54 protein-coding genes and 1 pseudogene (2 of these 55 cut by a window edge) are annotated in these 56,251 nt (G+C 59.6%); 19 read left to right on the top strand and 36 right to left on the bottom strand.

The window, feature by feature from the left end; genetic code table 11:
* The 3 genes from ACZ495_RS07815 to thiD all read right to left on the bottom strand — a co-directional run.
* Positions 1–708, bottom strand: the 5' portion of a protein-coding gene (locus ACZ495_RS07815; protein ID WP_296984742.1) for a MotE family protein. The gene continues 675 nt to the left of window position 1, outside the view; 708 of the gene's 1,383 nt are visible here — the first part of the coding sequence; its start codon is at positions 706–708; its stop codon lies off the left edge, out of view.
* A complete protein-coding gene (gene fliJ / locus ACZ495_RS07810) occupies positions 665–1,102 on the bottom strand; it encodes a flagellar export protein FliJ (RefSeq protein WP_394026197.1) in 438 nt (145 codons plus the stop codon). Before fliJ ends, ACZ495_RS07815 begins: the two co-directional genes overlap by 44 nt.
* A gap of 218 nt (positions 1,103–1,320) precedes the next feature.
* Positions 1,321–2,130, bottom strand: a complete 810-nt coding sequence (gene thiD, locus ACZ495_RS07805; protein ID WP_012624332.1) for a bifunctional hydroxymethylpyrimidine kinase/phosphomethylpyrimidine kinase — start codon at positions 2,128–2,130, stop codon at positions 1,321–1,323.
* A 406-nt stretch (positions 2,131–2,536) separates the two neighbouring features.
* Between thiD and ACZ495_RS07800 the strand changes: the two genes are divergently transcribed.
* The 4 genes from ACZ495_RS07800 to ACZ495_RS07785 are packed head-to-tail and all read left to right on the top strand — an operon-like array spanning position 2,537 to position 5,818.
* Entirely contained in the window at positions 2,537–3,928 is a 1,392-nt protein-coding gene (locus ACZ495_RS07800; RefSeq protein ID WP_464262020.1) for a hypothetical protein, read from the top strand.
* Between the two features lie 50 nt (positions 3,929–3,978).
* On the top strand, positions 3,979–4,686 hold the full coding sequence (locus ACZ495_RS07795) for a bifunctional adenosylcobinamide kinase/adenosylcobinamide-phosphate guanylyltransferase (RefSeq protein ID WP_394026194.1): 708 nt from the start codon (positions 3,979–3,981) through the stop codon (positions 4,684–4,686).
* On the top strand, positions 4,680–5,357 hold the full coding sequence (locus ACZ495_RS07790) for a hypothetical protein (protein ID WP_464262019.1): 678 nt from the start codon (positions 4,680–4,682) through the stop codon (positions 5,355–5,357). Before ACZ495_RS07795 ends, ACZ495_RS07790 begins: the two co-directional genes overlap by 7 nt.
* 17 nt (positions 5,358–5,374) lie before the next feature.
* Positions 5,375–5,818: a hypothetical protein gene (locus ACZ495_RS07785; protein WP_464262018.1), complete on the top strand. Its 444-nt coding sequence runs from the start codon at positions 5,375–5,377 to the stop codon at positions 5,816–5,818.
* Between the two features lie 62 nt (positions 5,819–5,880).
* Here the strand turns inward: ACZ495_RS07785 and ACZ495_RS07780 are convergent, their stop codons facing one another.
* The 21 genes from ACZ495_RS07780 to ACZ495_RS07680 form a co-directional block, all read right to left on the bottom strand.
* Positions 5,881–6,213 carry a hypothetical protein gene (locus tag ACZ495_RS07780; RefSeq protein ID WP_464262017.1) on the bottom strand — a complete coding sequence of 111 codons (333 nt, stop codon included), beginning with the start codon at positions 6,211–6,213 and terminating at the stop codon, positions 5,881–5,883.
* Complete coding sequence (locus ACZ495_RS07775; protein WP_464262016.1) at positions 6,213–6,443, bottom strand: DUF4417 domain-containing protein; 231 nt, start codon at positions 6,441–6,443, stop codon at positions 6,213–6,215. Before ACZ495_RS07775 ends, ACZ495_RS07780 begins: the two co-directional genes overlap by 1 nt.
* 248 nt (positions 6,444–6,691) lie before the next feature.
* On the bottom strand, positions 6,692–7,267 hold the full coding sequence (locus ACZ495_RS07770; RefSeq protein ID WP_296985740.1) for a hypothetical protein: 576 nt from the start codon (positions 7,265–7,267) through the stop codon (positions 6,692–6,694).
* Positions 7,267–7,725 (bottom strand): GNAT family N-acetyltransferase, encoded by a 459-nt coding sequence (locus tag ACZ495_RS07765; protein WP_072312514.1) that lies wholly within the window; start codon positions 7,723–7,725, stop codon positions 7,267–7,269. Before ACZ495_RS07765 ends, ACZ495_RS07770 begins: the two co-directional genes overlap by 1 nt.
* 241 nt (positions 7,726–7,966) lie before the next feature.
* Positions 7,967–10,036 (bottom strand): phage tail protein, encoded by a 2,070-nt coding sequence (locus tag ACZ495_RS07760; protein ID WP_464262015.1) that lies wholly within the window; start codon positions 10,034–10,036, stop codon positions 7,967–7,969.
* 2 nt (positions 10,037–10,038) lie between these two features.
* On the bottom strand, positions 10,039–10,395 hold the full coding sequence (locus ACZ495_RS07755; RefSeq protein ID WP_012624343.1) for a tail fiber assembly protein: 357 nt from the start codon (positions 10,393–10,395) through the stop codon (positions 10,039–10,041).
* A gap of 1 nt (position 10,396) precedes the next feature.
* On the bottom strand, positions 10,397–11,971 hold the full coding sequence (locus tag ACZ495_RS07750; RefSeq protein WP_464262014.1) for a hypothetical protein: 1,575 nt from the start codon (positions 11,969–11,971) through the stop codon (positions 10,397–10,399).
* 111 nt (positions 11,972–12,082) lie between these two features.
* Positions 12,083–12,673, bottom strand: coding sequence for a phage connector family protein (locus tag ACZ495_RS07745; protein ID WP_072312512.1), 591 nt, complete (start codon positions 12,671–12,673; stop codon positions 12,083–12,085).
* Between the two features lie 236 nt (positions 12,674–12,909).
* On the bottom strand, positions 12,910–13,356 hold the full coding sequence (locus ACZ495_RS07740; RefSeq protein ID WP_296985729.1) for a hypothetical protein: 447 nt from the start codon (positions 13,354–13,356) through the stop codon (positions 12,910–12,912).
* Positions 13,357–13,485: 129 nt separating this feature from the next.
* Positions 13,486–14,475 (bottom strand): major capsid protein, encoded by a 990-nt coding sequence (locus ACZ495_RS07735; RefSeq protein ID WP_464262013.1) that lies wholly within the window; start codon positions 14,473–14,475, stop codon positions 13,486–13,488.
* Positions 14,476–14,611: 136 nt separating this feature from the next.
* The gene (locus tag ACZ495_RS07730; RefSeq protein WP_464262012.1) at positions 14,612–15,262 is read right to left on the bottom strand and encodes a hypothetical protein; all 651 of its coding nucleotides are present in this window, start codon (positions 15,260–15,262) and stop codon (positions 14,612–14,614) included.
* Positions 15,252–15,596, bottom strand: coding sequence for a Bbp19 family protein (locus ACZ495_RS07725; protein ID WP_407844709.1), 345 nt, complete (start codon positions 15,594–15,596; stop codon positions 15,252–15,254). Before ACZ495_RS07725 ends, ACZ495_RS07730 begins: the two co-directional genes overlap by 11 nt.
* Positions 15,596–17,470, bottom strand: a complete 1,875-nt coding sequence (locus ACZ495_RS07720; protein ID WP_150083006.1) for a portal protein — start codon at positions 17,468–17,470, stop codon at positions 15,596–15,598. The genes ACZ495_RS07725 and ACZ495_RS07720 overlap by 1 nt, the downstream gene beginning before the upstream one ends.
* Positions 17,471–17,472: 2 nt before the next feature.
* Entirely contained in the window at positions 17,473–18,339 is an 867-nt protein-coding gene (locus ACZ495_RS07715) for a GNAT family N-acetyltransferase (protein WP_012624351.1), read from the bottom strand.
* The gene (locus ACZ495_RS07710; RefSeq protein ID WP_394026178.1) at positions 18,323–19,708 is read right to left on the bottom strand and encodes a terminase large subunit domain-containing protein; all 1,386 of its coding nucleotides are present in this window, start codon (positions 19,706–19,708) and stop codon (positions 18,323–18,325) included. Before ACZ495_RS07710 ends, ACZ495_RS07715 begins: the two co-directional genes overlap by 17 nt.
* Before the next feature lie 173 nt (positions 19,709–19,881).
* Complete coding sequence (locus ACZ495_RS07705) at positions 19,882–20,259, bottom strand: hypothetical protein (protein ID WP_296985716.1); 378 nt, start codon at positions 20,257–20,259, stop codon at positions 19,882–19,884.
* Complete coding sequence (locus ACZ495_RS07700; RefSeq protein ID WP_012624354.1) at positions 20,259–20,678, bottom strand: DUF2730 family protein; 420 nt, start codon at positions 20,676–20,678, stop codon at positions 20,259–20,261. The genes ACZ495_RS07705 and ACZ495_RS07700 overlap by 1 nt, the downstream gene beginning before the upstream one ends.
* Before the next feature lie 172 nt (positions 20,679–20,850).
* Entirely contained in the window at positions 20,851–21,162 is a 312-nt protein-coding gene (locus tag ACZ495_RS07695) for a 3TM-type holin (RefSeq protein WP_012624355.1), read from the bottom strand.
* On the bottom strand, positions 21,162–21,845 hold the full coding sequence (locus ACZ495_RS07690) for a glycoside hydrolase family 108 protein (protein ID WP_464262011.1): 684 nt from the start codon (positions 21,843–21,845) through the stop codon (positions 21,162–21,164). Before ACZ495_RS07690 ends, ACZ495_RS07695 begins: the two co-directional genes overlap by 1 nt.
* 232 nt (positions 21,846–22,077) lie before the next feature.
* Positions 22,078–22,731 (bottom strand): Mor transcription activator family protein, encoded by a 654-nt coding sequence (locus tag ACZ495_RS07685; RefSeq protein ID WP_012624357.1) that lies wholly within the window; start codon positions 22,729–22,731, stop codon positions 22,078–22,080.
* Positions 22,718–22,981 carry a hypothetical protein gene (locus ACZ495_RS07680; RefSeq protein ID WP_464262010.1) on the bottom strand — a complete coding sequence of 88 codons (264 nt, stop codon included), beginning with the start codon at positions 22,979–22,981 and terminating at the stop codon, positions 22,718–22,720. Before ACZ495_RS07680 ends, ACZ495_RS07685 begins: the two co-directional genes overlap by 14 nt.
* Positions 22,982–23,305: 324 nt before the next feature.
* Between ACZ495_RS07680 and ACZ495_RS07675 the strand changes: the two genes are divergently transcribed.
* The 9 genes from ACZ495_RS07675 (at position 23,306) to ACZ495_RS07635 (ending at position 36,979) form a co-directional block, all read left to right on the top strand.
* Positions 23,306–23,983: an XRE family transcriptional regulator gene (locus ACZ495_RS07675; RefSeq protein ID WP_012624359.1), complete on the top strand. Its 678-nt coding sequence runs from the start codon at positions 23,306–23,308 to the stop codon at positions 23,981–23,983.
* 1,044 nt (positions 23,984–25,027) lie between these two features.
* A complete protein-coding gene (locus ACZ495_RS07670) occupies positions 25,028–25,456 on the top strand; it encodes a NirD/YgiW/YdeI family stress tolerance protein (protein ID WP_464262009.1) in 429 nt (142 codons plus the stop codon).
* Positions 25,457–25,721: 265 nt separating this feature from the next.
* Positions 25,722–26,105: a YgiW/YdeI family stress tolerance OB fold protein gene (locus ACZ495_RS07665; RefSeq protein ID WP_464262008.1), complete on the top strand. Its 384-nt coding sequence runs from the start codon at positions 25,722–25,724 to the stop codon at positions 26,103–26,105.
* Between the two features lie 52 nt (positions 26,106–26,157).
* Positions 26,158–26,562: a NirD/YgiW/YdeI family stress tolerance protein gene (locus ACZ495_RS07660; RefSeq protein ID WP_072312410.1), complete on the top strand. Its 405-nt coding sequence runs from the start codon at positions 26,158–26,160 to the stop codon at positions 26,560–26,562.
* Positions 26,563–26,566: 4 nt separating this feature from the next.
* Positions 26,567–27,346, top strand: coding sequence for a response regulator transcription factor (locus ACZ495_RS07655; protein ID WP_072312411.1), 780 nt, complete (start codon positions 26,567–26,569; stop codon positions 27,344–27,346).
* Positions 27,346–29,037, top strand: a complete 1,692-nt coding sequence (locus ACZ495_RS07650; protein ID WP_464262007.1) for a sensor histidine kinase — start codon at positions 27,346–27,348, stop codon at positions 29,035–29,037. Before ACZ495_RS07655 ends, ACZ495_RS07650 begins: the two co-directional genes overlap by 1 nt.
* Positions 29,037–30,359: an MdtA/MuxA family multidrug efflux RND transporter periplasmic adaptor subunit gene (locus ACZ495_RS07645; RefSeq protein WP_464262006.1), complete on the top strand. Its 1,323-nt coding sequence runs from the start codon at positions 29,037–29,039 to the stop codon at positions 30,357–30,359. The genes ACZ495_RS07650 and ACZ495_RS07645 overlap by 1 nt, the downstream gene beginning before the upstream one ends.
* 42 nt (positions 30,360–30,401) lie before the next feature.
* Complete coding sequence (locus ACZ495_RS07640; protein ID WP_464262005.1) at positions 30,402–33,653, top strand: MdtB/MuxB family multidrug efflux RND transporter permease subunit; 3,252 nt, start codon at positions 30,402–30,404, stop codon at positions 33,651–33,653.
* Positions 33,650–36,979, top strand: coding sequence for an efflux RND transporter permease subunit (locus tag ACZ495_RS07635; protein ID WP_464262004.1), 3,330 nt, complete (start codon positions 33,650–33,652; stop codon positions 36,977–36,979). The genes ACZ495_RS07640 and ACZ495_RS07635 overlap by 4 nt, the downstream gene beginning before the upstream one ends.
* Before the next feature lie 357 nt (positions 36,980–37,336).
* Here ACZ495_RS07635 and ACZ495_RS07630 read toward each other — a convergent pair whose 3' ends face one another.
* Positions 37,337–37,864: a hypothetical protein gene (locus tag ACZ495_RS07630; protein WP_012624368.1), complete on the bottom strand. Its 528-nt coding sequence runs from the start codon at positions 37,862–37,864 to the stop codon at positions 37,337–37,339.
* A 421-nt stretch (positions 37,865–38,285) separates the two neighbouring features.
* Between ACZ495_RS07630 and ACZ495_RS07625 the strand changes: the two genes are divergently transcribed.
* Positions 38,286–38,711 (top strand): hypothetical protein, encoded by a 426-nt coding sequence (locus ACZ495_RS07625; protein WP_464262003.1) that lies wholly within the window; start codon positions 38,286–38,288, stop codon positions 38,709–38,711.
* Between the two features lie 1,025 nt (positions 38,712–39,736).
* On the opposite strand, the gene ACZ495_RS07620 is transcribed toward ACZ495_RS07625, so the two are convergent.
* Positions 39,737–40,009: a hypothetical protein gene (locus ACZ495_RS07620; RefSeq protein WP_464262906.1), complete on the bottom strand. Its 273-nt coding sequence runs from the start codon at positions 40,007–40,009 to the stop codon at positions 39,737–39,739.
* Here ACZ495_RS07620 and ACZ495_RS07615 point away from each other — a divergent pair.
* A pseudogene (locus ACZ495_RS07615) lies at positions 39,938–40,099 on the top strand (efflux RND transporter permease subunit); the annotation flags it as partial. The gene ACZ495_RS07620 and the pseudogene ACZ495_RS07615 sit on opposite strands and share 72 nt — an antisense overlap.
* Before the next feature lie 381 nt (positions 40,100–40,480).
* Here the strand turns inward: ACZ495_RS07615 and ACZ495_RS07610 are convergent.
* The gene (locus ACZ495_RS07610) at positions 40,481–41,029 is read right to left on the bottom strand and encodes a hypothetical protein (RefSeq protein WP_464262002.1); all 549 of its coding nucleotides are present in this window, start codon (positions 41,027–41,029) and stop codon (positions 40,481–40,483) included.
* Positions 41,030–41,053: 24 nt separating this feature from the next.
* On the opposite strand from ACZ495_RS07610, the gene ACZ495_RS07605 reads away from it, so the two are divergent.
* Positions 41,054–41,179 (top strand): hypothetical protein, encoded by a 126-nt coding sequence (locus tag ACZ495_RS07605; RefSeq protein ID WP_394026154.1) that lies wholly within the window; start codon positions 41,054–41,056, stop codon positions 41,177–41,179.
* 90 nt (positions 41,180–41,269) lie between these two features.
* Here ACZ495_RS07605 and ACZ495_RS07600 read toward each other — a convergent pair whose 3' ends face one another.
* The 4 genes from ACZ495_RS07600 to ACZ495_RS07585 form a co-directional block, all read right to left on the bottom strand.
* On the bottom strand, positions 41,270–41,797 hold the full coding sequence (locus ACZ495_RS07600; protein WP_394026152.1) for a hypothetical protein: 528 nt from the start codon (positions 41,795–41,797) through the stop codon (positions 41,270–41,272).
* 22 nt (positions 41,798–41,819) lie between these two features.
* Positions 41,820–43,433, bottom strand: coding sequence for a murein biosynthesis integral membrane protein MurJ (gene murJ, locus ACZ495_RS07595; protein WP_012624369.1), 1,614 nt, complete (start codon positions 43,431–43,433; stop codon positions 41,820–41,822).
* Complete coding sequence (gene rnr, locus ACZ495_RS07590; protein WP_464262001.1) at positions 43,433–45,991, bottom strand: ribonuclease R; 2,559 nt, start codon at positions 45,989–45,991, stop codon at positions 43,433–43,435. The genes murJ and rnr overlap by 1 nt, the downstream gene beginning before the upstream one ends.
* Before the next feature lie 99 nt (positions 45,992–46,090).
* Positions 46,091–46,795 (bottom strand): Bax inhibitor-1/YccA family protein, encoded by a 705-nt coding sequence (locus tag ACZ495_RS07585; protein WP_012624371.1) that lies wholly within the window; start codon positions 46,793–46,795, stop codon positions 46,091–46,093.
* A 333-nt stretch (positions 46,796–47,128) separates the two neighbouring features.
* Between ACZ495_RS07585 and ACZ495_RS07580 the strand changes: the two genes are divergently transcribed.
* Positions 47,129–47,728: a peptidylprolyl isomerase gene (locus tag ACZ495_RS07580; protein ID WP_012624372.1), complete on the top strand. Its 600-nt coding sequence runs from the start codon at positions 47,129–47,131 to the stop codon at positions 47,726–47,728.
* Between the two features lie 442 nt (positions 47,729–48,170).
* Here ACZ495_RS07580 and ruvC read toward each other — a convergent pair whose 3' ends face one another.
* The 5 genes from ruvC to ACZ495_RS07555 all read right to left on the bottom strand — a co-directional run bounded on the left by ruvC (position 48,171) and on the right by ACZ495_RS07555 (position 53,485).
* Positions 48,171–48,692 carry a crossover junction endodeoxyribonuclease RuvC gene (ruvC, locus tag ACZ495_RS07575; protein ID WP_012624373.1) on the bottom strand — a complete coding sequence of 174 codons (522 nt, stop codon included), beginning with the start codon at positions 48,690–48,692 and terminating at the stop codon, positions 48,171–48,173.
* A gap of 1 nt (position 48,693) precedes the next feature.
* Entirely contained in the window at positions 48,694–49,497 is an 804-nt protein-coding gene (locus ACZ495_RS07570; RefSeq protein WP_012624374.1) for an MlaE family ABC transporter permease, read from the bottom strand.
* 7 nt (positions 49,498–49,504) lie between these two features.
* Positions 49,505–50,389 carry an SPOR domain-containing protein gene (locus tag ACZ495_RS07565; protein WP_296985493.1) on the bottom strand — a complete coding sequence of 295 codons (885 nt, stop codon included), beginning with the start codon at positions 50,387–50,389 and terminating at the stop codon, positions 49,505–49,507.
* Positions 50,390–50,734: 345 nt separating this feature from the next.
* On the bottom strand, positions 50,735–52,387 hold the full coding sequence (argS, locus tag ACZ495_RS07560; RefSeq protein ID WP_072311868.1) for an arginine--tRNA ligase: 1,653 nt from the start codon (positions 52,385–52,387) through the stop codon (positions 50,735–50,737).
* 156 nt (positions 52,388–52,543) lie between these two features.
* The gene (locus ACZ495_RS07555) at positions 52,544–53,485 is read right to left on the bottom strand and encodes an ACP S-malonyltransferase (protein WP_394026141.1); all 942 of its coding nucleotides are present in this window, start codon (positions 53,483–53,485) and stop codon (positions 52,544–52,546) included.
* Between the two features lie 449 nt (positions 53,486–53,934).
* Here ACZ495_RS07555 and ACZ495_RS07550 point away from each other — a divergent pair, with 449 nt between their 5' ends.
* Together ACZ495_RS07550 and ACZ495_RS07545 are read left to right on the top strand one after the other, a co-directional pair.
* Positions 53,935–54,633 (top strand): 16S rRNA (guanine(527)-N(7))-methyltransferase RsmG, encoded by a 699-nt coding sequence (locus ACZ495_RS07550; RefSeq protein ID WP_072311880.1) that lies wholly within the window; start codon positions 53,935–53,937, stop codon positions 54,631–54,633.
* A gap of 1 nt (position 54,634) precedes the next feature.
* Positions 54,635–56,251, top strand: partial view of an STT3 domain-containing protein gene (locus tag ACZ495_RS07545; RefSeq protein WP_464262000.1) — the 5' portion only. 831 nt of this gene lie beyond the right edge of the window; only the first 1,617 of its 2,448 coding nucleotides appear in the window; it begins with the start codon at positions 54,635–54,637; its stop codon lies beyond the right edge, outside the window.

Genomic DNA, 56,251 nt, shown 5'->3' with positions numbered 1-56,251 from the left:
GAGCGCGGGGACCGGCAGCCCGGCAAGGCCTAGGGATTCAAGCCAGCCATGACGGGGTGCGGCGTTTTTATCCGCGGCATTGGCAGATACCCCCATAGTATCCTGGCGGGGAGCGCTGATGCCCGGCTGGGCAAGGGGTGCGGGCAGAGGGGCGGGGCTGTCCGTGCTGTCAGGGGTAAAAATCTGGATCTCGGCGGGGCCGGCCGGATGTACTCCGGCAGTGACCAGCGGCGTGGGCAGGGCGTCGGCATCAAGCATGCGGCCTGTGGTCGGGGTGGTATCCCTTTGTCTGGGGCGTGCGGCTGCGGCCAGCCGTGCGGCTTCCGAACCCTGGGGGGCACTGCCGTGGGCTTCGCCACGGGCCTGCGCCGGATTGTGGTTTACGGCAGGGGTTGCCGGGAGGGGCTCAGGGACCGTGTTTGCACTGCTGACCGGGGAATGGGTGGGACCTTCATTGTCTTTGGGCTGACTGGCGGCCACAAGAGCGGTGAGCCTTTCCATTATGTCGGCGTCGGAAGGAGCATCAGCGGGCAGCTGTGACGGGTCGTTTGAGGCAAGCTGCGAGGGGCGGCCGTCAAGCCATGCGGGCAACGGCACATCCAGCAGAAGCATGGCAAGCATGGCAAGCTTGATAAAGCAGAGCACCGCCAGCCAGCGGAACAGCTTAGAAAGTCGGAGCTTTGTAGCGGAGGGTGGCTGTTTCGTCATTGATGCGTTGCTCCTTGAGTTGTTCCTCGCGAACATGATGCTGCTTTTGCCTTTCCTTGAGTTTTTCCAGCAGTTTTTTGTCTATGGCACGCGCGGCAAGCAGTTGGCGGGCCTCTTCGGCCAGCTGTTCCAGCATGCGCACCTGGATGGCTTCGTGGGCGGCGTCGGCCCGCAGCCCCTTGACGTACTGCTCGCGCAGCCAGCGTTCTGGCGCGTCCATAAGGGCGGCGTTCATAAGCCCGTCTTCAGCCTGATGCAGTTCCTGCCGTATCTGCTCGAGACGCTCGCGTGCCTCGGCCAGCCGGGTCTGCTGAACGGCCAGATTGACCTTGGCTTCTTCTTCCAGTTGTTCCCGGTAGTCCAGAACTTTTTGCATTTTGAAACGAAATGGCACGCGCACACCGCCTTGATTTTGACGCCTGCACGGCATCCATATTCAATAGAGTGCAAACAGCGGGCCAAGCCCGCTGTTTGTTGTATTGACAAGATGCTTCGGCCTTGCGCAGCCACCATGCCACGAAAAGTGCAGTCTGCCGCAGCGGGCGTTCAAGTGCCTTCAACTGTTTTTTTGCGGCATGCGCCGGTTTCAGGGCATTTTATCTTTAAGAAAGTTTAAATGCCCTGAAGGTTCAACCCGGCCGAGTGATTGACAGGACCGCATCCGTTGCCGGGGCTGTAGCTGCGGCGCAGGGCAAGATTGAGAAACTCCTGTGCGCGGGTTACCGCCACCTGCAGGGGCAGCCCCTTGCCAAGGCCGGTGGCAATGGCGGCGGAAAGGGTGCAGCCCGTGCCGTGGTTGTTGACGGTTTCTACCTTGGCCTGCGGCAGGTGTTTGGGAGCTTGTCCCTCCATGCACAGGCAGTCGGTGACAACCACATTGCTTTCCATATGACCGCCCTTGATAAGAACGGCCCGTGCGCCCATTTGCAGCAGTTTTTCACCGGCCGCCGCCGCGTCGTCAAGATTATCAATGGTCATGTTGGTGAGCATTTCCGCTTCGGGCCTGTTGGGCGTCAGCAGATCGCAGCCGGGCAGGATTTCCTGTACAAGTGCTTTTACCGCGTCTTCCTGCAGAAGAACGCTGCCGCTCTGGCTTATGGAAACCGGGTCTACCACAAGCGGAAAGTCGCGCTTGCGCAGTATGGGGGCAATGGCCTTGATGATGGGGGCTGAAAACAGCATGCCTGTTTTCGCGGCCGCTACAGGAAAACCGTCAAGCACGGTGCAGAGCTGCAGGGCTACAAAGTCCGGGTCCGGGGCGTGTATGCCCGTGACGCCCTGACCGTTCTGGGCAGTGAGCGCGGCGATGACACTCATGCCGTAGCCGCCCAAGGCCATAATGGTTTTCAGGTCGGCCTGAATGCCCGCGCCGCCGCCGGAATCGGAACCGGCGATTGTCAGGATATTGGGAGGAGTCTGCATCTTGCCCTCTAGGTATGTATTTTATGTGAGCCGGGTATACTATAGCCTTCCCTGTTGACTGATGCAATGTGCGGCCCGCGTCCGCATCGTATGGCCGTATTACCCCCTGTGCCGCCAGATACGGCGATGTGTGGTGGGGCCTGCCATGCCGTGTTTGAGCCATGGTCCGGCCGGGCTGCGCCCCGCGCATCTGTCGTCCGCGGTTGCCCGGTGGCAGGACGTTGCCGCGCCGGTTTCACGGCAGCCTCATGTCTGGAAAAAGTCTTCACAGGCCCATAAAGCGATGCTAGCATCGGCCCAAGCGGTTTGAGCGCCACGGGAACGCCGTGTCCGCCTTGTATTTTTTGGGCAGGGCTTCTTGTTTTACCTGTATAACGCTCTGCGCGCCGCCGTAAAGGAGTTGCGCATGAAACTGGATAAAAAACAACCCGGCGTGCCGGGCATCGTCAATCTGCCGGAGCCTGCCCCCGGCAAGGGCGGACGTAAGGTGGCTGTTCTGGCCCTTCTGGCGGTGTTGCTTGTGGGTGGCGCGGCGTTCTGGCTCTCGCGGGACAAGGACACGCGCGACCAGTGGCGCGAACAGGCCGCCGCCGTCATCGACAATGCCACAAGCGGCACGCCGCTGGCAGGGGTGAGTGGTGTGCTGCGCGATGCCCCGCCGCCGCCTCCGCCTTCGGTGGTCAGCCCCTATACGGCTCCGGGCACGCTGGCCGGGCAGAACGTGCAGGGCACTGTGGCTTCGCCTTCGGATATGGCTGCGCAGGGCAGCACCGCCGCTCCTTTTACCGGGGCAGACATACCCGGACAGCCGGGACCGCGTGTTACCGAAGACAGCCGCGTGCGCCCGCAGTTTGTGGAAAGCCTGGCGGCCTATCTTGTTTCGCGTTTCAAGCCCGGCCCACGGGGCGGAACTCTCAGCGCTTCGGTGCAGAGCGTAAACCAGCGCTTTGGCTCCAAGCTTACCGGCCTTGCCGAGGGTGATGCCGGGGGCAGGGCGGCCCTGCTGCGTTATGCTTTTCATCCCACAATGGTGCAGGGGCTTTACAGCCTCTATGTAGACCGCTTTTTGGAGGCCATAGCGCGTGAGGCTCGCGCCAGGGATTTTAACGCCGAGCAGATGCATCAGCTTGAAATGGCGCTTGCGGGCCGCTTTGTGATGCTGGCCGGAGCACTGGAAGGCGTGGCGGCCACGCCTGACCTGGATGCCCGCTTGCGGCAGGTGGACGCGGCGGCGCGCAATGCCGTGGAAATAAACGGGCAAATGGCTGAAGCCGTTTTTGATTATGACCAGTTGCGTGAGTCCGGCGCTTCGCAATCGCAGCTCGGCACGGCGCAGTTGCGTGTGGATGGCCTTGGCGCGCGCTTCCGGCGGGCGCTGGAAGAGCAGGCCACAGCGCAGCGGGCGCTGGTAAGCGCCATTCGTCGTGGAGCCGGCCAGGCTATGGACGACGATGAACTTATCTTTGTGGCCCGGTGGGCAGACCGCCGCCTGAAGCAGGATCCGCAGGCCATGAGCGCAGTGCGGACATCAGCAGGCGTTTTGCGCGACCTTGCCCGGCGTTGCGCCCAGGCTGCCACGGGCACGCCTGCTGCCGCTAGTGTCCGCACGCCGGAGACAGGGCAGGGGGCTTTGCCTTCGCCGTCAGCTGCTCCATCATCCGCCCTGCCCCCCGCTGCTTCTGTTCCTCAGGCTCCGGCAGTGTCCACTGTGCCGCAGGCTTCTCCGGCGCTTACGCCGCCCCCGGCGCGGCCCGAGGCCGTGGATGCACCTGTTCAGGTGGGCGGTCAGGGGCGTTGAGCGCGCCTTGTGTTTTTTTTGTGGGCGGCACGCGCAGCGGAAAAAGCGGCATGGCCCAGCGCTGGGCCGAGGCCGTGGCCCCGCAGCGGCTGTATCTTGCGACCTGCCGGGCGGAAGATGAAGAAATGAACCGGCGCGTGGCCCGGCATCAGGCCATGCGCGGGTCAGGCTGGCAGTGCCTTGAGGAACCGCTGGAGCTTGCGGGCGCTTTTGACCGCATTTTTGCGGATGTTGCGCAGGCGGGCGCGATGGTTACAGGTGTGCGTGGCGGCCTGCCCGTTTGTGTGTCCGCTGACATGCCTGCCGAAGTTGTGGGTAAAGTGCCTGGTCTTGGTCTGTCCGGCGTACAGCTTGGGATAAAGTCGGAAATGCAGTCCGGAATGCTGTCCGAAATGGAGCATGGCGCACGGCCTGAGCAGGAGGCTGCCCAGCAATCTGCTCCGAAGCCGGGCGTTCTCCTGCTGGACTGCATAAGTCTGTGGATTGCCAATCTGTTGGCCTGTGATCTGGGGCAGGAAGATATTTTATGCAAGGTGTCGGCCCTCGGCGAGCGGCTGGCAGCGCCTCCCCTGCCCGTGGCTGTGGTCAGCGCCGAAACGGGGCTGGGGCTTGTGCCCATGTCGCCTTTGGCGCGAACCTTCAATGACGTTCTAGGTCTGGCCAATCAGGAACTGGCGCGTGCCTGCCGTCATGTTGTTTTTGTCAGTTGCGGCCTGCCCCTGCCTCTCAAGGGGGGGCTGCCGGAGGAATTATGCTGAAATTTGCCCGTTTGGGCTGCGCGGTGGCACGAGCCGCCATTTTACCGTTACCTGTGACTTTTTTACTGCTGTTTCTTCTTGCCGGGTCTGCCATCGCAGCGGGTACGGCCTCCGGGGCGCGCCAGTGCGTAACGGATATCGGACTGGCCGTGGACAGGGCCGATGCCGCAGCCATTGAAAGACTTGTGGATGTGGATACGATTCTGGCCGCTGCCCTTGATATCTTTGTACAGCGGGCGCGGGATCCCAGGGTGGCGGAAGAACTGCCGCCCATGCTGGCTATTCTGTTTGCGCAGGCGGCACCCGGCGAGCAGGGCAATGCCACGGTACGCGCCGTGCTGCTCAGCGAATCCCGCGCTTTTGTCATGAACGGCATAAGCTCCGGGGCTTTTGCCGGGCGCAGGGTAGAAGGGCGAGCAGCCCAGGGCGTGCTTGCGCCGCTTTTTGCCGATGCTTCCACTGGCCGTAAGGAAGTGCGGCAGGTGGGCGAAGCCCGCGCCAAGAACGGCGACTGGCTGGTTCCATTTACGGTGTATGACCACGGCAATGGCGAAAATTATCGGGTGACCGGGCGTGTACGCTTTAATGACGGCAAAGCCCGTCTTGTGGCGGTGGAAAATCTGGACGCCCTCATGGGGCAGGTAGCCGACGAAAGCCGCAGTATGCAATAAACCAACCCGAGGTTTAGATGCGTATCTCTGTTGATAATCGCCACAGAATAGTGCTGTTGCTCTTTGTTATCGTTGACCATTTCATATGGCTATATGGCGGGCATTGGGAACAGGCGTCGTTTGCCTATGTGGTCCTGACGGAATGTATACGGATTTTTGTGGGCATTGCTCTTGTGGTAAGCTTTTTTTATAAGAAGATTTTGGAGTTTAGTGTCAATATCATATTGGCATATTGTGCGATCATGGCAATACTGAATTTTTCTGGGTGTACTACAGAAGGCATCTCAGCATCTTCAACCCCTGGTGCTATGCCTAATATCCTTTTTTTTAAAAAAGACCGCCTTGTTCCTATTGAACACGGTGTGCTGTCTGTAGTCTTTTATTTGTATTTTTTATTATGCGCCTATTTTTTTTCAGGGAAATATATCAATCGGACATTTCTTACAAAAAGCCGACAATAGCCTTGTGAAGGCTATTGTCGGCTTTTGACAGGGTTGTTTTATCTTGTTTTGAAAAGTCGATATTAATTTTTGGAAGCGTTTATTTCTTTGATGAGTATAGCACCATTTTTTATTAAAAAAGTTTGTAAATCAGGATGATCTGCAAAGGCATTTCCCATTTTTTCCGCCCTTGGCTTGAGAGCCTTTTGCAGCATCTCAATTTTTTTGTTTTTTTCCGGATGCCCATAGGGGTAAGACCACCACGGGCGCAAGACGTCAAGTATACCGCCGGAGGGGCCGCCAGCGTCTGTGACCGTGTTTTGGGCGGCCGCAACCAGCGTACCTTTGGCAAAAGCCTCTGACGCGCGCCAGCCGTCTGTTCCGGCAAAGAATCCAGCACCTCTGCCTCCACCCATTACGCAGCCTCCTTACGAACAGAAAATGCGTAATATGGCAGTTCAATGGGTTCCGGCCCGTTATTTCGATAGGGTTTAAAAATATCATCCGGCATCCGGCTGTAGTTGACGATGGTTTGCGGCCGGAGCGTTTCAATCATAACGGCCAGGCCCTGTTTGAAATAGTCTCTGTCCTGCTTGCTGCGCAGCACTCCACTGGTGCTGACTGCCACGGTTCCTCCTTGAAGCAAAGAGGTTTTGTTTTTTGCAGTAAAAATTCTGAGCAATCTCCGTTTGGGAGTCCTGTTTCAGGCCGGGAGACTTTCTGCAAGAGACTGAAACAAAATAAGAGTTTTTGGGGGTGGGGGTGTGGGGGAGGAGACCCTTTTTCAAAAGGGTCCCTCCCCCACAAAGCATTTCAACTCTCACTCCTTTTAAAAAATTCCTCCCCCACAACGCATCTCAGACACTCACTTGTGTGCACTCTCCCCACAATACTTCAGGGCAGCAGCGGCCCGCGCGTGCCGAGGGTGTAGAAATTCCGGCCCATGCGGTTGGCCCCATTGAGCAGGGTGGTGGTCAGGCCGAGATAGTCTGTCTGGGCGTGATTGTTGAGATTCTCTGCATTCAGCATGGCTCCCGCGGACTGGTTGCGCAGGTTCCAGGCGCGCAGTTGCTGGCCGTAGGCCGCGTCCGCGCCCTGCTGTTCCTGCGACATGGCATCAAGTTCGCCTTTTTCCGCCGTATCCATGATCTGGTCCAGTTGGCTTCCGGCGTCTGCCTGCGCGCCCGAGGCAGAAGCCTGCGCCCGCTGGCTGCCGATGATGCGGGCAGCCTCCTGCCGTTTTTTGACCGCAGATTCATACCCGGCCTGTTTTTCGCGCCGGGCGGCCTCATCGGCCAGTTCGGCACTTTGCCCGGCCTGACGCGCGTTGCGTTCTGCCAGTTTGGACTGGTATTCGGCCTGCTGTCGGCGGCTTTCTGCCTGCTGGATGGAACTGACCGTACCCACTGCGGCCCCGGCCAGGGCCATGGCCGCGGTAATGGCGGCGGCTGTGCCGCTTGCTATGGCCATCAGCGTATCTCCTTGTGCCAGACGGTTTCGGTATGGTGCGCGCCCAGGCGCCGGTACAGGGCATCACAGGGGCGCGAGGCGGGCGAGCTGTACTGCACAAGGCCCGCGCCGCGTTGCCTGAGCGCTGTTTCGGCATGGCGCAGCAGGCGCAGGGCCGTGAAGCCGCCACGTGCCTGCGGGGCCAGATACAGGCCGTCCAGTGCGGCCAGAAGCGTTTGCGGACGGTGCGGACAGGGAACAAGGGTAAAGGCCGCATAGCCAGCCAGAGTACCGTTTGGTGTGCGCGCGGCGCTGACGTGCAGCATGTTCAGTGTTTCCAGATGTCGGTAGCGCTCTGTGTCAAGCCGATAGTCGGCCTGGCCGTGCAGGGGGGCTTCCACCTCGTTCCAGTGCGCGGCGGTGAGGGGCCGGGCCTCGGATTCCAGTTCTGTAAAGGATTCGGTGGCAAATGCCAGCATGGTGTTCTCCTTTGTGACTCAAGCAAGACGCCGCAAACTGCCTGGACACTGTCCAGAGCATTGCCACGTTGAAACAGTGTTCTGCCTGTAAAACGCTGCTTTCTGGCCCCCGCCTCAGATCGGAAGAACTCCTGTGACAGGTTGAAACAGGAGTAAAGATTTTAGGGGGTGGGGGTGTGGGGGAGGTGACCCTTTTGCAAAAGTGTCCCTCCCCCACAAAGCATTTCAAAATTACTCTATTTCAGGAAAAGTTTACCTCCAGCACCAGAGACAGCAGCCTGAAGGGCAGGGGCCTGTCCTGCACCAGCCACAAACTGCCGGAAGTCTCCCACGAGCCGCCGGGCGCAAACGACACTTCGCCGGAATAGGGAAGAACAGCCTGGCCCCAGTGATCCGGCAAAAAAGGCAGATCATACAGTTCATGCCTGTCCGGGCCGTACTTGCCGCCCACGCTCCGGTACAGGCGCGCCGTGCACATGCCGTAGGCGCGCTGGCGGCCAAGGCTTGTGCCGTACTGGCTGTCGTGCTCCACAGGCAGGCATGAAAGAGCCGAGGCGTAAGGCAGGCCCGCCTGTACCACGCTTGCCGCATAGGGCAGGTTTATGCGGCCCTGATGCACCACGCAGCCTTCCACAGGGCTGCCGTCTGCCAGCACGGCCAGTTCGCAGCCTTCAAGATGATCCAGACCCTCCAGGGTCAGGGCGGGGGCGGGAAGCCGGAACGTCAGGCCGCAGTCCGCAAAGTACGCTTCTTCCACAGGTTCGTGGTCTTGCCACTGATCCGCCAGACGCTCCAGAAAGATGCGCGGCTGCCCGTCAATGCGGCGTTCCGTCACCAGCATGAGGGTGTCGCCTTTTTCGCCGGAAATGGCCGCTGCCGAAAGTACCCTGCCTTGCGTGATCTGACGCGACCAGCCCCAGATATCGTGCTCTTTCATATAGGTGAAGGCCAGCAGCAGGCCGTCGTCACGCACGCACCAGATGGTAGATCCCGGCGTCTGCTGGTAGGCCCACTGAAGGATGGTATGCCCCTCAAAAAGGTGCGGGGCCATGATGGAAAGGTCGTTGCCCGCGTAACCGTCCTTTTCCAGTGAGTAGAAAAGGTCGCGCACGCGGGAGCCGTGACGCTGCACATGCAGGATGGAGTTGCCGATAATGATGGGCGCAAGGCCCGCGCTGCCCCAGTAGCTCTGGGCCGTGATGCTGATATTGCCTGCGGTTATGGACGCGCCATCGCCGCCTGAGGCCTTGTATTCACTGCCCGACGTGCCGATGAGCAGGTCGCCGAAGCTGGCTGCCCAGGTGACGGCATCGATGGAGCCGGAGGCAATGAGGTATTCCACAGGGTCGTCATCCTGCAATGGTCTTGATTTACGGAAGTTTTCAAAATCTCCCACGCGCGACATGTAAAATGCCTGTGGATTTTTGGGAGTGGCGGCCAGAACCATACGCTGCTGATGAAAGGCCACAATGCCGGGATAGTTGCCATCGGCGAACGGGTCCCAGTCTTCCTTGGGCGTATCCGCTGTATCGGCCTGATAGTTCTGGTCATTGAAGTTCAGGCCGCCGGATACGCCGATAAAGCCGAAGTAGCCTGCTTCTTCCCTGTAGATATTGTATTCCACGGCTCCTTCCACTGCGGCCCAGCTTATGGCTGCGCTGTTGCCCTGCACCCAGTCGGACGGGTGGCGGCCATTGGCGCACTGCCCGGCGGGTGAAGGAAGAGACTCACGCCCGGCGGCATCCACGGCAGCAACCTTGTAGCGCAGGGTATAGCTGCCCGCGCTGCCGGAAAATGTCACCGAAGGTAACTCGGGCGCAGCAAGGGATGCGTTGAGCGCCACTTTTTCAAGGCTCCAGGCATAGGCCGCCTCTTCAAATTGCGTCCGGTTTTCCGGCGCATCGCGCCGTACCACCTTGTGCAGAGGGTGGTTGCTGTGAGCCAGGTACACGGTATCGCCCACCTGGGCGTAGGAAATGTCCTGTAATTCACCGGGGGCATATGGCGTTTCAATCACAGGAATATTTTCAAGACCCTGTTCGCCCGCGATGTGCAGGCAGTGACTGCCGAAAACAAGCACAAAATTCTGACTGGTCAGGGCATTGAAACTGAAAGGGATGAGAACGGAATGTCCGTCCAGATTCGCCACAAAACGTGTGCCGGGGCGCCGGGCCGTGTCACCGTGCAGGCCGGGCAGCATGTTTTCCATGCAGGACAGGCAGTTGCGGTAACGGGCCAGATCATAGCGCGCAGACAGGGTGGGCGCTATTTCGCCGCCGGTAAAGTTGTTGCAGGCAATGCGTATGGGCATGATCATACCTCCGGCATATGCGGCCACGGCGTCAGTTCGCCGCCACCGTCAAAAGGCGCGCCTTCCTGCGCGGGCAGATCACGTAAAAACTGGCGGTAGGCTTTGATAGTCACAAGCTCTTCCGGGCTGATGGGGTAGTCCGCCAGCAGGTATTTGTCAGTGGCGACAAGGCGGGCGTCGCGCTCTGTGCGCAAGCGGGCTGCCCTGGCCGCCGTACTGTTGTATTCTGCAAGGCGGGCGGCTTCGGCTGCGGCTTCTTCAGCAGCGCGGGCGCGTTCCCATTCTTCGGCAGAAACATGGCCTTCAGGCTGCTCATCCCATATCTCGGCGTTGCCTGCAGGGGAATAAAATGTGGGCATATTAACCTCCAAGGTTCAGGGTTACGATGACGACGCCTTGCGTGCCGGATACGCCGCCTGATGGAGAAGTGCGTCTGCCGCTGGAATAGCCGCCGCCGGGACCGCCATTTCCTCCGTGGCCGTACTGACCGTGCGTGGAGCGGCCGCCTGCACCTCCGGATCCGCCAGTTATGGAGGGGGTTTCATTGTTGTCCCAACTGCCCCTGCCACCGGAACCGGCTCCGCTTCCGTATGATGTTCCGCCCCCTCCGCCATTTGGGATTCCACTGCCTCGGGAACCACTGCCCCCGTTGCCGCCACGTCCTCCTCCCCGGGCAACCGCATGCGAGCCAAACGAGGAATTTCCACCAGGGCCACCAACTATCACAGGCACACTTTCGCCCTTTGCCAGGGTGACATCCCTGACCAGCGTTTCTCCTGCGCCTCCACCTCCGCCACCGCCGCCGGAATAGGCTGTATAGGACCAATATGCATCATTCACATATTCAGACCAGTCATACGCTGTCCCGCCACTGCCACCGCTTCCTCCGCCGCCCACAACAGTCACACGGTACGTGGCGGCCTCGGGGGCAACAAAGTCCCGTGAAGAGGTGATGGTTGTCGTGCCCTTCAGCCCCAGCAGCTTGTCATACATGGCTTTGGCCCCCGCTGGGGAAAGGCCGATGCCCTCACTGGCAGAGGCTGTTTCTTCAAAGTCATCCGTCAGCCTGACATGCCCGAAAAACTGGAAGTTACCCCGACCGTACTTCTCACCGTTTTCCGAGGCATGCCCCCCAAGGGAGACGGTTCCCGGATTTGGCTGTGCCTGCGCATCCTCGCCGGAAGAAGCCCCGGCTATTTCCAGACCTTCGCCGATGATCACCGTTCCGGCAGAGGCGGTTGTGGCAAGACTGATTTTCGGCGGGGGTGGTACGGAGATGGTTCCATCGTCCTCCACGGCAATGCCTTCACCAATCTTGACCATGCCGAATTTTTCCTGCGTTGCCGGCCCGATATTGGCAAGGTTTTGCGCCCGGTCGGCTTCTGTTTTGGCGCGGTCGGCCTGACTGAAGGCACGGGCAGCGTTTTCTGCGGCAGCGGCGGCGCTCTGCCCGGCGGTGTTCATAGCTGCCTGGGCGGCATTGCGGGCAGCCTGGCTGTGGTCGCGGGCGGCAAAAATGTTTTGCACCACATCCTGCGGGGTCTCGGAACTGGTGGCGGGAAGAATGACGGAACGCCGTATCATCTCAAGGGTCTGCTGGCGTTCTGCCGTGGCCTGATCCAGGGCATCTTCAATAACCTGCGGATCAAAGCGCGAGGCGGACACAAGATTGACTTCCTGCGTGAACGGCATGTTGCGGGTTATGGCCAGCTTCCAGCCGTTGGGCAGGGGGGCATTCTGGTGCAGGTAGGTAATTTCGCCTCCGGCAGCACCGAGGTCTGCTGTCCAGCCGGCAGCTTCGGATGTGACTCCTTCCGGCGAGGTCAGGGTGACCACAAGCTGCGAGGCGGTCCAGACCCGAAAAAAGAACGGAAAGCTCGTGGCCGCATTGTTGCCTTCATATACGGCGCGGCTGGGACTGTAGGGCATGGTCATCCGGGTATCCTCATTTTCAGGGTATTTTGTGTCGGAAATACCTGTTGGGAGCGGCGCAGCCAGCTTGCTGCAAGACTGGGCCGGTACATGGCTGTGCAGGTTCCCGCCGTTTCAGCGCACGGCAAGCCAGGCGTCTTCCGCGGGCTTTTCACTGCGTTCGGAAGCGGCGGCCCCTCTGGCCGGCGGCAGACTGGCTGCGTAAAGCTGTTCCAGTTCCGCAGCCTTTTGCCCGCTGCCCTTGAGCAGCGGTACAGAGACAAGGGCGGCAAGCTTGCGCGCCAGCATGTGGGCGAAAAGGTCATCAAACAGGCGGCTGTTGCGCACATCCTCGGTATACAGAACCAGTGCGCGCGAGGCGTTGGTCACCAGCAGGGAGCTGTCGCCCGCAGGACTCATGGCCAGGCAGAACGGTCGTGGTGAAAGGCCTTCGTGGCGGACCTCGTGAACCTTGAGGCAGTTTTCGGGCAGGGCGTAAGCAAAGCGGTATTCCGGCGCATAGCCCTGAGGCAGGGCCTGAAGCGCCAGCCATGCCCGGCGCTGGGCAAAACTCCAGGGAAAGTCGCGCAAGACCTGACGCCGGGCAGAATCCCAGTACAGGCTGCATTGTAGGGCCTCCGGTGTGCTTTCGCGCTCGGAAGCCACGCTGCGCGCGCCCAGAAAGCCGAGGGCGCGGTTCCACACGTCTATCTGGCTGATAGTCATGAAATCTCCTGGGGTGAATGTTCAGGGGATGAATGTTCAGATGGAAGGATATGCTGCGGCCTTTCCGGAGCATTGCGCTCCGGAAAGGCCGTTTGGAAAGGCAGGTGACCGTGCATCTGTGCTGTTGCACGGGAGTTATGCCCTACAGCCGTCGGGCCGGGGCCGCGTCATGTGGCAGGTACGCTGCCGGCAGGATGCCGCGTTGGCGCATTTCAGCTTTTCAAGGGCACAATGTGCTAGCGGCCTGCCATAAGGGCGGCTTCGTAAGGCAGGTCTTCTTCGCGTGTCAGGGCTGCGAAAATGCGCCCCTGGCTTGCGTTCTTGCCGCTCACTACCGTGAGGCCAAGGGTCAGGCGCAGCCAGCTTTTACGCACTCCCTGGGGCAAAAAACGGTGATAGGGGCGCGCCCCGGCGGCCAGTGCAGGATTTTCAGCCGAATGGGATACGGTGACGGAGGCTCCGGGTACGGCGGTCCAGGGGCCGCCGGCGCTGTCGGACTCTTCAAGCCCGATGGCGATGCCCTGCACCTCATCGGGGCTGAAGCTTTCGGTCACGGACAGGCGCAAGGGCATGGGTTCCATGCGGCCCGGAAGCCTGAGGGCGTTGAGGGCCACAGCAGGACCAGTGGTGTCGGCGGTAAGGGAGCCTTCAAAAAGGATGGAGTTGCGGTCAATAATAGCCATGTGCGCTCCTTGTGGAAGGATGGTTATGCTCTCGGTAGCAAATGTTCGGCCCGGCGCTGACAGGGCAGACACGCCTTACCCGGTGGGACGCCGGGGCTTTTCGGCAGCCCCGGGTCTGCAGTAAGGTGTTTACACCACGCTTTCGTTGCCCAGCACGGCATCGCACTGGCGCACAGGGCGGCCGTGCAACACGGGAACGGCTTTGGCATCAAAGAATTCGTCATACTGCAGTTGCACGTTGCCCGCATCGGAGTTCTGCAACTCAAGGGCGGTGAGTACATCGGCATTGGCGTACCACACGGCTTTTTGGCGCAGATGCTGGGGCATGCGGTTCTTGGCCTCGATGGTCAGCTTTTGCAGGTCGATGAATCCGCTCTGCCCCTTGCGCTTGCCAAGGGCTGCCAGGGGCAGGTTGGCAACGCGCACCACAGCGCGCCAGTCGCGCACGGCAAGACCGCAGCGCCAGTTGTATTTGTCGCCCACGACCTGATATTTGCGCCCGTCGGGGTCCTGGGCCATATAGGTACTGAGGTCTTCGTGAGAAAGTCCGCCGGTGCTGTCCTTGGGATAAATGCCATGTACGGCCTGCGCTCCCCACGATACAAGCCACAAGGAGGTGCAGCCCCCTTCTTCGCGGCCGCCCGCATCCATCACGTTTTTGGCGTCCTGCGCGGGATAGCGCATGGCCAGGCCGTTGAATTCGTCAGGATTGATATTGCTGTTGCCGTAAAAAAGTGTGGCGGCCACTTTCTGGCGCATGGCTTCGGCAAAGGCCACGCCCTCGCTCATGCGAAAGACCCTGTCGCGGCTGCCGTAGAGGCGCAGCTCTTCCACGTCCAGCTCCATGATGGCCTCGAGGATGCCGCAGCCTTCCTTGACCTGCCCCCACTGTGACTTGGACGGCGGTGTACCCTGATAGAGCCTGCGCCAGTAAACCTCGGGCAGGCCGGTGCGGATGCGGGTAAGATGTCCGTCGCTCTGGTTGGACTCCATCCAGAGCACGTCATCCATGATGTCATTGGTCTTGTTCATCAGTTCGATGATTTGTCCCGCCTTGTCGCCACGATAAAACTGTTCCATTTCCGCCAGGGAAACCACAAGACCCATAGAGTTGGACATAGTCGCCTCGTATGTAGAAAGGTGAATGTGCGGGATGAAAAAACGTGCCGGAAGCTATCCGGGCAATTCGCTGCGTGCCGTTTTCACGGCAGGCAACTGTCTGGGCACGGTTGCAGGGATACGCGGCAGGCCGCCTTTATTTTCTGGAAGACCAGCCTGCGTACATGCGTTCTTCGAGCGGGGGCATACCTCCGCCGGGTTCACCGCGCACCAGGCTGTCTTCCATAAGGGCATCAGCCACGCGGTTGAAAAAGCGCAGCACCTCGGGATGGTTGCCGTAACCGCTTTCTTCCAGCAGGCGGCCGATGTGCTTACCCTGATCAAAGCGGTCAAGGGCAAGCTGGGCGCGCGCCACGCTGGCGGCCATGTTGCCGCCACCCATGTGAGGGTCCTGAGCCACTTCCTGTCGCCACTGGCTGACCTGCCCCTGCCACTGCTCGCGCCGTGCGGCCTCGTGTTGCAGCAGACGCTGTTCCAACTGCAGTTCCGCATCTGCCTGCCCGGGCTGTTGCCCTGTTTGCCCGGTGTGCGAAGTGCCGGGCTGCGTCGTCGTGACGCCGGGGCTATAGCTGCCTGCGGAGGCGCGGGCAGGGGGTTGCGCATTTACCTCGGCGAGGTTGCCGTGGCCGTGGGCAGACCCCAGATATGAGGGCGCTTGCGGCATGCCGGAAGCAGCGGTCGTGCCGGAGGCAGATTTATGCCTGTCGGCTGTGCCGGGAGCACCGGATGAACCCGATACGCTCGGTGTACCGGCTGTGCCGGGCGCGTTGAAAAATTCAGAATGCATCTTCGTCCTCCCTGATCTGAAAAAGTTGCGGCAAATTTTGCGGGTCGGCGCACTGCACAAGCCGCAGCAGGGTCATGCCCACATAGCGGCGGCCTTCAGCAAAGCAGAGGCGTGCGGTATCATGCGCGGACGTCTGCGTTCCGTCCTGCGTAGCCAGGTTCTGGGCACTGAAGCACTGACAGTTGTGCATGAGCCAGCGCAGGAAAAAACGTCCCTGTTTTTGGGCCATAAGGCCGTTGATGACGGCGTGCAGATGCGCTTGCGCCTCTCCGGCGCGTTGCTGTGCCGTGTTTGAGCGTGCCTGCGCCTGTTCATACGGCGCAAAAATGTCCATCAGGCTGTCTCCCGCGTTTGGGGTCCGGGCACATTGGGGGCAACGCCCTGCATGCCGCTGTGGCCGTCACCGGGTGTTTCACGCGGCATTGCTTCTGCGTCCGCTTTTCCGGTCATACGGCCAATGAGGTCCGCAAGGCCGTCCAGTACGCTGATCTGGCGACCGTCCGGTCCGGAAAGAGGGCTTTTTGCCAGTTGCTGCACCAGATCCACCCCCTGTTTCAGGCTGTCGGCCAGGGCTGCGCCGCGCGCGGCCTCGGCCCTGGCGGCCCGCATCTGCTCCCGTTCTTCAGGGGGGCGTGTGAGGCTTATGGGCAGGCCGAGGCTGTCGGCATAGTTATCAAGCAGATGATCCACGTTGAGGGTGTCCAGAGCTTCGGGCCATGCGGTGGAAGCCCTCAGGGTCAGTGCCAGATACTGGTCAGCCGCACTGACGCCCACCAGCTTCTGCGCCTGGGCCAGCAGAGAGACAAATTCCACCTTGAGGCGGCGGCCGGACAGTTCCGGCGGGCAGGGCGGCAGCATGTCCAGCTCGCGCATGCATTCGAATGTGCGGTCCATAAGCGGAATAAAAAGCTCATCGTGCAGGCGTTCGAGCACAGGGCCGATGAGCACCAGTTTTTCTTCTTCCCGTGCGGCGATTTCGCTGGCCGTCACTCCACTGCGGCCTTCAAGGATGAGTTTGAAAAGATCATTGTAGAGGCCGGAACGGATCTGGTTCTGTACCGACTCCATGGCCCGCCGTGCCGTGGACAGATCCGGGTTGACCTGAAGCAGCGGCGTGGCTGCCTGCGGGCTTTGCCCCGGGGCGCTGTCCACATAGTTGATGCCGCCGGGGGTGAGGTCCAGCCCCACGGAGCGCAGGCCCGCAGAGACGCTCATGGGCGGGTCCACGGCTTTGTGGATGGCCTTGAGCGTGGTGATGCCCATCTGTTGCAGCATGCGGCAGTCGGGCAGGGCGTCCATGGCGGGCGAACGCCCGTACACGTCATTGCCCGCCACATCCCAGCGAGGCCCGAAACCAGGAAAATGCCTGAAACCGGACTCGCGCAGGGCATGTTCGCCGCCGTCCCGCCCTTCCAGCCAGTAGACCGAGGCCACAGGCATATGACTGGCCGTGAGTATGCCGTGTATACGGTCATCACGCGGGTAAACTGCCTGAATGACATTGCGCCTTTCATCCGCATTGCGACGGACAGCCTCGCGCAGGGATTCGGGCAGGGCAGCCGGGCCGAAGGTTTGCACGATCTGGCGCAGGCTCATGCTCGAACGGCGAAAAACCGTGTCCACCCTTCGCCCGGCATCGCAGTCCAGCACATATTCCCCGGCGCAGAGCGGCATGAAGCGGAAACCGTCGCGCGGATCTGCCAGTTCAAAAACAAAGGCGGTGCCGAAGGTTGCCAGTTCCGCATAAAGCGTGTGCATGGCGTTGTAGAAGTTGCAGCGGTGAAAGACAGAGCGCATGCGCGCCGCAACCTCGTCCAGCCATGCCTGGCCGGGGCGGCTGCGGGCCAGGTCCGCATCATCCAGGCCAAGGCGAAACCAGGGCCGGGCCGGACTGGTAAGGCCGCCCTGAAGTCCGGCCGCCAGGGTGCGCATGGCAAGAATACCTGTGGCATCCACAAGGCCGCTGTTGAGCATGGGGCCTTCCTCTGCGCCGCCTCCCTGTGGCCGCAGGCGGCAGCGTGTGGGCAAAAAATGGTCGGCAAGGCTTTGCCAGGCCGTGTCCCAGGGCATGCGGCGGCGCAAAAGGGCCTGATAGCGGCGGGCCAGCACGGGAATGTCGGCCCTCATGCCGTTGCCTGTATCACCTGTGTGATCAGCCGGAGCGCGCGCCGGCTGTTTTCCGGCATGGCAGGGTGTTGATATGGTCATGATCACTGCCCCAGCAATGTCTTGCGCGCATCTTCCGCGCGATTGAGAGGACTTGTATGCACGGCCCCGTTAATGCCCGCGGCCTTGGCCGCCTTGTCTTTCTGGGCCTGCCGCGCGGCAGTGGCGGCCTCGGTAACGGGTTTTTGCACCTCCTGTTTGGGCGCGGGGGGAACTTCGGGGATACTGGGGGCGCTGTAACCTCCTCCAAAACCCATGGCAGCCTCCTTGGCTATGGCTATACTGTTTGTGAGCGTGGACGGTGTGCAGAGCACAAGCACCCCGTCCACATGACGTTTTTTGCGGGCGTGCCAGCAGGCTTGCGGCAGATGCCCCATAATCTGAAACCCGCAGGTTTCGGCCAGACGCCATGCGTGACGGTTGGGCGCGGGGCACAGGCCCACGATGGCGGCGCAGTCCAGATGGGCAAAGGCCCAGGCTAGGCAGCCGTGCGCCAGCGGAACGGCAAAGGGGGCACCCGCGCGAAAGGTGGTAAAATCAAATTCCCACACCTTGCCGCGCCGCGGCGTGAACAGGGCGCAGCCCAGCATGTCCTTCATGCGTGGGGCAGTGCCAAAGGCGGGGTCCCGCGACAGGACAAAAACCTTGTCCCAGAACGATATGGAGGTGTTTTCACCCGTAGGGGGACCGCATTTTTTTTGAAAAGGCGTTTTTTCTGTTGCAGCCTGTGCATAGCAGCGGAGCAGAAGCCCCTGATGGGGATTGGTGATGCGCCGCCAGTCTTCATGCGTGGGCGCAGGCAGGGCGCTCATGGCACAGCCCAACAGGCCCTCGGCCTGCATGCGGTTGAAGATGGCATCCTGCTCGGATCGGGCGCCCGGGCCGCGCAACGGCTCATAGCGAAAACGCATCTGTGCCTCCAAAGACGTTATAGTGTGTTCTGGCCTTGCGTTTTCCGGCGGCAGGGTCCTGGGGCGGGCGAAAACCCGTGGCCGCATAGCGCAGGGCATCGGCCGCATGGCTGGCCCAGTCGTGCAGGGGGCCGGATCCCGCTGTCTGCTGCCCGGCGCGCCATTGCCGCCTGTAGGAGCGCAGGGCCTTGACCCCGGCAGTGCAGAAATCGGCGTCAAACCAGCAGCGGGGCAGGTGGCGGCGCACTGCGTCAATGCCGTCCGCCAGGCTCAGGGCCGGGGCAAGAGTAAAGCGTATGCCCAGTTGCGCCGCGCTTTCCCACCGGCTCTGGCCCGTACCCAATTCACGCACGCGGATGTCGTGCGGGGCGATATGCAGGCCGTAGGAAAAGCCGCGGCCCGTGAAATTCCGGTTCATCAGTTCATTTTGTCCGTCCTGTTGGGCGGGGATGTCTTCCAGCGCCTGCTGGCCTGCTGGCCGCGCCTTGCGGGCCAGCACATGGGCATAGTGGGCCAGCCCTTCGCCCGAGGCCTCGTAATAGTCCACAAAGCGCCATTGGCCTGACGGCTCCACCTGGAAGAACCAGATGGCTGTCGCATCATCCATTCCCAGGTCCCAGGCTGTGTGAACGGGAAGTTCCGGCGCGTGGGGGACCGTGCGTATGCGTCCCTCGCGGTCGGCGGCGTCCAGTAGGGGCGCGTAATAGGAACCGCGCACTGCGGCGGCAAAAGAGCACTCAAATTCCTGAAGATACTCGGCTTCATCCATAGCACGTCGCGCTGCCGCCAACTCCTGCGCGGGCAGGTAGCCTGTCTGTGAAGCGGGAAAGCGAAAGCGTGACCACAGCCCACTGCTGTCTGCCCCGGCCTGTTCCCATGCATCGTAAAGGAGGTTGTCCGTCCCCTGGGGCGTACCGCAGAAGAGCGCTCGCCCCTGGCGATCGGCCAGCATGGGCCGGAATATCTGTGTCCAGACCTGGCGCGGCATATCGGCCGGTTCATCCAGAACAAGGTCGTCCAGATACAGGCCGCGCAGGGCCTGCGCATTTTCCGTACCCAGCAGGCGTATGCGCGCGCCGGTGGGCAGAATGCAGGCCAGCTCGCTTTCCAGAAAACGCGTGCCCGGAACAGCCCCGGCAAAACGCTTGCAATAGTCCCACGCCACGGCTTTGGCCTGTCCCAGAAAGGGGGCGGCATATGCCGCCCGCCAGTCTTCCCGGCCTGAAACAAGGGCCTGGCGGATAAGGTCGTTTACCGCGGCCACTGTTTTGCCGAAACGCCTGTGGCAGAGCAGCACGCAGAAGCGGGTGCGCTCTTCATGAAAGCGCCACTGCAAAGGCCGGGGGATGTATGGGATGACGTGGAGCATGGCTTCCTTGCGCTTGTTCGTTTATGGCTGCGGCACATGCCTGGAGTGCGTTTTCAGACTGTGAAACCATGTCTGTTTTTGCAGGTGATGACGGGTTCTGTTGTGCACTACTGTTTTTCAGGCTGTGCCTGTCTGCCCAGCGGCAACTGGGGTATCACGGACGTATCCCGGGGCTAGCCCGGTTTTGCTTCCGCTTTTGTGTTTCGGGTGTTCCGGACTCTCCGGTCGGCGCGTCCGGAAGTGCTGGGGGCTGTGCGTGCGGCGAATTCCGCCAACGGGCCGGAACCACTGGATGACCCGCATGAGCCGCCGGGCATCTGCGGGCCACCCCACACCACCATAAGCTGTTGCGGCTGGTCCGGCGCTTCCGCCTCGCGCAATGAACGTAAAATGGTGTGCAATTCTTTTATTTCTTTGACGATATCTATACTTTTTTCGGAAATGTCCGCTTCGTTGAGGGTGCGTGTGAGCAGATCCAGCCGCTGCTCGAGGCTGTCGAGCAGATGGCGGCTTTTCCTGTTTTTCGTGGCGCGTTTTCCGGCGGCGGGCATCAGTGCTTTTCTCCACTGACGGCAGCGCTGTTTCTGCGTAAAAGCGCACCGTGACTTACAGGAGGGAGCAGGTGCAGGCGGTCTTCCTGTCGTTCAAGACCGTGTTCCAGTCGTTCAAGCAGACGGTCAAGGCCGGATATGCGGGCACTGAGGGCCTGTATTTCGCCACGCAAGGTGGAAAGTTCGCCATGCAGTCCGGCCAGGTCACCGTTGCCGGGCATGAGGCGCAGGCTTTCTTCCAGGGCGCAGATGCGGCGGGCTGTGGCGGCTTCGCGCCGCGTATCACGCTGCATATGCAGCAGGTAATCGTCCTGCCGTACAAAGGCGCGGCGCAGGCTCCAGAGCGCCCAGGCAAACAGGCCCTGGACTATGAGCACCAGCAGGGATGCGCCGGAAGAGGAAAAAATATCCACTGTCATGATGTTCTCCATATGCGCGGTGCTTGATGCGCGTGTTGCAGGGTTCGATGTATTTGCCGGAGGCAGAATCTGGCTGCCGTGCTGCCGCCAGCGTTGTTCGGCGGTCTGCCAGTCCGGCTGCCCGGCAGGGTTGCCGGACAAGCTGTGCAGCAGGCGCGGCCCGGGGTCGTGATCAGAAGCCAAGTCCCAGCATGCCCAAAAGCAGTGCCATGATCTGGTCCAGTGCAGAGGGCGGCAGGTTTTCACCCCACCGGGCGAAAAAAAGCGGCACAATGACCATACGGCCCACAACCTCCCAGCAGAAAAGCAGTGCCAGAACCCAGCCCAGAAATGACCTCCACAGGCGCATGAGGCTGGCCGGAGCGCCGGAAACCTCGGCCTCGTTGATACGGCTCTGGGCTTCATTCTGCCTGTTACGGTCAGGTATGATCCGGCCAACCATGCCGCCAACGCCACCAAGCAGCTTGCCGATCAGGCTCCACATCAGTTTTCCTCCCTTTCAAGCTCGCCCAGGTACTGACCAAGCGCCTTGACCCGGTTGCGCCAGCCATTCAGAAAAACCTGCATGGAAGGACGTCTGGCCGCCAGGTCACGGTAAAAGGCGTCGCGCAGGCGCAGTATCTGGCGTGCCGCGTACCACTGCTGCCCGCTCTGCTCCAGCGCCTCGGCCAGTTGCGCGGTGCGGGGCCCCATGATGCCGTCTTCGGCAATGGGTGCGTAGCGGTCCAGTTCGGATTCTCCCACGGTGTTCATGGCCCGCTGCATCTGGCGCACGGCCCGCGCGGGACCCATATTCACCGCACCGTCATAAAGCGTCACAGCCAGGGGCAGGGGCAAGCCATTGCAGGCGAGCTTGTTCCAGAAGTGTTTTTTAAACAGGGCCGCAGCCTGGGCCTTGGTGCAGGCGCGGATGTCATCGGCGTCCACATCGCCATCCATATCCATATCCAGGCTGTAATAGCCGCATTTGCTGGTTCGCATCGCATTGCAGCCGTCACAGCTGCGGGCTTGCCGCTGGCAGTCTTCACGGGCCTGACGGGCCAGGTCCTGCACCCAGCGCAGGGAAACGCCGTGATTGGTCAGACCACCGGGGTCAGAGGGATGGTCGGTAAGGCCTCCTTCCCAGCGGGCGGTAAATTCGTGAGCTTTCTGAAAAAAATTTGACATGGTCTGCTCCCGCATGTGTTGTGGGTTTGTGGACTTGGCCGCCACAACGGCGGCGTGGGTACACCATGTCAAAAAGGGCGGTTGCGGTAAGACTGAACCGGTTCAGTACTGCTATCTGCTTGTCCGGCGCGGGCCAAAGGCGGCAAAGAGCCTTGCCTGCTACAGTTATGAATAAAAAAAGCCCGCAACTACGCGGGCTTATATATTTTACTACCTGTGCTGTTTGGTATTTTTATCTTATATTACAGGTTGTTGTGCATGTTTTTGCGTGCATGTCCATGCGTTGCAGGTGATGAAGCAGATGCCCCTGCGCTGGAGCGGATGCGGTTTTTTTAAGAATTTTCCATATCTGGCGGTCAGACAGGCCATGCTTTCGGGCCAGGTTTGCCACTGTGGCAGTGCTGCTGATGCCGCGCGTTGTTTCGCGTGTAAATGATTCGATAATCTCCCGTTGGCGCAGTCTTGTCAGCACCCCGGCACAACTGGGTACATATAGTGGCGTGCCGCCGAAAGCCGCCACAAGCTTGACCGTGCAGCGTGTACCCAGGCGCCGGCGCAGTGGGTGATGCCGTTGCGCCGGCAGGCTTGAGGGGACGCGCAGGCTTTGTCCGCCGTAGGCCTGCAGGATGCGCCACAGGTCTTCCATACGTCCCTTTTCATGTCCCCCCAGGGCATGCCATATCTGCCGGACGTTTTCCGGCAGGTGCTCCAGTAACTGGCGCCACTGCCGCTCCTTCCCGGCCTTTTGCATGGCCTGCCCCCACGACTGGCGCTCGCTGGAAGACGAAGGCCGCCGGGCCGCGCTGTCGCGGGGCCTTGCGGCGCTGGCGGCAGGCCGGGAGCACGCCGCGGCCTTTGCTTTGCTGGCGGGACTACTGGCGTACATAGCGGACCTCGCCGGTTTGCGCGGCGAACCGGGCGAGTCGGCCGGGATCTGAAGAATCACGTGCACTCTGACCTGCGCCTGACGGCGGCATGTGCGGTAAACAGCGCGCGGGAAGATCCATGCAGAGTGCGAGCAGGCGCAGATGATCGCCCACCAGGCGTAAAACAGGTCTTTGGGCGGGATGGGCGTTGTTTTGCAGAATATCCAGCACAGCGCTCAGGTTATGAAAGTTGTCTTGAAGATCGGACATGCTATGCTCCCTGAAATATAGATGTGAAATATACGGGGCGTATTTGGGATTTATAACTTTTTGTTTTATGAATCAAGCTTAAAGTTTATAATAAAAGAAAAGATTTAATTAATTGATTTATAATAATTTTATTCTTTACATAATACATATCTGTTTTTATTTTTTGAGTGTGTTTTCTATTTCATTCTTGTATTTATAAAGAAAATATTGATTCTTGAAAAGAAAAAAGGTAGTTTTCTGGTAGGCAGAGTGAAACTGCCCTGATCGGGGGCTGTTTTAAAAGAAAAGTTTTAACATGCTGAAACCGCATGTGATGGAAATTCTATGAAAACATTCTCCCAGGCTGGATTGACCAAGGCTTTTGCGCAGCGCCTTCGCCAGCGCCGCGAAGAACTTGGCATGCACAAGCAGGATATGGCCGCCAGGGTGGGGGTGAGCCTTACCACCATTCAGAAATATGAAAACGGGCAGATGCCGAAGGGTGAATACGCTGTGCGTCTGGCAGACACGCTGGACTGCTCGCTGGACTGGCTGCTTGCCGGCAAGGGCGCGGCAGACGGCAGCGGGCAAAACTGCGGAGAGGCCAGACTGGTGATGGTTCCCATGGTGGAGGCGCGTCTTTCTGCGGGAACCGGCAGCTTTGAAACCGGCGGTGATGTGCTGCGTCACTATGCCTTTCGCTGGGATTTTTTGCGCCGCAAGGGCAATCCGTCGCAGATGGTGCTGTTGCGGGTATCTGGCGACAGCATGCAGCCGCGCATCATGCACAATGACGTTGTGCTGATAGACCAGACTCAGCGTGATCCCGTGCCGGGGCGCATATACGCTGTGGGTGTGGAGGACATGGTGTATCTCAAGGTGGTCAATGCCATGCCGGGCAGGCTTATCCTGACAAGCTTCAATCCGGACTACGCGCCCATTGAGGCGGATACGGGCGAGCAACTGGCCGATCTTGTGCGGGTTATCGGACGTGCCGTGTGGGTTGGACGGGAACTAGACTAGGTTACCCTTGCCTTTCGATGTATAAGCGCCAGAGTGCAGCCGATTGTGTGGCAAGGTTTTTTATTCCAGCAGATCCCCCATGACCCGGCATGGAAAAACATTCCTTTCACAGCAGTTCTCTTTCTTGTTCTGACGTCATGCCCTTGCCCGGAGCAGTGCTGTTTCAGTGTGGCTCCGGCGGCTGCGTGAGTCACGTCCGCCACAAAGGCACAAGCCGTTTTACGCCGCTGCTCCGGCCTGTGAGTGAATGCAGTGTCCGCGCATCTACGTTGCCGCGCGCCCTAAAAGCGTTGGGGATGTGATCCTCAAGGGTAAAAATGCCCTGGAAAACGGCTTGAGGGGGCGGCAGCAATGCCTGCGGGTACATGCCGGGCCGGTCTGCAACAAAAAAGGCCGGAACTCCAAGGGTTCTGGCCTGTCAGTGCGCGTACACGGGCAAGTCGTTTTTGGCGCCACCTTTATGCCCGGTGTATGTGGCAGCCATCTGGGCGGAGGGTGCTGTTGCCCGGCAGATCCTTTCCGGCGTGGGCATTGGGGAGGGCTTTCTGTCGTTTCTTTGTATAGAAAAAGCTATTTGTAGCGGCCCACAAAAGATTACCGGCGGATGGGTTGTTGGTCCGCCCATGCGCTGGGATCAAAGTTCGTTTGCGCAGGCCAGGTTGCGGTTCCAAGCACGGATAGCCGCGCCTTGAGAAACTGACCATTGCTGCGATGTCTGCCCACAGGAGCAGACTACCCGCCAGACTTCCTGCCGCCTGCCTGGCGGCAACATGGACTCCAGATGAACATTGGTTCCGCCGCAGGCCAGGCAGGGGCGGATCGTATGCGGATCAAGCTCTTTCATGCGCGGCAATATAGCAGCTTTGATTCATGTTCACAAGAAGAGGCTTTGTTTCATATTTTTTCTGCGGCAGCGTCCTGCCTGCGCGAATTCGGCGGTTCGTGTTTTTTTGTTCCTAACGCTTCGCTGACGTGCGTGGGTGCAGGTTTTATCTGCGGTCGCACATGCGTTCCGCGCACCCGGTAAATTTTTTGGAGGATTATATGCGCTATCTGCTTATTATGGTTATGGCTATGGCTTTGACTGTTCCCGTTCATGCTGCTGACAAAACCGTATCCGGCGAGGGCGCTCAGGCCGTCACCGCGCCTGCGCCGCAAAAGGGCAAACCCCGGCACGAAAAAGTTCAGGGGATGACAAATCTTCATGAGGTGGATACCGTTGCAAAAGCGCTGAAAGCCCCTGACAAAAGCCCTGTCATGATTGTGGGCCGAATTGTGGAAAAGGTGGACAGCAAGAAAAACCGCTTTATTGTGGATGACGGTACGGGCCGTATGGCTGTATCCATCGGCCAGAAAACCCTCAAGGGAATAACGCTTACCCCCGACATGAAGGTGCGCCTTGTGGGCAAGGTCAGAGCAAAGGACGGCAAGGAGCCTGTGGCGGGCGTCAAGGCCCTGCACGTTCTCAACTAGTATCAATAGGACCCGGAACAGTTACCGCCTGAAATGGTTGCCTGGCGGTGAATCGGCGCTGCAGTTCTGGTCCGTAATTTCCTTTGGCGTAACGGTCAAAGCAGGTTTGCCCTGCAACCGCTGAAGATTCGGGCATGCTGCTTATGGCTGACGGAGCCGGTATGCGCCCTGCGGTCCGTTTTTTACCCCGCAGGGCATGTCGGCCGCTTCCGGCCCGTTGTCGGCAGCGGCTGTAAAATAAACACTGATCCATAAGGAGGCTGCCATGCGCGTAGTGCTTTCATTACTGTTGTTGGGCCTTCTGGCCCTGCCGGCTTACGCCGCTTTTCAGGGACCCGGTTCGGACGCTTCCGGCGGCTTCAAAGGGCCGACGGTGGGAGTTGAGGTTACGACCGTCAAGCAGGCGCTGGACAGCAAGGACAATACCCCTGTCATGCTTACCGGTCATATCACGGGTCGCAAGGCCGGCAGTGGCGACAAATATATTTTCAGGGATGCCACTGGTGAAATGACGGTGGATATAGACAAAAAAATCTTTTCCGGCCATACCGTCACACCCGAAAACACCGTGCGCCTTTCCGGCAAGGTGGATAAGGATATGCTGAAGCCGGTCAAGGTTGATGTCAAGGTGCTGGAAGTCCTGAACTGATTGCAGTGGGCGGCCGGGCACAAGCCCGGCCGCCCGGCAGTGGAGAACGGTTATGCGTGTACTGGCAGTGCTGCTGGCTCTGACTCTTGGGCTTTCCTGGGTTTTTTCGCCGGGCGCCCGTGTGGCGGCTGCGGGCTTTGAAGGTCCCGGTGTGGCATCCACAATTACCCGCGCGGCGGATGTGCTGGGCGCGCAAGATGATGCCCCCTGTGTGCTTGAGGGGCATATTCTGGAAAAACTGCCCCGCCGTAAAAATCGCTATCTGTTTGAAGATAAGAGCGGCAGAGTAGTGGTGGAGATAAGGAATGAGGTGTTCGGCCATCTTACCGTAACCCCGCGCGACAAGGTGCGCCTGCTCGGTCATGTGGACTGGAACCGCAAGCGCCCCAATGAGGTAGAGGTGGACGGTCTGGCCATTATCGGCATCATTGACGTGCGGGACACGCCCGAGCGCTGAGGCCATGTCCTGTTCCCTGCTGCTTGTGGAAGACAACGAGGACATCCTCGCCAACCTGTACGCCTACCTTGAACCGCTGGGCTACACGCTGGACTGTGCCCGCAACGGCAAAGCCGGGCTTGAGATGGCTCTCGGGCGCGGTTTTGACTGCATCGTACTGGACGTCATGCTGCCCGGCATGGACGGCATAAGCCTGTGCCGCCGCCTGCGCCAGGAATACAGGGTCTCCACTCCCGTCATCATGCTTACGGCCCGGGATGCCGTTGCCGACAGGGTGGCGGGCCTTGAGGCCGGGGCAGACGATTATCTGGTCAAGCCCTTTGCCCTTAAGGAGCTTGAAGCCCGCATCCGGGCGCTGCTGCGGCGCGGCCATCTGCAGGGCAGCAACGGCGCAGGCGGTCTCTGGACCTGCGCAGACCTTGTTTTTAATGATGAAGAGCACTGGGCCGAGCGCCGGGGGCAGCGCTTGCGGCTAAGCCCCACGGGCTTTCGCATCCTCAGGGAACTTTTGCGCGTTGCGCCGGGGCTTGTGCGCCGTCAGGATCTTGAGCGCCTGCTCTGGGGCAGCGAACCGCCGGAAGGCAGCGCCCTGCGCACGCATATTCATGAGTTACGGCGTGAGCTGGACAAACCCTTCGGCAGGGCGTTGCTGCATACCGTGCCTCATGTCGGCTACAGGCTGAGTCCGGACGCATCTGAAGAAGACGAAGCACCCGAACCGGGCATGCCGGGTGCGGGGAGTGGCTCTTCCGGCACGAAGATAGCCGGCGCGGAGAACACCTGATGCCTGCCGTTCCGCGTCCGGGGGCCTGCCGTCCGGTTTTTGCGCGCCGTATGCTTATGGCTTTTGTGTTTCTGGCCCTCGGCATGGGGGCTGCCCTTGGCCTTGCTGCACATCTGTCTTTTGAATATCTGGGCAGCTATCTTGTGGGCTGGCATGCAAGGCCGGTGATGGAAACCCTTATCGAGGCCGAAAAGCGCGCCTGGGAAGCGGAAGACAGTGGCCGGGACCGGCTGTATTACGGTGAAGACCTGGCAACGGCCATGCACTGGACGTTTCTTGTGGGCAAGCAGGTTTCGCCGCAATGGCGGGAACTGCCCGATGGCCTGCACTTTATGGATGACGGCAAGGAATTTGTTCTGGTCGAGCGTCGTGATGGGTTGGAGTACGCGCTCAAGGGCGGCACGGGAGCTTTTCAGGCGCTGAAAAGCCGGTTTAACGGCATCCTGCTGTTCTGCGCTCTGACCGGGCTTGCTGTGGCTGTCGCTCTGGCCGTTATTTTGAGCCGCCGCCTCACCGGACCGCTGCGCCGTCTCACCCTCGCGGTGGAAAGCCGCCTGCCGGGCGGCCTGTCTTTTTCCGCAACAGGCGCGGCCGAAAATATGGCGACCGCCATGCCCGGGGGACCTGACGCCGCCCGGCAGAGTCTGACGCAAACTCCGTGTCCGCCGGATTCCGTCCTGCTCGCAGACCCGGGCCAGATCATGCGTCCGCACATGTCGCCCGGGCCTGTACCCATGACGGATATGGACGACGAGGTGGGTGTTCTCGCCCGCGCCATTGCCGCCCGTGAGGAGGCGCTCTACCGTTTCGTGCAGCGCGAAAGCCATTTTACCGGCGACGTAAGCCACGAACTGCGCACACCGCTGACGGTCATGCAGGGCGGGCTTGAAGTTCTTGAGGCACGTCTGCAAAATCTGGTCAGAGCGACCCCTCAGGCCGGAGAGCTTGTTCCTGTTGTGGGGCGTCTTTTGCGTACCACATCCGACATGACCCGCACCGTACGCACGCTTCTTTTGCTGGCCCGGAAACCCGGAGAAATACAGGCTGCTGCGCTGGACTGTTCGCTGATTTTGCGGGATATCATAAACGAAATGGAGCGCGAAGGTGTTGTATGTCCGGTGGAGTTTCCGCAGACGCCTTCACACGCTCAGGCAGACAGTCTGGCCGCCATGCTGGCACTGCTCGAGGGCGGCGATCGCCTGCCCGAATTGACTCCGGTGGCGGCTTCGTCAGTGGTCTGGTCCAGGCTACAGGAAGCAGCCCCGGCTGATCCGCGTTCCTCTGGCGCTGCCGGGGTGTTTCTGGCCGTGGGCCTGTCCTCGCCTGTTCCGGTATGCGGACAAAAAGAGCTGATAACCGTCATATTCAAGAATTTGCTGGACAATGCCCGCCAGTACACCGAAAATAGGCGCGCTTTTGTATTGCTTGAGTCCGGCAGGATGCTGGTCGGCAATAAGGGCCACATTGTTCGTGATGTGGATATTTTTTCGCGCGGCGTCAGCCGCTCCTGTAACAACGGTCAGCAATCCGCCCGGGAAGGGGCGGGCAACGGGCTGGGGCTTTCCCTTGCCCAGCGGGCCTGCGAGCGTATGGGCTGGCGGCTCGAGCTTGCGTCACTTCCCGCAGGCGTGGATGGAGTGACCGTTTTCAGCCTTATTTTCCCCCCGGCAGCCCAAGGAGAAGACGTATAATGCCCGTTATTCAACATAGGCCTGTTTCCGGCCTGCTTTCAGGACGCCGCAAGGCTGTGGTCCTGATACTGGCCCTTCTGGCTCTTGTCGCGGGCTGGAAACTGTTGGGCAGGGGAGCGGGCCGCCCGGACATGAGCATGGATGCGCCGCCGGTGCGTGTGGCCGCCGCCCTGGCCCAGAATGTACCTCATTTTCTCAATGGTCTCGGTACGGTGCTGCCTTCCGGTGATGTGCTTGTGACCAGCCGGGTGGACGGGCAGTTGCTGCGCCTGCACTTTGCCGAGGGCCAGCGCGTGAAGGCCGGAGACCTGCTGGCCGAGATTGACCCGCGTCCTTTTCAGGCCAGCCTTGACCAGGCCCTGGGCAACCTTGCCAGAGACAAGGCCCAGCTTGAAAACGCGCGCAAAGACCTTTCCCGCTACGCCAAACTTGTTCAGGGCAGTTTTATCGCCGCCCAGCAGTATGAAACGCAACGCGCGCTGGTGCGTCAGTACGAAGGCACGGTTGAAGCTGACCAGGCCGCCGTGGATTCTGCGCGCCTGCAACTGGAATACAGCCGGATTACCGCACCCATCAGCGGGCGTCTCGGCCTGCGTAATGTGGACGAGGGCAATATGATCAAAAGCTCGGACTCCGGCGGGCTTGTGCGCATTACTGAAATCAGCCCATGTGACGTCATTTTTACCCTGCCCGAAAGTCAGGTGCCGCTGGTTGTGCAGGCCCTGCGCCGTGCTGAAGCGCAGCCTGCCCCGCACCGTCTGACGGTTCAGGCCTGGGACAGGGAGCAGAAGCACCTGCTGGGCACAGGCCGCCTGATTTCTCTTGATAACCAGATAGACAGCGCCACGGGCACAGTGCGCCTCAAGGCAGTTTTTCCCAACAAGGACGAAGCGCTGTATCCCAACCAGTTTGTCAACGCCAGGCTTTTGGTGCGCGTGCTGCATGACGCGATTACGGTTCCCGCCGCTGCGGTGCAGCTTGGCAGGCGCGGCGCGTATGTCTATGTGGTGCGCCAGGGTGAAAAGGGTGGGGATGAGGCGGAACTGCGCCTGGTCACGCCGGGCATCAGTGCCGGCGGCCTGACGGTCATTGAAAAAGGACTTGAACCTGGAGAAAAAGTGGTGGTCGACGGTCTGGACCGCCTGCGCGAAGGCATTGCCGTGCGCGTTGCGGCCACCACGGAAACGCCCAGGGCCGAAAGCGCCGATGCCGCGCCCGAAAACGGCCCGGACGCCGCTTCGGCGTTCGCTCCCGGCACTCCGCCATCCGCTGGCGCATCGTCTCCGGCCGGGCCAGCTCCTGGCACGGGCGGGGCACCGTAAGCTTTTTTTCGTGCCGCTCCGGCTCACAGGATATATGCCGCCATGAATCTTTCCCGCATTTTTATTCTCCGGCCCATAGCCACGTCTCTGCTCATGGTGGCCCTGCTTCTTTCCGGCCTGCTGGGCTATCGTTATCTGCCCGTGGCGGCCCTGCCACAGATCGATTACCCCACCATCCAGGTGCAGACCCTCTACCCGGGGGCTTCGCCCGATGTGATGGCCTCGGTGGTGACCGCGCCGCTGGAGCGCCAGTTCGGCACTATGTCCGGCCTTGTGCAGATGAGTTCCCTTTCTTCGGCCGGGGCTTCGGTCATTACCCTGCAGTTTGACCTGTCCATGGCTCTTGATGTGGCCGAGCAGGAAGTGCAGGCGGCCATCAACGCGGCCGATAATCTGCTGCCCGCAGACCTGCCCACGCCGCCTGTTTACAACAAGGTAAACCCGGCGGATCCGCCGGTCATTACACTGGCGGTAGTCAGCGACGCCATGCCCCTGACCCGCCTTGAAGACCTGGTCGACACGCGCATGGCCCAGAAAATTTCACAGTTGCCGGGCGTCGGTCTGGTCACCCTGTCGGGGGGGCAGCGCCCGGCCGTGCGCGTGCAGATGAATCCCAGGGCTTTGGCCAATGCGGGCCTCACCCTGGCCGATGTGCGCACTGCCATTGCAAAGGCCAATGTCAATGACGCCAAAGGCAGCTTTGACGGCCCGGAGCGCGCGAGCACCATTGATGCCAATGACCAGCTTGCCTCGGCCGAGGAATACGCCCGTGCCATCATAGGCTACAAGGACGGCGCGCCCCTGCGCCTGCAAGATGTGGCCGAGGTGGTGGAAGGGGCTGAAAATGCACGTCTGGCGGCCTATGTGGCGGGGCAGGGCCTGGGCTTTCGCCCGGCCATCGTGCTTTCCGTGCAGCGCCAGCCCGGCGCCAACGTCATCGGCGTGGCCGACAGCGTGACGCGGCTTCTGCCCGTATTGCAGCAAACCATGCCCGGCAACGTCGAGGTGCGCGTGGTGACGGACCGCACCACGACCATCCGCGCCACGGTGCACGACGTGCAACTGGAACTGCTGCTGGCCGTGGGCCTTGTCATCTGGGTCATCTGGCTGTTTTTGCGCAATGCGCAGGCCACGATCATTCCGGCGCTGGCCGTGCCGCTTTCGCTGGTGGGGTCGCTGGGCGTCATGCATCTTGCGGGCTATTCCCTCAACAACCTTACTCTTATGGCTCTTGTTATCGCCACAGGCTTTGTGGTGGACGATGCCATTGTGGTCATAGAAAATATTTCCCGCTATCTCGAGAAGGGCATGCGCCCGCTTCAAGCCGCGCTTACGGGCGCGGGGCAGATCGGCTTTACCATCATATCCCTTACCGTTTCGCTGGTGGCCGTGCTTATTCCCCTGCTTTTTATGGGGGATGTTGTGGGGCGGCTTTTTCGTGAATTCGCCGTTACCCTGGCCGTGACCATTCTTATTTCCGCAGTCATTTCGCTCACGCTCACGCCCATGCTGTGCGCGGTCATGCTGCGGCCAGCGCGCTCTGCGGACCGTAAGGGTGAAGGGCGCTTTTTTGTCCGGCTGCTTGTCTGGTACAAGCACCGGCTTGACTGGGTGCTGGCGCATCAGGGCCTGACCCTGGCCGTGGCCGTGGGTACTCTGGCGCTTACCGTGCTGCTTTACATTGTCGTGCCCAAGGGCTTTTTTCCCGTGCAGGATACGGGCGTTATCCAGGGCATGGCCGAGGCTCCGCAGGACACCTCCTTCAAGGCCATGGCCGGTCGCCAGCGCGAACTTGCCGAAGTGATTCTTGAAGATCCGGCCGTGGAAAGCGTGGTTTTTTTTGTGGGAGTGGACGGCATCAACCAGACCATGGCCACCTCACGCCTGACCATAGAGCTGCGCCCGCTGGCCGATCGGGACGCCCGCGCTCCGGCCATTGCCCGACGCATTATGGACAGGGCCGCGTCCCTGCCGGGCATGACCCTGTATCTGCAGCCGGTGCAGGACCTGACTATTGAAGACCGTATTTCCCGCAGCCAGTACCAGTTGACGGTGGAGGCGCTGGACAGGGCGCAACTGGACACCTGGGCGCGGCGCATGGTTGAGGCCCTCAGGCAGCAGCCCGAACTGGAGCTTGTGACCAGCGACTATCAGGCTCCGGGCCGCATGGCCTGGCTCAACATCAATCGCGACGCCGCCGGACGGCTCGGCATCAGCATGGCGGACATAGACAACGCCCTGTATGACGCCCTGGGCCAGAGGCTGATTTCCACCATCTTCACCCAGACCAACCAGTACAAGGTTGTGCTTGAGGTGGCCCCGCGCTTTCGGCAGGGTCCCGGAGACATGGAAAACATCTACGTCAAGGGCGGTGACGGCAAGCCGGTGCCGCTGACGAGCATCGCCACCATTGAGGAACGGCCCACCCAGCTTTCCATTGCGCGGCAGGGGCAGTTTCCCGTAGCCACCATTGCTTTCAATGTGGCGCAGGATTCCTCGCTGGGGGCGGCTGTGGCTGCTGTCAACAGCACCTTTGAGCATCTTCAGGTTCCGGATTCGCTGCGCATCCAGTTTCAGGGGGCCACCCAGGCTTTCATGGCGTCCACCAATAATCAGGTCTGGCTTATCCTGGCGGCCATTGTGACCATGTATATTGTTCTGGGCGTGCTGTATGAAAGCTATATTCACCCGGTAACCATTCTTTCCACCCTGCCGTCGGCCGGAGTGGGGGCCTTGCTGGCACTCATGCTGGCCGGTATGGAACTTGGGGTTGTGGGTATTATCGGCATTATCCTGCTTATCGGTATTGTTAAAAAAAATGCCATCATGATGATCGACTTTGCGCTGGATGCCGAGCGCAATGAAGGCAAGGAGCCGCTGGCGGCCATACGGCAGGCGTGTCTGCTGCGTTTGCGTCCCATTCTCATGACGACCATGGCGGCCCTGCTCGGCGCGTTGCCCCTCATGCTCGGCTGGGGCATGGGCGCCGAACTGCGGCGGCCTCTGGGCGTGACCATGGTGGGCGGCCTGATCGTCAGTCAGGTGCTGACGCTCTTTACCACCCCGGTGATATACCTGTGGTTCGATCGTCTGAGCCGCCGGGTGCGCGGCAGGGGGGCGGCAGCTGCGGGTAGTGGCGGGGCTGCATCTGATGCAGAAGATACGCTGGATGGGGGAAATGGCCTTCATGAGGCGGTCGAGCCGGTGAACGTCTGGGGGGACGCATCGGGGGGCGATGGGGCGGCTGACGTCCCTGCCCGCGGAAGCGCCATGCCGGGCGGGAGCAGGACATGAGCGCCCCTCACAGCGCCCCGCATGAAAATACTCATGACGCGGCGCAGCAGGTTCGTAAAAAGCCCGTGCGCGGGCATCGCCTGGGACCTGCTGATTTGCCCCTGAATATTTCTGCGCCCTTTATCCGGCGGCCTGTCGCCACCGTTCTTCTGACCATCGCCATCACCCTGGCGGGGCTGGTGGCCTTTGGCCTGCTGCCCGTGGCCCCGCTGCCGGAAACGGATTTTCCCGTGGTTATGGTGCGGGCGCGCATGCCCGGCGCAGGCGCGGAAACTATGGCCGCCACTGTGGCGACCCCGCTGGAGCGCGCCCTGGGGCGCATCGCCGGGGTGACGGAAATGACGTCAAGCAGCAGCCTCGGCTCCACCAATGTTATTTTGCAGTTTGACCTGGACCGCAATATCGACGGCGCTGCCCGTGATGTGCAGTCAGCCATCAATGCCGCGCGTTCAACCCTGCCCACTATGCCGTCCAACCCGTCTTACCGCAAGGTGAACCCGGCGGGTGCGCCCATCATGATCTTGTCCGTCACCTCGGACGTACTGACCCGCTCACAACTGTATGATGCGGCCTCCACGGTGCTGGCGCAAAAGATATCCCAGCTGGCGGGCGTGGGCGAAGTTGTGGTGGGCGGCGGGGCGTTGCCTGCCGTGCGTGTGGAGGTCATCCCCGATGCCTTGAGCCGGGCGGGCCTGAGCATGGCCGATGTGCGCAGGGCGCTGGCCGCTGCCAATGCCTACCTGCCCAAGGGCCAGATAGAGAGCGAGCAGAACTACTGGCTGGTGGGGGCCAACGACCAGTTGCATCAGGCGGATGATTACAGGTCGCTTGTTGTGGGGCGCAAGGGCGACAGGGTCATTCGTCTCGAAGATGTGGCGCAGGTCAAAGACAGCTCCCAGGATGTGCGCAACATGGCGGTGTCCAACGGCCAGCCGGCTGTACTGCTCATTGTGTTCCGTTCTCCCGGCGCCAATATCATCGAAACTGTGGACAGGGTGAAGGACATGCTGCCCCAGTTGCGCTCCTGGCTGCCGGAAAGTGCGGACCTGAGCCTGCGCATGGACCGCTCGCTGACCATCCGCGCGTCTTTGCACGAGGTGGAAAAAAGCCTGATGCTGGCCATGGCGCTGGTGGTGCTGGTGACCTTTCTTTTTCTGCGCAACGGCCGGGCCACCTGCATTCCGGCGGTGGCGGCTCCGGTATCCCTTATTGCCACGTTCGGCGTCATGTACCTGTGCGGCTACAGTCTGGACAATCTTTCGCTCATGGCACTTACGGTTTCCACCGGTTTTGTGGTGGATGACGCCATTGTGGTGCTGGAAAATATCGTCCGGCGTCTTGAGCTTGGCGAAAGCCCCATGCGGGCCGCCCTGCGCGGCGCGCGGGAGGTGGGTTTTACCGTTGTTTCCATTTCCCTTTCCCTTGTGGCGGTATTTGCCCCCATTTTGTTTATGGGCGGCGTGGTGGGCCGGTTGTTCCGGGAATTTTCTGTGGTGCTGACCACGGCGGTGCTGGTATCTATGGTGGTTTCGCTTACCACAACGCCCATGATGTGCGCCAGGCTGTTGCGGCCCATTCGTGCCAGCCAGCCCGATGGTTCTGCGCCCGAGCCTGCATTGCCCTCGGCCGGAAGTTCTGCGGCGGTCCTGAAGCCGGTGTTTTGGGGCAAAAACCGTGCATGGAATGCGGCGCGGTGTTTTTTTTCGGGGATGGGTGATGCCTGGGGCAGGGTACTTGCGGGCATGCAGTCGGGCTACGCCCGCAGTCTGCCTGTGGTGCTGCGGCATCCGCGCCTGACCATGTTCGTCCTGCTGCTGGTGGTGGCGGCCAATGTATGGATGTACATCATTGTGCCCAAGGGATTTTTCCCCATGCAGGATACCGGCGTCATCATTGGCGGCATCCGCGCCGACCAGAGCGCGTCGTTTCAGGCCATGCAAAGCAAGCTGGCAAAGCTTGTGGAAGTTATCCGCGCCGACCCGGCGGTGCGGCAGGTTTCAGCCCATATTTCCGGTGGCCGTGGCGGTGGCGGGGTGTTCATCGCCCTCAAGCCGCTGGAAGAGCGCAAAGTCGGCGCGCAGGCCGTTATAGGCAGGCTGCGCGGCAAACTTTCCGGCGAGCCGGGTTTGCAGATTTTTTTACAACCTGCACAGGACATCATGATGGGCGGGCGCAGTTCGCGCGCGCAATATCAGTATACCCTGCAAGCCGACACGCTGGACGACCTGCGTACCTGGGGACGCCGCATGCAGCAGGCTCTGGCGGACCTGCCCCAGTTCAAGGACGTGGACAGCGATATTGAAGAGCGGGGCCTGCAAACTATGGTTACGGTCAGCCGTGATGCCCTGGCGCGGCACGGCCTGAGCATGAAGGATGTGGACGCAGCCCTGGGCAATGCCTTTGGTCAAAGCCAGGTTTCCACCATCTATCGGGACAAAAACCAGTATCGTGTGGTGCTGGAATACGCTGAAAACTGGCTGCAAAGCGAGGAGGCGCTGGGCAAGGTCTACCTGTCCGGCAAGGACGGGCTTGTGCCGCTGCTTGGGGTGGCCGAGGTAGCGCCGTCATTTGCGCCCCTTTCGGTTTCGCATCAGGGACAGTTTGCGGCCATCACCCTGTCATTCAACCTTGCGCCGGGGATTGCCCTCTCGCAGGCGCAGGAGGCCATTGAAGAGGCGCGGGTGCGGCTCGGCGTACCGTCTTCCATTGTGGGCAGTTTTCAGGGAACTGCCAAAATGTTCAGCGATACTGCGGGCAATCAGGTGGTTCTCATTCTGGCGGCCCTGGCGGCCCTGTATATAGTGCTTGGCGTACTGTACGAAAGCCTTATCCATCCCCTGACCATTTTATCCACCTTGCCTTCAGCCGGGGGCGGGGCCTTGCTGGCACTGATGCTTTTCAAGATGGAATTCAGCGTCATAGCGCTTATCGGCGTGCTGCTGCTGTGCGGTATTGTCAAAAAGAACGCCATCATGATGATCGACTTTGCCCTTGAAGCCTCGCGCAGCCGCAATCTGCCGCCGGACAAAGCCATTTATGAGGCCTGCCTGCTGCGTTTTCGGCCAATCATGATGACCACGGCTGCCGCCATTTTCGGCGCTGTGCCGCTTGTGCTGGGGCAGGGCGACGGCGCGGAGATCCGGCAGCCGCTGGGCGTGACCATTGTGGGGGGGCTGCTCATGAGCCAGCTTTTGACGTTGTACACCACGCCCGTGGTCTACCTGTGCCTGGACCGCGCCCGCCTGCGCACACGCCGCTGGTGGTGGCGCCTGCGCTACGGTGAAGCCGTGGCGCGCAGATTGCAGGTTTTGAGCAGAAGGACATAGGGTATATTTATAACTTCCTTATGCTCTATGACGAACCCTCGCCAATACTGTGACCCCCATCAAGTAGATAAAGCAAAAAGCCCACTAGGGGCTGTCTCTAACTAATTCTTTTGTCCAACTGGCTGCGTCAAAAGGCTTTTTTTACTCCAGTCATGTACCGCAAAAGTACACTCCTTTCGTAAAAAAGCCTTTTTCCTTGCCCTTGCGCAAAATCATTTATTTAGAGACAGCCCCTGGGCTGAAACTTTGAAAATTTGAAGAGGGTTTTGTATGTATACTGGATGGTTGGGAAAAGTGGCGGCAATTGCTGGGCAAACCCGCAAGCGCTGAACAAAGCGCGGGTGTGAAGAGTTTGCATTACATGTGTAAGCCGAGAATGCCGAATATGTTCCCTTCTATGTTAAGGGTAAAAAATAAGAATACTGGCTGTAAAAATACGCATATGAAAAATATGGTCAGGGGTATTTTAATGAGGGCGGTGTAACCAACGGTATGCCGAAACCCTAACAGATACAGCCCTGCTGACAAGAGTATGACAACTGCCGTCCATTGCAATGCCACTGTGACCCGCCATACAAGATAAAAATTCAGGGACTCAAGGTGCCAATATTTTTGTATGTTGTGCGCATCAACAGGATTAATGGAAACCCAAAAAAAACTCAAAAAAGCCAGTATATATACCCAGAAACAGCGCTCAAACCGAAATATTTTCAGACAAGCGACTGTGCCAACAAAACTCGCGGCAACAACAGCTTGGCTAATGAGGTTCGCGGATATCCACAACTCCAGTACAGCCCATAGGGTGAGCAGACATAACGGCCAGTGCCGCAGCCAGAAATCCAGCACGGCTCTGGCTGTAGAGTTTACCACGTCTTCAATGTTCATGCGCGGATCCTTGTAAGAGGAGGTATGCTTGCCGTAGCGCAGCAGCCTTGAGTCAAAGAAAACGGAGCCAGCGCGGCTGGGAGAAAAGGGTTGTTAAAAGTACCGGCAAAGAAAAATTGGGGTGCCTATTCATGTGTATCCACGTAAATAGTGTTTAGTTTAAGGGCTTGTCAATAATATTTTTTGTAGTTAACTAGCTATAAAAACAGGAAAAAATAAGAACTGTACAGGCTTTTATTTTCTAATCATATGTTTTGTTTATAAAAAATTATCAGAACTCGCTTGAAAGCGCCCTTCGCCATTGAATAATCCGCATCAATCAAGCAAATAGTGGTACTGAACCAGTTCAGTCTTACGCATTGTTGTCATTGAGCTATACTTCCGCCAAATCACCAACCATTGTCATACAGGAGGGATAAAAATGGCAGGAAGTTATGGCGGCAGGCGTGGTGAGGCAGGACATGACGTATCAGGTCAGCCACGGTTGAAAAATGGGCAGTTTACCTTTGTGGCGAATAAGGCCCAGGCGGACATGGCCGCAAGGCAGGCTCAGGTTGTTCTCAACGCGCCCATGCCCGTTTCAGCCGAGGCGCCTCTGGAAGAACGCATGTACGCCGAGAGCGTGGCGGATGTGGTCAAGAAGCACGCACAAAAAGATCATTCCGCGCTCAAACCCTATACAGCGGAACCTGACGCCGCAGTGGCATACTATCGTATGGGTGTCAGGCCGTTAGATTCAGCCTATGTTCCTAAAGACTGGTTTGGTACGCAGGTCGGAAAAACAGGTCAACACTGGGACCATATGCACTTTGTGGGCAGCGACGGCAGTAATTTTGGTCTTACCTGAGGCGGGACATTTTTAGAAAGTACAGAAAACCTGAACGCCTATCAGGTAGAAACGCCCAAATACCGTAAAGAGTATATTGACCGCGCGCGTGCAGAAATGGAGAAGGAGTACGCCCCCATTGAAATATTTCATACTTGGCAGGAAAGGAATCCATACAATTTGCTTAGCAATAATTGTCAACATTATTTCGCCAGAGTGCTCCAGAAAGCCAAACAATACGAGACAAAGGCCAAACCCTTGGTGCTTCCATAGGGTAATTCACTTAGAGCATTTCACACTTGAAATGCTCTACAAGGATTTGTCTCCAAATCCTTGTCGCCAAATGATTGCAGGGCGGCTTTGCCGACCGTTAAGCAATCATTTGAATGTTAATTGCGCTAGTTGCATTCACTTTCAGGAATACATACTGAACAGGCAAAGCCCCGGCTGTTCTGATGGCTCCGGGGCTTTGTTCACACAGGAATGCCAAGAATGCCATATGTAAACATCATTAGAATAAGCCAGATAAGTATGAAAACCGGTTGCAGGAAGACGTACATGAAAAAGACGGTCAGGGGTATTTTAATAAGGGCTGTGGGACTTACCTTAAGCCGAAAACGCAAAACATAAAGCCCTGAAGACAGTAATGCAACTATGCCTGTCCACTATACAGCTTCTGCTATCCGGCAAACAATATCTTCATCCAGGCTTTCCAGGTGGAGGTTATGTTGCAATGCTTTGACCTCGGGACTGCTCATTGATACGCAAAAAAATACCAATAAAAACAGTTAAGTACACCAAGAAGCAGCGCTCAAGCCGAAATGTTTTCAAGCAAGCGACTGTACCCGCAAAACTCGTGACGGTAACAGCGACACTGGTGACAATGGCAGCCGTGCCAATGAGGTTCCCGGATATCCCACAATTCCAGTACAGCCCATAGGGTGAGCAAACATATTGGCCAGTGTCGCAGCCAGAAATCCAGTACGGCTCTGGCCGTAGAGTTGACCACGTCTTCAATGTTCATGCGCGAATTCTCGGGAGCAGAGTTATGTTCGCCGTAATCTCCGCAATACAGGCTCCAGAATGGACGGGGCCAGCCACAGGCACAAGGGTAGAAAAAGCAGCATAAAGGCGCAGCCACCCAAGCCAAGAGCCAGCAGGGCCGCCCAAAGAGGGTGCAGCCCAAGATCTGCCGCGCGGCCGAGGGTATGGGCGCTCAGCCACCATGCGGCGGCCGCACCGGGCAGGGAGCAGGCGACGGCGCGGATATCCGGCAGCCGCTGGGCGTGACCATTGTGGGGGGGCTGCTTATGAGCCAACTTTTGACGTTGTACACCACGGCCGTGGTTTATCTGTGCCTGGACCGCGCCCGCCTGCGCCACGGCTTCACCGTAGCGCGCAGATTGTAGGTTTTGAGCAGAAGGACATAGGGTATATTTATAACTTTCTTATGCTCTATGACGAACCCTCGCCAATACTGTGACCCCCATCAAGTAGATATAAAGCAAAAAGCCCACTAGGGGCTGTCTCTAAATAATTCTTTTGTCCAACTGGCTGCGTCAAAAGGCTTTTTTTACTCCAGTCATGTACCGCAAAAGTACACTCCTTTCGCAAAAAAGCCTTTTTCCTTGCCCTTGGCGCAAAATCATTTATTTAGAGACAGCCCCTGGGCTGAAACTTTGAAAATTTGAAGGGGGTTTTGTATGTATACTGGATGGTTGGGAAAAGTGGCGGCAATTGCGGGGTAAACCCGCAAGCGCTGAACAAAGCGCGGGTGTGAAGAGCTTGCATTACATGTGTAAGCCGAGAATGCCGAATATGTTTCCTACCATGTAAAGGGCAAAAATTGGAAAAAATTCATGTAAAAACACGCACATGAAAAATATGGTCAGGGGTATTTTAATGAGGGCGGCGTAACCAACGGTATGCCGAAACCCTAACAGATAAAGCCCTGCTGACAAGAGTATGACAACGGCCGTCCACTGCAATGCCTCTGTAACTTGCCGTACAAGAAAAAAATCCAGAGACTCAAGGTGTAAATATTTTTGTATGTTGTGAGCATCAACAGGATTAATGGAAACCCAAAAAAAACTCAAAAAAGCCAGTATATATATCCAGAAACAGCGTTCAAGCCGAAATATTTTCAGACAAGCGACTGTGCCCACAAAACTCGCAGTAACAACAGCAGCACTAGTGACAGCAGAAGGTGTGCTGTTTATGTTCGCAGATGCCCATAAACTTACTACAGCCCATAGGGTGAGCAAACATAACGGCCAGTGCCGCAGCCAGAAATCCAGCACGGCTCTGGCTGTAGAGTTTACCACGTCTTCAATGTTCATGCGCGGATCCTTGTAAGAGGAGGTATGCTTGCCGTAAGTTTTGCTGTATTGATGCAGAAAGCGGCGGAGTCAGAGCCGGATGATGTTGATAGAGCAAAAAACAGAGCCAAAATATTGGAGTTATCTGCTCATGAGTATGTATTTAAATAATTTAAGAATAGCTTGCTCATTTACATTGGCTTTTAACTGCACGTTCTGACAGGATAAAACCCCGGCGACGCAGAACCGCCGGGGTTTTCCTTATTCGGGTATGCCCAGAATGCCATATGAATACATCACCAGAATATACCATATGAGCATGAAAATCGGCTGCAGGAAGACGTACATGAAAAAAACGGTCAGGGGTATTTTAATAAGGGCAGCAGGACTGACGGTATGGCTGAATCGCAAAAAATACATTCCTGAAGACAACAGTGCTACTATCCCTGTCCAAAGTACAGCTTCTACGACCCGGGATACCAAGTTTTCGTTAAATGTTTCCAGGTGTAAAGCGTTCTGCAATTCATCTGATTCTATATCGGCGAAGAAGAAGGCGATAATGCCAATAAAAACCAGTACATATATCCAGAAACAGCGCTCAAGGCGAAATGCCTTCAGGCAAACAACTGTAGCCACAAAGCTCGCGGCAAAAATAATTCTGCTCACGGAGTCGTTGTTGTCCAAGAAATCCAGCACGGCGCACAGAGTGAGCAAACATATCGGCCAGTGCCGCAGCCAGAAATCCAGCATTGCCTTGGCTGTAGAGTTTACCACGTCTTCAATGTTCATGCGCGGATCCTCGGGAGCAGAGTTATGTTCGCCGTAATCTCCGCAATACAGGCTCCAGAATGGACGGGGCCAGCCACAGGCACAAGGGTAGAAAAAGCAGCATAAAGGCGCAGCCACCCAAGCCAAGAGCCAGCAGGGCCGCCCAAAGAGGGTGCAGGCCAAGATCTGCCGCGCGGCCGAGGGTATGGGCGCTCAGCCACCATGCGGCGGCCGCACCGGGCAGGGAGCAGGCGACGGCGCGCAGCGCAAGGCCGCCCAGGCCCGTAAAAGCGCCCAGCCCCTGTCGCCGCGCCCAAATGGTCATAAGCCACAGCACATACAGGCTCACGCTCACGCCGGAAAGCGCGGCAATGGCCCATGCCCCGCGCGGCACTGCCCAGTAATAGTAAATGGGCAGACAAACCACTGTCATGATTGTGCCGGTGACTGCCGGGGTAATGGTGTCGCCGTGGGCGTAATAGGCCCGTACCAGCACCATGTAGAGTATCCAGAAAGGCGTGACCGCCAGCATGATTTGTGTCAGGGGCGTGGCGGCAAGGGTGTCTGCGGGGCCAAAGCGGCCGCCCTGGAAAATAACGCCCAAAATCGGCCCGGCGCAGGCGATCATGACCAGGGCGCAGGGGATAATAAGCCCCAGGCTGGCCCGCAACGCCGTGCGCAGAGTGCGGTCAAAGCCTTCCCTGTCGCCTTCGGTAAGCAGCTTGACCAGAAAAGGATACGATGCCACGGCGGCAGCCTGTCCCATAAGACCCACAGGCACTTGCGTGATGCGGCGGGCGTAGTTGAGCAGGCTCACCGCGCCATCCCCGGCCAGAGAGCCGAATACCCGCAAAAACTGCTCGTCCAGCATCATGATGGTCTGCCCCAGCATGAGGGGCAGGGCGGTGACAAGAAATTTGCCCATAAGGCGATGCCGCCACACGGGGCGCAGGCGCATGCCACCCTGCATGGCTGCTGCCAGAGGCAGAGCGAAAGTTCCCAGGGCCGCGCCCACGGTAACGCCCACGCAGTACCCCGTCATGCCTTCAAAATGGATCAGCAGGGCGGGGGAGAGCACCGCGCGCACCGGGGCCAGCCCCGCCAGCCAGGGCAGGGTGAGGCCGCCAAGAATGATGCAGCCGTTATAGATAATGGGGGCCAGCGCAGGTACGCGGAACTGGCGCCGTAGAAAGAGCAGGGCCGTTATGCAGGCCCCGCAGAGAAAAAAGACCTGCGCGGGCAGCACAATACGCATAAAAAAGGCCAGCCGGTCCCACTGTTCCGGCGTAAAGCCGGGGGCGATCAGGCGGGCCAGCGGCCCGGCGGCCAGCATACCCGTCAGAGTCAGGGCCAGGGATGCCACGGCCATCCAGCAGAACACGCAGGAAAAAAAGCTCCAGGCGTCGTCTTCATCCTCCTGAAATCGGCGCGACAGCAGGGGGATGATGGTGATGGACATAAAGCCGCCGGCCAGCATGTAGTTGATGATGTCCGGTACCACAAAGGCGGCAAAGTACATGTCCGCCTCGCTCCCCGCCCCAAACTGCCATGAGATGACCTTGTCGCGAACAAGGCCCATGAGGCGCGAAATGATGGTGCTGGCGGCCAGTATAAGGGCCGCCGCACCCATGCGCTGTTTGGCGGACAAAAGACCCATCAGCCGCGCTTACCTGCTGTTTTTTTACCGCTTCTGACGGGCCTGCCGGATTTTGCGGGTGTGCCCGTGCCGTTTTTGCCCTTGCGGGCCGACTGACCGCCAGGCTGACCGGAGTGGCCCGATTTGCCCGCGCCGCTCTTTTTGCCGTTCTTGCCATTTTTAGCGGGCTTGTCGTTTCTGCCGCGGCTTTCGCCGTCACCGGGGGAAACCAGCTTCCAGCCGGAACTGGAGCCTTTGCGGCCGCCCGCAGCACGGCCGGCAGGCGAGCCTCTGCCGCGCGAACCGCGCGGACTGCGCGCCCCGCGCCCGCCGATGCCCTTGGGCAGTTCCAGCGGCATGAGGCGGATTTCAAGACGGCCCAGATGCACTTCAGACAGGGCGACCTCAAGCTTTTGGCCCATGCGCCACTGTACGCCAGAGCGTTGCCCCACAAGGCTCATGAGGCGGGCGTCAAAGTCGTACCAGTCATCGCCCAGGTCTTCCACGCGAATCATGCCTTCCACGGGCATGGCTTCCAGCTCCACAAAAACGCCAAAGTCCGTCACGCCCGCCACAATACCGCTGAAGTGCTCGCCCACGCGGGGCAACAGGGCAAGGCAGCCAAGGCGGCGGTCCATCTCGCGTTCGCAGGCCATGGCCGCCCGCTCGCGCCGGTTGATCTGGTCGCCGATACGCAAAAGCTTTTCACCGGCAGGCAGTGGTCCCGAATCCAGCCCCAGCGACATTTTGAGCGCCCTGTGCGTGAGCAGGTCGGCATAACGGCGGATGGGCGAGGTAAAGTGGCAGTATGCCGTGGAGGCCAGGCCAAAATGCCCTTCGTTAAACGGCATGTACCGGGCCTGGGGCATGGCGCGCAGACAGAGGCGGTTGACGAGGAATTCCTGTGGCGTCCCTTGGGCAGCGGCAAGAATGCCCTGCATGGCGGCAGGCGAGGGCTTGGGCGGCAGGTTTTCAATGCCTGTGGCTGCCAGCGTGTCAAAGAGGCTTTCCAGCCTTTCGGGATCGGGGTCGGGGTGAACACGGTAAAGAAAGGGAATGTCCGCGTCGCGCAGGTGGCGGGCCACGGCCTCGTTGGCCGCGATCATGAATTCTTCGATAAGCCTGTGCGCATCGTTGCGCTCCCGGTGGCCGAGCCAGACCACACGGCCAAGGTCGTCCAGGCGGCTTTGGGCTTCGGGCAGGTCAAAGTCCAGCGTGCCGCGCTGACGGCGCACGTCGCGCAAAACCGTATACAGTGCAAAGGCCTTGTCCAGCATGACAAGCACTTCTTCACCGCGTTCTTCGGTGCGCAGCTCCGCAAGGGCGGCTTCATCCTTATCAAGTATGCAGGCCTTGACCTGATCATAGGTCAGGCGGGCAGCCGAACGCATGACCACTTCAGAGAAACGCGGTTTACCGGGCTTGCCCGCAGCGGTAAAGGGAATTTCGGCCAGTACGGCCAGACGGTTCACGTGGGGACGCAGGCTGCACAGGCCGTTGGACAGCACTTCGGGCAGCATCGGTTCCACAGAGCGGGGGAAATACCATGAGTTGCCGCGCGACAGGGCCTCGGCATCAAGGGCGCCGGGGCAGCCGCGCCCGCGCGGGCGCACATAGTGGCTCACGTCGGCTATGGCAACGCGCAAGACCCAGCCCTTGCCGCCGGGCTGCTCCTCGACATGAACGGCATCGTCAAAGTCGCGGGCGTCCGCGCCGTCAATGGTCACAAGGGCAAGGTCACGCACGTCCCTGCGTCCCTTGAAATCGGCTTCGCCGGGCAGGGCTTCGGCCTCGGCCAGTGCCCCGGCAGGAAAATCACGAGGGACCTCGTGGTTGAGCTTGACCAGCTCTTCCTGCACGGCCACGTCATCTTCGCGCCCGTAGTTGCCCAGAAGTGTCGCGCTCCACAGGTCTGAAGCCAGCGGCTTGAGTGGGGCCAGCAGCACAAGGGTTCCCTGGGCGGGAGCTTCGGAGCCTGCGGGCAGTTCCACGTTAAAATCGGCAGGCAGTCTGCTGTCCGCGGGGCGGCAGAACAGGCTGTTGCCGTGGCGGTGCACCACGTGGGCGGGTACTTCCTTGAGGCCGCGCTCAACTATTTCAACGATGCGCCCTTCAGGTGAAGGGCCGCGCTGCGCACCGGGTGAAAGGGCCACGCGCACCAGATCCTGATGCCATGCACCGCCGTTTTGGGCCGAAGGGATATAAATATCCTTGCCGCCGGAAAACTGCCACCGGGGGCTTTCCTGTTCGTCATCGGCAGCCAGCCGCATGGGGGTTACAAAGCCCGCGCCTTCGCGCAGGGCGCTGAAGCGTCCCGTAATGCTTTTCAGGTTTTCAGGGCGCGTCCACAGGCCGCCGCGCAGCCGCAGGGCGCTGCCTTGCCGCTCCAGATCATCAAGGGCGGCTTCAAGTTCTTTTCTTTCGCGCCGGGCAAGGCCCAGAACACGCAAAAGGCCGTCCAGCCGCATGGGGCGGTTTTGGGCGGCAAGGGTTTGCAGCAGTTCCTCAGTCGAGGGAAAACCGCCGCTGGCAGGGGCGGAAGCCGTAGTGGTTCCGCGAAGTTTTTTTTGCTTTTTCATAAAAATTGTTCACTGGCAAGGCGTGAAAAAGGGGCAAAAGGCCTGGCCTTTCGCCCCCCATCGCGTACCTGCTCTCAGCTGTTGCCCGAATTGCGGCAATCAGTTGCGGTTGCCGCCAAAAAGGCGCAGCAGCATGAGGAAAAGATTGATAAAGTCCAGATACAGGGTCAGCGCGCCCAAAATGGCTCCGCGGCGCAGGGCCGTGGCGTCGTCCAGAGGGGCGCTTTCGCCGAACCGGCGCAGCTTCTGGGTGTCATAGGCCGTAAGGCCGGTAAAGATAAGCACACCAAGGCAGCTCACCACAAAGTCCATCATGGCGCTCTTGAGGAAGATATTGACCACCATGGCGATAATGATGCCGATCAGGCCCATGAACAGAAAGCTGCCCATGGCCGTGAGGTCGCGCTTGGTCACGGTGCCGTAAACGGTCATGGCCAGGAAGGTTCCGGTGGTAACCAGAAAGGCGTTGGTGATGGAGGCAACGGGGTAGACCACAAAGATGGACGACAGTGTTGCCCCCGTCAGCGCGGAATACAGCAGAAACAGCCCTGTGGCCGTGCTGCCGGACATTTTGTGCACTGCGGCGGAAATGGCGATGACAAGGCCGAACTGCGCCACGATGAGGCCGATCATGATCAGCGAATTGCCGAAGATGACCTGCTGTACTGCGGGCGTGCTGGCAACAAACCAGGCCATAACCGTGGTGATGCCCAGGCCCAGCGTCATCCACTGGTAAACCTGGCGCATGTAAAGGGAAGTAACGCTGCTTACGCCACTATGCGCTACACTGCGGGGATTGGTCATTACTATCCTCCAAAAAACTGTTGAATCCGGAGCGCCCGCGGAACAGGTGCGTCTGAAAAGCATGAAATGCCTGGCAACGGGCCATTTTTTTTCATGCCTGTTCCGTCCGCCGGACAAGCCGTATTTTTTATCTTCCTGTTCATACTATATGACACAAGCCGGGTTTAGCAAGTGCTCTCTGGCCCGGATAATGGCGCCAATTGTGACAATTCTGTTACAGGTTCCGTTAACCGGCAACTGTGGCAACTTGATGGACGCGTGCGGGCATGGTAGTTTTTCATGCACCGCCGGATTTTTCCGGTCTTTATACCGCAGCAGCGCAAGGAGATACATATGAAATCTTTCCGTACCGGCGTCGTGTTTCGCGCCCTCGCCCTGGCGTTTTGCCTTATGGCCGCGCCTTTCATGACTCCGGCCCAGGCCGCCACGCCCGATCCGGCAGTGAAGCTTGAAACAAACTTTGGCGAAATTGTCGTGCGCCTGGACGCCCGCAAGGCTCCCATCAGCACAGCCAACTTTGTGCAATATGTCAAATCCGGCTTTTACGACGGCACGATCTTTCACCGGGTCATCAAGAATTTCATGATCCAGGGCGGTGGTTTTACGCCGGACATGAAGCAGAAAGAAACCCGCGCCGCCATCCGCAACGAAGCGGATAATGGGCTTAAAAACAAAAAATACACCATAGCCATGGCCCGTACCGGCGAACCCCATTCGGCCACGGCCCAGTTTTTCATCAATACCAAGGACAACGATTTTCTGGACTTCAAAAGCCAGACTCCCCAGGGCTGGGGCTACGCTGTTTTCGGCAAGGTGATCAAGGGGCAGGAAGTGGTGGACAAGATTGCCGCTGTCATGACCGGCAAAAAGGGGTATTATGATGACGTGCCCAGGGAAAACGTCATCATCAAAAAGGCCGTGGTGGTGGAATAGAGCATTTTACCTTTGAGAAAAGTTAGATGCGCTAACGTTGCACAAAAGTGCGGCGCGCCGTAACACGACGTGGATTCTGCCGGAAATTTATTTTTCGGCAGAATGATACCTTTGAAATGCTTCACATTTTAAAGGTACTCTGCTCCAGCCCTCGCGGCTTTGTGCGTAACCGTTCTGCCGGGGAGTGACGCCTGCGCGATTGCCCGGCCGCCAGGCAGATCGGGCAGAGCACAGCAAAAGATTTGCCAGTTTCCTGCTTTTGCCGGAGATGAAAATACAAAAGGGCCGCGAGGCCCTTTTTGCGTGGCAGATGTGCGGCCGCGTAATGTGTTGAAGTTTTTGCACGAAGGTCGGGCTGTGTATTCGTAACTGTTTTTGTGGCGGAGACAAAAAAGATCTTGGCGGACCCGGCCCAAATACAGGCGGTGTTCAGCCATATGGGCTATTTGCCTGTCAAGGCCGCGAAGCGCCGCATGGTAAGGTGGCACACAGCCACGGCCAGAGCGTCTGAAGTGTCCAGCGACCAGCTGGCGTTTTTGACATTAAGCAGACGCTGCACCATAAAGGCTACCTGCTCTTTTTCGGCACGGCCCGTACCCACCAGAGATTTTTTCACCAGGGTGGGTTCGTAATCGCTGATAGAGAGGCCATGTGCCGCGCAGGCCGCCACAGCCACACCCCGCGCCTGACCGAGCTTGAGCGCGCTGGCCGCATTCTGGGCTGTAAATACCTGTTCAATGGCAGCTTCTTCAGGCTTGAGGCGGCTTAGCACCGTGGAAAGCTCATGGTAGATGCATGCCAGACGGTCTGAAAATGCCTTGCCCGCCGAAGCAGTACGCACCACGCCGCAGTCCACCAGTTGCAACACGCCTGAAACTTCGCGCACCACGCCCCAGCCCGTGCGTTGCGAACCGGGGTCTATGCCCATAACCGTGACAGGCCCTTTGGCGTTGAGCGTCGGCATATCAGAGCAGGAAAGAGGTGATAACGTAGTCTGCGGCCAGAATCAGCACGCAGGATATGACCACGGCCGAAGTGGTGGCATTGCCCACGGCTTCCGGCCCAACGCTGTCGCGCCGTTTGTTGGTGTAATACCCCTGACGGCAGCAGATGGTGGTGACCAGCAGGCCGAAAACCACAGACTTTATGAAGCCCCCGGCCACGTCCGTCATGGTCACGGAACTGGCAATGCGGTAAAAATAGGCTCCCTCGTTGATGCCGAGCATGAGTACGCCCGTGAGGTAACCGCCAATAATGCCGATGACGTCAAATACGGCGGTAAGCAGGGGAAATGCAATGAGCGAGGCCACAAGGCGCGGACTCACAAGGTAGCCCATCGAATTGATGTCCATCACATCCAGGGCGTCGATCTGGTCGGTAATGCGCATGACGCCGATTTCTGCGGTCATTGATGACCCGGCACGCCCGGTAAGCATGATGGCAGTGAGCACCGGACCCAGTTCGCGGATAAGCGTCAGCGACACGGCAGAGCCGAGCATGCCCACAGAGCCGAACTGCACCAGGGTGTAATAGCCCTGCAGGCCGAGCACCATGCCGCAAAATACCCCTATGAGCATGATAAGAAAGAAAGATTTTGAACCGATGATGTAAAGTTGCTGCATTGTACGCGGAAAGATCTTTCTGCTGGCAAATATCTGGGCCAGGCCGTCGAAAAAGAAAATGGCCGTGCCGCCCAGGGCATCAATGGCACGCAGGCAGGGGCTGCCTATACGACGTAAAAAGGCTGTAGGAGCAAAGGATTGCGTCATGACTTCCTCATCTGCCCGTTTTGCGGCTTTTGCCGGGAACGGCTTTTTTGGATGCCTGTATGGGCGCGCCCAGCTTCATGCGTTTGAGTTCTTCACGCAGGTTGGCGGCGTCAAGTTCCGTGCCGCGCAGGTTGACCATGACCAGTTGCACCTTGCCGCTTTTTTGCAGGCGTGTGCGCAGCCCCCGGCCTTCAAGGCGCTTGCGCAGCCTGTCGGCGTCGTCCTCGCCTTTAAAGGCCGCCACCTGAAAGACATAGTCGTAGAGCTGTTCTTGGGCAACCGTTGTGCCGGGGGCTTTTCCCTGGCCCGGAGCCGTATTGGGCGTGACGGCATTCCGGGCGTTGGGGGCGGCTTGCGCGGCGGCCTGTTCGCCGCTTTGCGCGCCCGGACGGGGCTGTTTGATACCCCAGGCGGCCAGACTTTCGCCACTGGGACGTTCAAAAGGATAGTCCGTGCCTGCGCCCGCTTCCTGGTTGCCTGCGGGTGTGCCGGTTTCGGCAGCGGAGGGGGGGTGCCCGGTCTGTCCGGCGGCAGCAGGAGTCCCGGCTGGCTGGGCTGACGCCGCATTGGCTGCGGCCTCTGTTCCTGTCCCTGCCAGAGCGCCGGAAACGGCGGGATCAACTACTTCTGCCGCTTGCGGGGCATGTTGCCCACGCAGGCCGTTTTGCCTGCCCTGACCGTCCAGTTGCAGGCCGGTCATCTGTTCCACACGCTGTTCGGGGTTTTGCCCGCGCCCCACCATAAAGCCCATAAAGAAAGACCAGCCCACGGCGGCCATAAGGACCAACCCTAGCAGGCTGACCATGGGGACGGACAAACGGAGAGTAAAGCGCCGTTTGTCGTTTGAGGCGGGGGCGCTTTTCTGCCTGGGTCTGCGAAGCGGTGGAGGCATTCTTTTTCCTTTCTATTCCTTGTGAGCGGCGGTTGCAAGGCATTGACGCGCGGCGGCCGGACCACATGTTTTTCCGGCAGCCGTCGTGTCGTGCGCCTTTTGTCCGGCGCGGCACAGCGGCTTGTACCCGGTCTATGTGCTGTAGGGGGTTGAGGACGCCTGGCAGCGTTTTTCACTGTCTGCGGCAGCCCTGCTTTGTGCAGGGGCGGCGTAGGTTCTGCTGCGCTGCATTTGTCAGCATTCCGCGGTGATGGCCGAAGGTTCGGTATCAGCCGGGCAGTTTTACTGTCCGTTGCACAGCAAGGCTGCCTTGCAGGCGAGCGACCCTGTGGGGCCGCATCGCTGCTACATGCTTTCGGGCGCGCTTACGCCGAGAACGTCCAGGCCGTTGCGCACCACCTGTCCCACAGAGCGCAGCAGGGCCAGTCGGGCCAGGGTGCGCGGCGCGTCGTCGGCCAGCAATACCTGATGTCTGGCATAATAGCTGTGCAGCAGCCCTGCCAGTTCGGTCAGATAGTGGCTTACGTGGTGTACGCCAAGGGATTGGGCCGCTGCAAAAAGCATGTCTTCAAAAGCGGCGGCCTTGCGCAGCAGGGTCATGTCCTCTGCCGTATCCAGGGGGGCAAGCAGGGCTGCATCGGATTTTTCCGGCAGGACGAAGCCGCGCTCGGCGGCGCGCCGCAGCACTGCACAGATGCGGGCATGAGCGTATTGCACGTAGTAAACAGGGTTGTCCAGGCTGCGCTGCTTGGCAAGTTCAAGGTCGAAATCCAGCGGGCTGTCGCTCTTGCGCGAAAGAAACATGAAACGGGCGGCATCTGTACCCACTTCCTTGATGACATCCGCCAGGGTTTCAAAGGTTCCCGCGCGGGTGGACATGCTCACGGGCTGACCCTCGCGGAGCAGGTTCACAAGCTGGATGAGCACCACGTCAAAGCTGTCGCGCTCTTTGCCCATGGCGGTAATGGCCGCGCGCATGCGGGGGATATAGCCGTGATGGTCCGCGCCCCACACGTCGATGAGCCAGTCATAGCCGCGTTCAAACTTGTCATGATGATAGGCAATGTCGGAGGCGAAGTAGGTCAGGCTGCCGTCGGATTTTTTGAGTACGCGGTTTTTGTCGTCGCCCAACTGCTCGGTGGCGAACCAGAAGGCATTGTCCTGTTCGTAGGTGTAGCCCGATTTGCCCAGCGCGGCAAAGGCAGCGTCCACGGCCCCGGTTTCCACCAGGGTTTTTTCCGAGAACCAGCGCAGGTGCTCCACGCGAAAGTCGCGCAGGTCGTCCTTGATGCCGTTGAGAATGTCGGTCATGGCCTTTTCGTAACACAGGTCTTCGCCTTCGGCGGCGGGCATGTCTGGCAGGGCGGGATTGGCCGTGAGCATTTCGCGGGCGATGTCTATGATGTAATCGCCCCTGTAGTAGTCTTCGGGCCATTCTACGGGGCGTCCGGCCAGCTCCAGCACGCGCAGCCACACGGAAAGGCCCAGCAGGCGCATCTGGCGGCCCGCGTCGTTGATATAGTACTCGGTATGCACATGATGCCCGGCCTTGCGCAGCAGGCGGGCGAGGCTGTCACCCACGGCAGCGCCGCGCCCGTGTCCCACATGCAGCGGCCCCGTGGGATTGGCCGAAACATATTCAAGCAGCACCCTGCGGCCCGGCTCACGGCTTTCGCCATAGGCCTGTCCCGCGCTTTCAATGTCGGTGACGGTCTGCCGCCAGAAGGCCTGGCTGAATGTCACGTTGCAGAAACCCGGCCCGGCAGCCTCGGCTTTTTCCACATCGGGGCAGCGCTCCAGAAGCCTGGCGGCAAATTTTTGCGCCAGCTCACGGGGATTGGTCTTGGCTTCCCTGGCGAGCAGCATGGCCGAATTAACCGAAAGATCGCCGTGGCGGGGATCGCGCGGCGGCTCAATGACAGTCTTGGAGGGCCAGGCCAGGCCCTCTTCCTCAATAATGGCCGCCAGGGCCGTGCGCAGGGTTTCAATGGCGCGCATAATGCTCTCGTGTCCTTTACATACAGGGTTTCAGTTCTCTGCATTCCGATGCCCGTGTGTATCCGGGGATTCGGCTCATAACAGTGTATTTTTGAAAAATCCAGAAATCCGGTAACTACGGAAGACCGCGCAGGGGCTGTCGGGCGGTCCGGTCTGCTATTCCGCCAGGGCTGCGGCACGTTCCGCATTGTTGACCAGCTGTATGTCAAGCTGGTCCGCAGCGGCGCGGTCGGTAAGGCAGGGGGGCACCATCTTGCCGAGCAGGGCCTTGGGACCAAGCTCAAGCCAGCGGCGCGCGCCGTTGTCATACTGATTGCGCATGGTGTCGATCCATTGCACGGACGAGGTCATCTGTGCCATCAGGCCCTCAAGGGCGCTTTCGCCTTCATGAACGGCCCTGCCGTGGGCGTTGCAGTAGACAGCAAAGCGGGGCTTGTTCCAGGTGGCCTTGCGCAGTTGCGGGGCGAATTCTTTGGAGGCTTCGGCCATGAGGGGGCTGTGGAAAGCACCGCTGACCTTAAGCTCAATGCCGCGGCCTTTCATTTCCTTGGCTTTCTGGCAGGCCATGGCCACAGCGGCTTTGGTGCCGCTGACTACGAGCTGGGCGGGAGTGTTGTAGTTGGCTACAATAATCAGCTCGCCGCACTGGGCCGCCGTATCGGCCACAATTTTTTCCACCTGGGGCAGGTCAAGCTTGAGCAGGGCGGCCATGGCTCCCTTGCCGTCAGGATCGGCTTCGGCCATCAGGCGGCCGCGCAGGCTGGTCAGTTCCAGTACGGCCTGGGGAGAAAGAACGCCCGCCGCAGCCATGGCGCTGAATTCTCCAAGGCTGTGTCCGGCGGCGCCCAGAGGCTTCACGCGATTCGCCACAGCGTTCCAGAGGTTCAGGTTTACCACGGTCAGGGCCGGTTGCAGGGCGCGGGTGTCGCTCATGGCGGCATCATCGCCCTCCCAGTATATTTCGCGCAGGGGCAGGGAGCTTGCACGCTCGGCCTGTTTCCAGAGGTTCATGGCCTCTGTGGAGGCCTCGGCCAGATCGCGGCCCATACCTGCTTCCTGTGAACCCTGACCGGGAAAGAGCAAAACGGCTTGTGACATTGGAATGTATCCTCCGGAAAGAATGGCGGACGCCGTAAAAATGGTCAAGATATACGCAGCACGTCCGCAAGCCCTCTTTTTTACGTTATCGGCGCGGGGCTTGCAAGTCCTGGTCGGCGGCGCTATGAGTATGCACCCGGCCTGCCGCCGGACGCCGGGCAGCCGCAGGCGCGAAGCCTTTTGCCATCAAGGCGGCTTACCTTTAAGAGTGTATGTTTTAACGGGTAAGGTACGCTTGATTCGGCGTTGAGCCACGCGGATAAACTGCGTTTACGCCTCCGTAGCGGACGCCTGCTCACCAGCCGCCAGGGCAGTTTCAAAGGCAAACTGTGCTCAAGCCGCCTGTGGACGGACGAAAAATACCGGCAGCGGCACGGCGGCGCAGTCGGCCTTGGCCGCCGGTACACGGCAGTTTAAAACGTACAATGCTACAGGAGCCTTGCAAGAACATGCAGCAGCACATGGTGGACAGAAAGGAACTGGCCCGGCTTGTGGCGTCCACGGGCGCGGATGTGCCCCAGGAAGCCCTGGAGCCTCTGGGGATATACCTTGAGATGCTCTGCCAGTGGAACAAGGCCATGAACCTTGTGGGACCGCACTCCTGGCAGAACATGCTGACCCGTCTGGTGGCGGACAGCTTTCACCTTGCTCCCTTTCTTTCCGGTCTGCCCATGCCCGCTGCGCCCCTGACGTGGGATCTCGGCGCAGGGGCCGGCCTGCCGGGCATTCCCCTGCGCATGTTGTGGCCTGACGGCTCCTATTATATGGTTGAAGTACGGGAAAAGCGCGCTCTTTTTCTTTCCAGTGTGCTTTCGCGCACGCATCTGCCCTGCACGCACGTGTTTCGCGGACCTGTGGAACACTTTTTTCAGGGGCAGTACTATCAGGCGGACTGCATCGTCAGCCGGGCCTTTATGCCCTGGCGGCAACTGCTTGACCTGACTCTGCCCCGCCTGCGGCGCGAAGGGCATCTGGTGATTCTGGCGCTGGAACCCGCGCCGGAAAAACTGCCTGCCCCCTGGCGGGTAGCCGCGCAGCACAGCTATACGGCGGCGGGCAGCGGGCGCTGGTTCTGGGCGCTCAGCCCGGACCTGCCGGAAAACGACCTCAAAACCTTCAGTGCCGGACAGCATGACGACGGAGCATAATATGCCCCATCAGAGCCTGGAAAACAGCTCTTCGGAGCAGGCAGCGAACCATCCTGCCTGCAATGCCGGCGGCTGCAATGATGCCGTTGCCCACACTGCCGAACATTCCTGCGCAACCTCCACTGCCCACAGCGTGGCCCTCCGCGAAAGGGGGCATCCGCTGGCGCTGCCGCGCGCCGTGCATCTGGGGTTGCCCCCCGGGCCGGACGTGGCGGGCTACTGGTTGCGGGGCTTTTTCTGGGGAGTTGTCACGCTTGTGCTGGCTTTCGGCCTGCGTATGCTGGAATGGCCCTGCTGGCAGGACCCCGAGTTTCGCCTGGGCAGCCAGTGGCTGCTCGCCACGCACGACGCCTATCACTGGGTGGCCGGGGCTGAGGGCATTGGCCTGGCCGTGGGGCATCCCATGGCCGAAATGCTCCGCTGGATGGCGGACGCCCTCGGAACCTATCCGGCGGCGGTGGCCTTCTGGTTTCCGGCGGTGCTGGCAAGCTTTGTGGCCCTCATTGTCTACGCCTGGGTATGGGCGCTGGGCAGCATGGAGGCGGGTGTGGCCGCGGGGCTGCTTACCTCGCTGGCGCCGGGCTTTTTGGCCCGGACATTACTTGGCTATTATGACACCGACCTTGTTACGCTGTTTTTCCCCCTGCTTATGACCCTTGCCCCGGCAAGCTGGGCCATGCGCTACATGCTGCTGCCCCAGATGGTGCTGCGCCGCATGGCTATCGGCGCAGGCATCATGACCGCACGGCGTCTGTTCAGCAGGGGGCTGCCCGAAGACAAGCTGGTCCGCCAGCTTGGGCAGGGCGAACACCTGGGTAATCCTTTACGTTGGCAATGGGTTGTGCTGCTGGGTTGCTCTGGCGTCATTTCGTGGTGGACCCAGGAATGGCATTCGGTTTTTCCGTATCTTATCCGCTATAACGTCATCCTGCTGGCTTTCATGAGCCTTATCATGGCCCCTCGCGGGCGCCGGGCCTTGCTGCTTCTGGGCAGTCTTGCCTACGCGCTGCCCACACTGACAGGGCCTGTGGGGCTTGTTTTCAGTCTGCTGCTTCTGCTGGCGGGTACGCGCCCCGGCCTGAAGGCACGGCGTGTGCTTTGCCGTCCGGGGGTGCTTTCCCTGCTGTGGGTGGGCGTGGCCTTTCTGTTGGTGCAGGGTGAAATTCTCACCACCCTCACCAACCACGTCAATGCCTACCTGAAGCATGCGGGCGATGCTAAAAGCACGGGAGAAGGGGCGGTGCTCATGTATCCCTCGGTGGCCCAGTCCATCATTGAGGTGCAGGACCTGAGCTTTGCCGCGCTGTTTCCCTATTTTCATCCCTGGATGGAAGCGTCCATTGTTGGCCTTCTTGGCTTTGTGGTGGTGATGGTGCGCCGGCCAGGCGCGCTGTTTCTGCTGCCGCTGGCCGCCTTGGGGCTTTTGAGCACCAAGCTTGGCGGGCGCATGGTCATGTTCGGCGCGCCTGTGGTGGCGGTGGGGCTGACCCTGCCGCTGTTCTGGACGTGGCAGCGGCTTTTGCGCACCAGCCTGCGGGGTTCCGTGGCGGGCCTGCTGACGTCGGCGGTGCTCATCGCCCTTATGGTGGCCCCCTTTGTGGACATGATACCTGCCATG

This window comes from Desulfovibrio sp. GTC20076 (assembly GCF_055385905.1).
This window is presented reverse-complemented; position numbering and strand designations above follow the sequence as displayed.

Coding starts and splice junctions, on each gene's coding strand:
- thiD (WP_012624332.1), bottom strand. CDS start 2,130: ATGCAGACTCCTCCCAATATCCTGACAATCGCCGGTTCCGATTCCGGC.
- ACZ495_RS07800 (WP_464262020.1), top strand. CDS start 2,537: ATGAAACTGGATAAAAAACAACCCGGCGTGCCGGGCATCGTCAATCTG.
- ACZ495_RS07795 (WP_394026194.1), top strand. CDS start 3,979: ATGGCCCAGCGCTGGGCCGAGGCCGTGGCCCCGCAGCGGCTGTATCTT.
- ACZ495_RS07790 (WP_464262019.1), top strand. CDS start 4,680: ATGCTGAAATTTGCCCGTTTGGGCTGCGCGGTGGCACGAGCCGCCATT.
- ACZ495_RS07785 (WP_464262018.1), top strand. CDS start 5,375: ATGCGTATCTCTGTTGATAATCGCCACAGAATAGTGCTGTTGCTCTTT.
- ACZ495_RS07780 (WP_464262017.1), bottom strand. CDS start 6,213: ATGGGTGGAGGCAGAGGTGCTGGATTCTTTGCCGGAACAGACGGCTGG.
- ACZ495_RS07770 (WP_296985740.1), bottom strand. CDS start 7,267: ATGGCCATAGCAAGCGGCACAGCCGCCGCCATTACCGCGGCCATGGCC.
- ACZ495_RS07765 (WP_072312514.1), bottom strand. CDS start 7,725: ATGCTGGCATTTGCCACCGAATCCTTTACAGAACTGGAATCCGAGGCC.
- ACZ495_RS07760 (WP_464262015.1), bottom strand. CDS start 10,036: ATGCCCATACGCATTGCCTGCAACAACTTTACCGGCGGCGAAATAGCG.
- ACZ495_RS07755 (WP_012624343.1), bottom strand. CDS start 10,395: ATGCCCACATTTTATTCCCCTGCAGGCAACGCCGAGATATGGGATGAG.
- ACZ495_RS07750 (WP_464262014.1), bottom strand. CDS start 11,971: ATGACCATGCCCTACAGTCCCAGCCGCGCCGTATATGAAGGCAACAAT.
- ACZ495_RS07745 (WP_072312512.1), bottom strand. CDS start 12,673: ATGACTATCAGCCAGATAGACGTGTGGAACCGCGCCCTCGGCTTTCTG.
- ACZ495_RS07740 (WP_296985729.1), bottom strand. CDS start 13,356: ATGGCTATTATTGACCGCAACTCCATCCTTTTTGAAGGCTCCCTTACC.
- ACZ495_RS07735 (WP_464262013.1), bottom strand. CDS start 14,475: ATGTCCAACTCTATGGGTCTTGTGGTTTCCCTGGCGGAAATGGAACAG.
- ACZ495_RS07730 (WP_464262012.1), bottom strand. CDS start 15,262: ATGCATTCTGAATTTTTCAACGCGCCCGGCACAGCCGGTACACCGAGC.
- ACZ495_RS07725 (WP_407844709.1), bottom strand. CDS start 15,596: ATGGACATTTTTGCGCCGTATGAACAGGCGCAGGCACGCTCAAACACG.
- ACZ495_RS07720 (WP_150083006.1), bottom strand. CDS start 17,470: ATGACCATATCAACACCCTGCCATGCCGGAAAACAGCCGGCGCGCGCT.
- ACZ495_RS07715 (WP_012624351.1), bottom strand. CDS start 18,339: ATGCGTTTTCGCTATGAGCCGTTGCGCGGCCCGGGCGCCCGATCCGAG.
- ACZ495_RS07710 (WP_394026178.1), bottom strand. CDS start 19,708: ATGCTCCACGTCATCCCATACATCCCCCGGCCTTTGCAGTGGCGCTTT.
- ACZ495_RS07705 (WP_296985716.1), bottom strand. CDS start 20,259: ATGCCCGCCGCCGGAAAACGCGCCACGAAAAACAGGAAAAGCCGCCAT.
- ACZ495_RS07700 (WP_012624354.1), bottom strand. CDS start 20,678: ATGACAGTGGATATTTTTTCCTCTTCCGGCGCATCCCTGCTGGTGCTC.
- ACZ495_RS07695 (WP_012624355.1), bottom strand. CDS start 21,162: ATGTGGAGCCTGATCGGCAAGCTGCTTGGTGGCGTTGGCGGCATGGTT.
- ACZ495_RS07690 (WP_464262011.1), bottom strand. CDS start 21,845: ATGTCAAATTTTTTTCAGAAAGCTCACGAATTTACCGCCCGCTGGGAA.
- ACZ495_RS07685 (WP_012624357.1), bottom strand. CDS start 22,731: ATGTACGCCAGTAGTCCCGCCAGCAAAGCAAAGGCCGCGGCGTGCTCC.
- ACZ495_RS07680 (WP_464262010.1), bottom strand. CDS start 22,981: ATGTCCGATCTTCAAGACAACTTTCATAACCTGAGCGCTGTGCTGGAT.
- ACZ495_RS07675 (WP_012624359.1), top strand. CDS start 23,306: ATGAAAACATTCTCCCAGGCTGGATTGACCAAGGCTTTTGCGCAGCGC.
- ACZ495_RS07670 (WP_464262009.1), top strand. CDS start 25,028: ATGCGCTATCTGCTTATTATGGTTATGGCTATGGCTTTGACTGTTCCC.
- ACZ495_RS07665 (WP_464262008.1), top strand. CDS start 25,722: ATGCGCGTAGTGCTTTCATTACTGTTGTTGGGCCTTCTGGCCCTGCCG.
- ACZ495_RS07660 (WP_072312410.1), top strand. CDS start 26,158: ATGCGTGTACTGGCAGTGCTGCTGGCTCTGACTCTTGGGCTTTCCTGG.
- ACZ495_RS07655 (WP_072312411.1), top strand. CDS start 26,567: ATGTCCTGTTCCCTGCTGCTTGTGGAAGACAACGAGGACATCCTCGCC.
- ACZ495_RS07650 (WP_464262007.1), top strand. CDS start 27,346: ATGCCTGCCGTTCCGCGTCCGGGGGCCTGCCGTCCGGTTTTTGCGCGC.
- ACZ495_RS07645 (WP_464262006.1), top strand. CDS start 29,037: ATGCCCGTTATTCAACATAGGCCTGTTTCCGGCCTGCTTTCAGGACGC.
- ACZ495_RS07640 (WP_464262005.1), top strand. CDS start 30,402: ATGAATCTTTCCCGCATTTTTATTCTCCGGCCCATAGCCACGTCTCTG.
- ACZ495_RS07635 (WP_464262004.1), top strand. CDS start 33,650: ATGAGCGCCCCTCACAGCGCCCCGCATGAAAATACTCATGACGCGGCG.
- ACZ495_RS07630 (WP_012624368.1), bottom strand. CDS start 37,864: ATGAACATTGAAGACGTGGTAAACTCTACAGCCAGAGCCGTGCTGGAT.
- ACZ495_RS07625 (WP_464262003.1), top strand. CDS start 38,286: ATGGCAGGAAGTTATGGCGGCAGGCGTGGTGAGGCAGGACATGACGTA.
- ACZ495_RS07610 (WP_464262002.1), bottom strand. CDS start 41,029: ATGAACATTGAAGACGTGGTAAACTCTACAGCCAGAGCCGTGCTGGAT.
- ACZ495_RS07605 (WP_394026154.1), top strand. CDS start 41,054: ATGCTTGCCGTAAGTTTTGCTGTATTGATGCAGAAAGCGGCGGAGTCA.
- ACZ495_RS07600 (WP_394026152.1), bottom strand. CDS start 41,797: ATGAACATTGAAGACGTGGTAAACTCTACAGCCAAGGCAATGCTGGAT.
- murJ (WP_012624369.1), bottom strand. CDS start 43,433: ATGGGTCTTTTGTCCGCCAAACAGCGCATGGGTGCGGCGGCCCTTATA.
- rnr (WP_464262001.1), bottom strand. CDS start 45,991: ATGAAAAAGCAAAAAAAACTTCGCGGAACCACTACGGCTTCCGCCCCT.
- ACZ495_RS07585 (WP_012624371.1), bottom strand. CDS start 46,795: ATGACCAATCCCCGCAGTGTAGCGCATAGTGGCGTAAGCAGCGTTACT.
- ACZ495_RS07580 (WP_012624372.1), top strand. CDS start 47,129: ATGAAATCTTTCCGTACCGGCGTCGTGTTTCGCGCCCTCGCCCTGGCG.
- ruvC (WP_012624373.1), bottom strand. CDS start 48,692: ATGCCGACGCTCAACGCCAAAGGGCCTGTCACGGTTATGGGCATAGAC.
- ACZ495_RS07570 (WP_012624374.1), bottom strand. CDS start 49,497: ATGACGCAATCCTTTGCTCCTACAGCCTTTTTACGTCGTATAGGCAGC.
- ACZ495_RS07565 (WP_296985493.1), bottom strand. CDS start 50,389: ATGCCTCCACCGCTTCGCAGACCCAGGCAGAAAAGCGCCCCCGCCTCA.
- argS (WP_072311868.1), bottom strand. CDS start 52,387: ATGCGCGCCATTGAAACCCTGCGCACGGCCCTGGCGGCCATTATTGAG.
- ACZ495_RS07555 (WP_394026141.1), bottom strand. CDS start 53,485: ATGTCACAAGCCGTTTTGCTCTTTCCCGGTCAGGGTTCACAGGAAGCA.
- ACZ495_RS07550 (WP_072311880.1), top strand. CDS start 53,935: ATGCAGCAGCACATGGTGGACAGAAAGGAACTGGCCCGGCTTGTGGCG.